Origin of the sequence: Oceanimonas smirnovii ATCC BAA-899 (genome assembly GCF_000381965.1) — a bacterium.
GTDB classification, from domain to species: domain Bacteria; phylum Pseudomonadota; class Gammaproteobacteria; order Enterobacterales; family Aeromonadaceae; genus Oceanimonas; species Oceanimonas smirnovii.
Genome location: NZ_KB908455.1, coordinates 226,388 through 280,080, shown reverse-complemented (window position 1 = coordinate 280,080; position 53,693 = coordinate 226,388). Strand labels below are relative to the sequence as shown.

Below are 53,693 nucleotides of genomic sequence, written 5' to 3'. Positions count from 1 at the left end.
TAGAACCACCTTTGCCGGAGGTCAGGTTAGTTACCTGGCCCCCATGCCGTTGCCTACTGGTCAGCCCGCTCAGGACTATGCCCATGCCGTGGGTGAAATAAACGACACCTATCTGACGTTTGGGGTAGGGCTGCCTCAGGTATTTGGCTGGCAATATGGTCTGGGGTTACCCTTTACTGTTGGCATTGTAATTACCATGTTTTTTTTTCCGGTACTTATTTCTGTTATTGGAGTGCTGGCCGGTTTTAATGTCTCCGTTGTAATGGAAAAAGGTTTACGATTTTTTGAATATACGTCAGTTGTTGGTTTTCTAATGGCAATGTTTTTTTTTCTTCTATCTATGTTGATCTGGTTTTTAAACCACAGAAAGTATAAATATGCCATTGCTGCCCGTTTTAACCGCCAGCGCCGTGAAGCCTGTTTTGTACCCGAAGGAGAGACGGACCCTGTGTTTGTGCCCTGGGAGTCACTGTCTGCCTGGGTGATTGAGGCACAAGGGGTCACTCAATACGGGGTTCAGCGTCAATATGCCATGGGGGTGGGTTTTCATCATGCTGACAGTGGCGAAGATTACTCACTGGAGTTTGAGTGTGGCGGTCTGCCCCTGGCCATTGCCAACTGGGAGGCCATTCGTGCCTATATGGACTACGAGGTGCACAGCCTGAAGGAAATACAGGATCCGCTGGACTTGCAGGGTCCGGACGATCCGCCCCATGAAGGACTGCATACCTTTTATAACGCCCGTGCCCGCATGCGCCGCCGCTACCGGGAAGGAGAGGTGGGTAAATGGTACGTCGCGGGCTGGTATGCCTATCACTTCTGTACCCTGTGGACGCTGCCGTTTCACCTTACCGAGTGGGAAATAGCCCGGGTCAAGCGGATACAGAAGCATGAAATACCCGACGAGATGAAAGCCTGGTCACAACCGCTGCCAGCGGCGCAATGGGCCCAACCCAGCGCTGAGCTGCAACGCCAGCGCGAGCGGCTGACCACTTTGCGAGAGCTGTACCCTCAACACTCCGTGTTCAGCCTGTTTACCAAAGCCCGGGGCACCGATGAACTGATGGTGCCCAAGCGTAAAGGTAAAAAAGGCAAAAAAGCCAAAGCCGGCTGACGCCATCAACAACAGGCCTGCGCATTATCATGTGCAGGCCTCTGGCAGTATTCAAAACCTGTTTATCACGCCATTGGAGCCGGTGTCACCCCAAGGGCGGTAGCGTGGAGAAATTTTTAAGATCAAATATGACTGATAAAAGTACAACTCAATCGGCCCCTGAGCTGAGTCAGCCTCACCAGGCCGGCGATAGCACCACCTTTGCCGGAGGTCAGGTCAGTTACCTGGCCCCCATGCCATTACCCACCGGTCAGCCCACTCAGGACTATGCTCATGCCGTGGGGGAAGTGAATGATATCTATCTTAGTTTTGGCGTTGGCTTGCCAACAGTGTCTGGCTGGCAGGAGCCAATAAACCTATTTATGACAGGGTGGGCATTTTTACTTGTATTATCTCCTTTAATTGCTGGAACCGTCATTATGATGGTGGGTGGGGGAGTGTCTGGTTTTGGTGAAGCAGCCCAGGCAGTATTTAAGGAAGGGGCAAGATTGGGTGTTCCCATTATGTCCCTGATGGTGGTGATTATCGCTTACTCCATTTACAGCCACCACCGTAAATATGAACGGGTGATCCCCACCCGCTTTAACCGCCAGCGTCGTGAAGTCTGTTTCGTTCTTGAAGGTCAAAAAGAACCCTTGTTTGTGCCCTGGGAGTCACTGTCTGCCTGGGTGGTAGAAGCGCAAGGGGTGACTCAATACGGGGTTCAGCGGCAATATGCCATGGGGGTGGGGTTCCACCATACTGACAGTGGCGAAAACTACACTCAGGAGTTTGTTTGTGGTGGCTTGCCTCTGGCCATTGCCAACTGGGAGGCCATTCGTGCTTACATGGACTACGAGGTGCACAGCCTGAAGGAAATACAGGATCCGCTGGATTTGCAAGGGCCTGACGATCCGCCCCACGAAGGGCTGCATACTTTTTATAACGCCCGTGCCCGCATGCGCCGTCGCTACCGGGAAGGAGAGGTGGGCAAATGGTATGTCGCGGGCTGGTATGCCTATCACCTGTTCACCCTGTGGACGCTGCCATTTCATCTTACCGAATGGGAAACAGCCCGGGTTAAACGGATACAGAAGCATGAAATACCCGACGAGATAAAAGCCTGGTCACAACCGCTGCCAGCAGAACAGTGGGCCCAGCCCAGCGCTGAGCTGCAACGCCAGCGCGAGCGGCTGGCCATCTTACGGGAGCAGTACCCTCAACATTCCGTCTTCAGCCTGTTTACCAAAGCCCGGGGCACCGATGAACTGATGGTGCCCAAGCGTAAAGGTAAAAAAGGCAAAAAAGCCAAAACCGGCTAACGTCATCAATAACAGGCCTGCGCAATATCATGTGCAGGCCTCTGGCAGTATTCAAAACCTGTTTATCACGCCATTGGAGCCCGGCGTCACCCCAAGGGCGGTAGCATGTTTAAATGAAGCTGACAGAACGATGGGTTTCGCCCTTTTCGGCCAATCTGGGCCAGCAACAACATGCTTTTACTCTGTCGGGCCGAGGGCTGGATGCACTCAGCACCAAGGTAAAAGAAAGTTTGTCTGTGAACACGAATTTAATACTTGAAACGGAAGCAGTCTGATATGAATACTTCAGCAAAAGTTGATGAGCAGCAGCGTGAAAAGGCAGCGCGGGAACAAGCCATGATAGATGAATTAAAGGAGGCACCTTTAGTTTATGAATGGAATGTTACTGCTCCACCCCCTACAGCCGCAATAATGATAGCTGTTTTTTCTGGTTGCCTTTTTATTTTGGCCGGCATAGCTCTTGCTGTCGATCATCAGTCATTCATACCTGTTTTAATTTGCACATCAATAGGCTTGTCTTTATCTGGTTTTGTTCGTTATTTATGGATATCAGATAAACACTACCACTACCAACTAACGCCCATCGGTATTCGCTATACCATACAGGACGCAATTCCCGAAACGGCCTATCAAGTGGTACGAGCCTTTGCCTGGGTGGGTGTGTTTGTGTGTATTCTTGCGGTCGGCATGCTGGGCCCGCTGGCTTTTGTCGGTGCCGGCGGCATGGCATTTCTGGCGTTTGGTATGACCAATTTCAGTAGCAAAGTACGTGAGGCGCACATTTGCTTCATTGATGATTTCAGCGTTAACACCTTAAAAGGAAGTGATATGTTTTCACTGGAAAACTATCCTTCTGAAAATTATCAGTCTGGCTCCATATTCTGTAATCCGGGAGAAGTGGACCTGGTGCTGGATAAGATACGGTCGTACACCAAAGTGACAAAAATAAAAGAAGTAAAAAGCTCGCGGCATCTTTTCTCATAAAAATTCAGATAGTGTTTACTGTTTGCCAAAGCTGGGGCCACTCATGAACTGGTGGTGCCCGCAGCAAAGGAAAAAAGCCAAAGCCGGCTGATTAACACAGGAGAAATCAGGTTTACATGAGAACACCACCCAAAGCAGGCGATAAAAAAAGCATGTTGGGCCTGGCAAACGAGCACTTTCTGGCCCCCTTGCCGGTGCCTACCGGCCGTAAACCCAATAACACCATGGGCATGGTGTGGCGTATTAATGATACCTATATGGATGTCAGTGACTGTACGCCGGGAGTGATAGTTGCAACCGTTCACCTGACACTAGTTTGTTCTCTTTTAGGTATGTTATGGATGGGCTATGGCCTTGGGGCGGAACTTTTTTTTGGTCATTGGCTGGGTTGGATGCTTATTGTTGTTTTTGTGGTTCTCCCGGTGCTGGTGATTCTTACCGCTGTTTTTACCGAGCCGCGCGAACCGGTGCGTTTTAATCGTCAGCGTCGAGAGGTCTGTGTGCCCGGCCGTAAAGGTGAACAATACTGGTATGTTCCCTGGGAAATGGTGAAAGCCTCGGCCGAAGGTTTCAATACGGTCAGTCAGGCAGGGGTAAATATGAACGGCAGCCTGATGATAGGTTTTCCCAACCCCGATTTTAATGGTGAAGTTAAATTGGGCGGCAATGGCTTTAGCAGCAATGTCTACTTTCCAAATGTGGTGCCGACTGTTGGTGCCGGCATGTGGGAGCTAATCCGCACCTATATGGAAGAAGGGCCTGAGCACCTTAAGGTGGAAACCGAGCATTTCACTGCTCAAAAAGAAGGTATTATTGAGCGCTATATCAAGGATGTTAAAGCCTCAATAGCAAAGCGAGGCCGATTCAAGGCGTTTTTATGGGATGGTATTTTTGGTCTGATAATGTGCAATATTTTATTGGTTGATTACATCAACCGCCGGCATCTGAGCCCGCCACCGGATTTAAAAGGCGACAGAGTGAAGCAATGGTCAAAACCTCTGCCCAAAGAGCAATGGGCCAAACGTTCTGCCGAGCTTGAACAAGCTATTCGTGAGCGCGAAGCCGAGCTGGCCAGGCAGACAGCGGCGTAATAAAAAAATCTTTAGCACTTTCTTATGGAGCCGACCATCAAACGCGTTGGAAGAGGTTACTTGACGTGGTGTTGGTGTGCAAGAATACCGGTTTTATCGACAAATGGGTTTCAGGATGAAAGATTAGTGGTAAAAGTATGAGTTTTTATTCAATGCGTGAGTGTGAGGTTTATATGAATCAGTTTAAAATGTATGTTGGTCAGAAAGGTGATATTAAAGCAGTTAAAAACGGTTGGTGCTGGACAGGCTTTCTGTTTACCTATGCTTGGGGTGCCATCAGTAAGCTTTGGTCTCTTTCACTATTTTCCTTTATGCTTCACTTTACTCTGCTTATATTTATGGTTACAGCGGAAGCCAACCTTGAAATTGTTTTTAATTTTACAGCTGGTGTTTGGCTTGTTGTTAAGTTCTTCTTTGGCCTGAAAGGCAATGAACTGTATGAAAAGGCACTTCTTGAATCAGGTTATGAGCTGAACGACACTATTTTTTGTATTAATGCCGAGAATGCTGTTTATCAGTTTCAGAGTAAGCAAACCGCGGCGTGAATGCCGCGGTGTTCGTTAGCGGGTTGATATTACCCGGCTTACCACTTCGCCTTTGGCCAGCCGGGTGGTGATAACGTCATTTTCTTTCAGCTGGCTGACATCGGTAATCACGGTGTTGTTGTGCAGGGTAATGCTATAACCGCGGGAGAGGGTGGCCAGGGGGCTCATGGCGTGCAGCCGGGAGCCGGCCAGTGCCAGTTTGTGCTCAAGGTGGTTCAGCCTTATGTTCAGTGCGCCGTGCAGCCGTTGCTCCAGCGTGTGCAGCCGGTCTTTGCTGTGCACCAGACGCTGGCCCGGATGCTGGTGTGCCAGCCGTAATGCTGCCTGGCCGGCCCGCTGCTGCGCTTGCTCCAGCCGCCGGCTTATGGCGCGCTCCAGCCGCAGGTGCAGCTGATCGAGCTGCTGGCTTTGCTGCTGCAGGCGCTGATTGGGGTGCTGGCGTTGCAGCCGTTGCTGTAACTGGCCCAGTTGATTATGCCGGTCGGCAAGCCAGCGCTGCATGGCCTGCTCAAGGCGCTGGCCCTGTTGTTGCCACTGGCGGCGTTGCACGCTGCTGTCTGCACTGACCAGTTCGGCGGCGGCGGATGGAGTAGGGGCGCGCAGATCGGCCACCAGATCACTCAGGCTCACGTCCACCTCGTGGCCCACGGCGCTCACCACCGGCAAGCGGGAGGCAGCAATGGCGCGCACCAGGCGTTCGTCGTTAAAGCACCATAAGTCTTCCAGCGAGCCGCCGCCCCGGGCCAGCAGCAGCAAATCGGTCTCGTTGCGCCGGTTGGCCTCTGCAAGCGCATGAATAAGCTGGGGCACGGCGCTTTCACCCTGCACCGAGCTTGGGTAGAGGATCACTTTCAGCTGCGGTGCCCGGCGGGCCAGCACGGTGAGAATGTCGTGCACCGCGGCACCGGTGGGGGAGCTGATAATGCCAATGCGGGCCGGGTGGGCCGGCAGCGGTCGTTTGCGTTCGGCGGCAAACAGGCCCTCGGCGGCCAGCGCCTGTTTCAGGGCTTCAAATTGTTGCTTGAGCAGGCCTTCCCCTGCCGGTGCCATTGTTTGCGCCACCAGCTGAAAGTCGCCTCTTGGCTCATAAAGCGTCACTTTACCGAAGATCAGCACCTGATCGCCGTCTTTAGGCCGAAAGCCCACACTGCGGTTGTTGCCCCGGAACATGGCACAGCGCAGCTGGGACTGGTTGTCTTTCAGGGAAAAATACCAGTGGCCCGAGGCCGGCATGGCCAGGTTGGAGATTTCACCGGTCAGCCACACGGCTCCCATGTCGCCTTCCAGCAGCAGGCGGGCATGGCGGGCAAGCCGGCTGACGGTGTAGATGTTGGTTAATTTTTCCTGCTGCAAAATGGCCTCTGTTGAGTATTTTTATTTGAAAATAAACCTGGTTGGGGAGGTTTTTTCGGCTAATAAGCCAAAATAACAAAAAATCGCTTTACCCGAGAGGGCCGAGTGCCTAAAATTCTTTGGCAATATTTTTACCCCCCAACCTATGGTGAATATTGCGATGCTTAGGATTGCCCAAGACGCCCTGACCTTTGATGATGTACTGCTGGTCCCAGCTCACTCCACCGTGTTGCCCAACACCGCTGACCTTCGCACCCGGCTGACCCGGGAGATCAATCTTAACATCCCTATTGTGTCTGCTGCCATGGACACCGTCACCGAAGCCGATCTTGCCATTGCTATGGCGCAGGAAGGCGGCATTGGTTTTATTCACAAGAACATGTCCATTGAGGCCCAGGCCGCTCAGGTGCGCAAGGTCAAAAAGTTCGAGAGCGGCATGGTGTCCGATCCGGTAACCGTGACCCCCGATATGACCATTGCTGATGTGCGCGAATTCACACTGCAGAACGGGTTTGCCGGCTATCCGGTGGTAGCCGCTGATGGCGAGCTGGTGGGCATTATTACCGGTCGCGATGTGCGCTTTGTGCAGGACATGAGCAAGCTGGTAAGCGAAGTGATGACCGACAAGGCCCGTCTGGTGACTGTGCCTGTGGGTGCGGGCCGGGATCAGGTGGAAGCCCTGATGCAGCAGCACCGCATTGAAAAAGTGCTGGTGGTAGAGAGCAACGGTCGTCTGACCGGCATGATCAGCGCCAAAGACTTTCAGAAAGCCGAAAGCAAGCCCAACGCCTGCAAAGATGATAAGGGCCGCCTGCGCGTGGGTGCCGCTGTGGGAGCCGCCCCTGGCAACGAAGAGCGTATTGCCGCCCTGGTGGCTGCCGGCCTCGACGTGCTGTTGATTGACTCTTCCCACGGCCACTCCGAAGGGGTGCTGCAGCGCATTCGTGAAACCCGCGCCGCTTACCCTGATCTGGCCATTGTGGGTGGCAACGTGGCCACTGCCGCCGGTGCCCTGGCGCTGGCCGAGGCGGGCGCAAGTGCGGTGAAAGTGGGCATTGGCCCCGGCTCCATCTGTACTACCCGCATTGTTACCGGTTGCGGTGTGCCGCAAATTACCGCCGTGGCCAACGCGGTGGAAGCCCTGAAAGGCACAGGTGTGCCGGTGATTGCCGACGGTGGCATTCGCTTCTCCGGCGACATTGCCAAGGCGCTGGCCGCCGGTGCCAACTGTGTGATGATGGGCTCCATGTTTGCCGGCACCGAAGAGTCGCCCGGTGAAATTGAGCTGTTTCAGGGCCGTTCGTTCAAGTCTTACCGGGGCATGGGCTCGCTGGGTGCCATGAGCAAAGGATCCAGCGATCGTTACTTCCAGAGCGACAACGCCGCCGATAAAATGGTACCGGAAGGCATTGAAGGCCGGGTGCCTTACAAAGGCAAGCTGAAGGAGATTATTCATCAGCAAATGGGGGGGCTGCGCAGTGCCATGGGCCTGACCGGAAGTGCTACCATAGATGACCTGCGCACCAAGGCAGAATTTGTTAAGATATCCGGCGCGGGCATTCAGGAATCGCACGTGCACGATGTAACCATTACCAAGGAAGCGCCCAACTACCGGTTGGGTTAATCCCGGAACGCGATGAACGGGGGGCTGGTCTCCCCGTTTTTCTATTGCCGTCTGCTCCCCCCACAGGCGGTGTTTGTAACGAGTAGGAAAACGATGAGCAAGAACATTCACGACAACCGGATCCTGATCCTCGACTTTGGCTCACAATACACCCAGCTGATCGCTCGCCGCGTGCGTGAGCTGGGCGTGTATTGCGAACTGTGGGCCTGGGACGTAACCGAGGAGCAGATCCGCGACTTCAATCCGAACGGTATTATTCTGTCCGGGGGGCCGGAGTCGGTCACCGAGGAGAACAGCCCGCGGGCACCGGAATACGTGTTTAACGCTGGCGTGCCGGTGTTTGGCATTTGCTACGGCATGCAGACCATGGCCCATCAGCTGGGTGGTGCCGTGGCCGGCTCTGACGAGCGTGAGTTTGGTTACGCCCGGGTGCAGCGGGTAGCCGATTGCGCCTTGTTCAACAATATTGAAGACGGCATTGACGACAACGGCAATGCCCTGCTCGACGTGTGGATGAGCCACGGCGACAAGGTAGTGGCCCTGCCCGAAGGCTTTGAAAAAGTGGCCCAGACCGGCAGCTGCCCCTTTGCCGCCATGGCCGATGAAAGCCGCCACTTTTATGGTGTGCAGTTCCACCCGGAAGTGACTCACACTCGTCAGGGTGCCCGCATGCTTGAGCACTTTGTGCGCGACATCTGTAAATGTGAGGCGCTGTGGACCCCGGCTTCCATCATTGAAGACGCCGTGGCCCGCATTAAAGAGCAGGTAGGCGACGACGAAGTGATTCTTGGTCTGTCCGGCGGCGTAGACTCCTCTGTGGTGGCCATGCTGGTGCACCGCGCCATTGGCGACAAGCTCACCTGTGTATTTGTGGACAATGGTCTGCTGCGCCTGAATGAAGGCGAGCAGGTGATGGAAATGTTCGGTGACCACTTTGGTCTGAACATTATCAAGGCCGACGCTGAAGAACGCTTCCTGTCTGCCCTTAAAGGCATTGACGAGCCGGAAGCCAAGCGCAAGGCCATTGGCCGGGTGTTTGTGGAAGTGTTCGACGAAGAGTCTAAAAAGCTCAAGAACGCCAAGTGGCTGGCCCAGGGCACCATCTACCCGGATGTGATTGAATCTGCCGCCTCTGCCACCGGCAAGGCCCACGTGATCAAGTCTCACCACAACGTGGGTGGTCTGCCCGACGACATGAAGATGGGCTTGGTTGAGCCGCTGCGCGAACTGTTTAAAGACGAAGTGCGCCGCGTAGGTCTGGAGCTGGGTCTGCCCTACGACATGCTCTACCGTCATCCTTTCCCGGGGCCGGGTCTGGGCGTGCGGGTGCTGGGCGAAGTGAAGAAGGAATACTGCGACCTGCTGCGCCGTGCCGACGCCATCTTTATTGAAGAGCTGCGCAAGCATGACTTGTACAACAAGGTAAGCCAGGCCTTTACCGTGTTCCTGCCGGTACGCTCCGTTGGCGTAATGGGCGATGGCCGCAAATACGACTGGGTTGTTTCCCTGCGTGCGGTGGAAACCATCGACTTCATGACCGCCCACTGGGCTCACCTGCCGTACGATTTCCTGGGCCACGTGTCCAACCGCATCATCAACGAAATCGACGGCATCAGCCGCGTGGTATACGACATCTCCGGCAAGCCGCCCGCGACCATCGAGTGGGAATAAACCCATAGGGTTTTTTATCCTTCGATAAGACCGTGAAAAGACACCTAAGCCTCTGATATTCAGGGGCTTTTTTGTTTCTGTCTGTCGATATCCATTTGTTACAGCCGATGCTAATTGACGGTAAAAAAGACGGTATGCAGATCCGAATCTGTTTTGTAGACTCCGCCATACCGTCACTTCCCGGGACGATCTGGACGGTATTTTGTGGAGAACTACAAATGCTGACAGACACCAAATTAAGAAACCTAAAGCCGCAGGAAAAGCTGTATAAGGTGGCCGATCGTGATGGCCTCTATGTGGCTGTAACCCCCGCGGGCACTGTATCTTTTCGCTATGACTACCGCTTCAACGGCCGGCGTGAAACGCTGACCATTGGCCAATATGGCCGTAACGGCAACGGTATTTCCCTGGCTGAAGCGCGGGATGAACTCAGTACCGCCAAAAAGCAGCTAAACGCAGGCGTGTCGCCGGCTGCAGAGAAACGGCGCGGTAGAAATGCGGTACAGAATGCCGATACCTTCGGTGACTATACCGACAGATGGCTGGCGGAGGCCAAGCTGGCAGAGAGCACCCGCAGCCTAAAGCAGAGCGTGATTAACCGTGACCTCAAGCCACGGCTATGGGGGCTGAGGCTGGAAGAGATAACAGCGAACGACATTCGCCAGCTGTGCGAGAAGATAAAGCAGCGTGGCGCTCCGGCAACTGCACTGCAGGCCAGAGAGGTGATCAGCAGCGTGTTCACCTATGCCATTGATCGCGGCTGCAAGCTCAGCAATCCGGCCGATGAGGTGAGGGCGGCAACCATTGCCACCTTCGACCCCAGAGACAGGGCGCTGTCGCCGGCGGAGCTCAAGATCTTCTTTAGCACGCTCGACCATACCGGCACCATGCCAACCATTAAGCTGGCGCTGAAGCTGATCCTGCTTACCCTAGTGCGCAAGAGCGAGCTGCTGCACGCCACCTGGCATGAAATCGACTTTGATGCCGGCACCTGGACTATTCCGGCCGGCAGAATGAAAGCCGGGCGGGCCCATGTAATTTACCTGTCGAACCAGGCAATTGATTTGCTGATAGGCCTGAAGACCTGCGCGGGCGGGTCAGATTACCTGCTACCGTCGCGCTATACCGTGGACCGGCCCTTGTCGAACGGTACGCTGAACAGGGTGATCACCAAAACAGTGGAGCAAGCTCAGAAAAACGGTGAGCGGATTGAGCACTTTACCGTGCACGACCTGCGGCGAACGGCCAGCACACTGCTGCACGAAGCCGGTTTTAATTCGGACTGGATTGAGAAGTGTCTTGCGCATGAACAGCGCGGGGTGAGGGCGGTGTATAACAAGGCGGAGTATGCGGCCCAGCGCCGTGAGATGCTGCAGCAGTGGGCCGATATGGTGGAAGGGTGGATTACGGAAGGGTAATTCATGAGGCCAGGGCTTGCCGGCGCAGGCCCTGACGGCGAAAGCTCTTTGTCAGATTAGAGGCCTTTTCAGGAGCGGCGGGTATTTGCTTTCGCTGCTCTATCCAGGCCTCCACTTCGTCCTGGTCCCACATTACGCAGCGGGGGCCGAGCTGGATCCGGGAAGGGAAGTCTCCGTTCTTCTCCCACTCGTAAATGGTGGAGTCGGCAACGGGGATCATTTTGCGCAGCACATGGCGTGGTATCAGTTTTTTCACAGAAACCTCGTTGAATATTTGTGAGTCATTGAGATAGCGTCTACGCTGTGGTTTAAGCCTCAGCAAGGCTTATAGTAGGGTAAGCAGTTAAAGGGTCACCCGGGCAGGTGGCCCTTTCTTATATTCGCGCAGCCAGCGCAATGAGTGTGGAACCCACTACCAGCAATAACGCGATGCCTTCTATATGGTGTTTTTTCACTTCCTTTCTCTTAATCCCAAGTGACAAATAAAAACAGGGCGAACAGCCCAGACCAGCAGGCCAGCGTTCCGCGCACGGCTCGCCAGCTGGGCAGTTCTGGGGCTATCCATTCAAAGTTAAGCCACATAACAATCAGCCACATAATTGCCATGCCGGAAAACAAGGCGATCATGGCGGCAGTGGCGAACACCCCGGCAAAAATAAGCTTTACCTTCATCTTTCAGCCCGGCCCTGCCAGTTCGGCAACGGCTTTAATCGTGGCGTTATGATCCTGACCGTGAGTGCCGGTGATGAAAGCAATATGCTGCATGGCGGTGCGCAGCTGGCGCACTTCGCTGTGCAGGTTGGTCAGCTCTGCGAACTGACGCACTTCCAGTGCTGTGGCGTTGCGGAGTGTGCGGCCGGTATCGCGCTCCACAACGTGGTGCAGGCTGCCTGCGTGTGGGCCGGCGTAGGGTTTGAGGGTTTCGGTCATTGCGCCTCCTGTTTTGCTGTGGCGATAAACTCCTTCAGTTCAGCCACTGAGACTGACTGGTTGCCGTGCATGATCCATTCATTGTCTGGCGCGTATTCAAGGATCTGGCCCAAGCAAATTTCCAGATGCTGAATTGCTTGTTCATGGTTGGTAGTCATTGGGCCTCCTTGCGAATGCGGTCAGCGTACTTGCATGCGAACACTGCGAACTCACCATCTCCGCCGCGCTCAAAATCCCACTGTTCCGCAAACTGCTCAATCGCCTGCGCCCGGACTTCGGCCAGGCTGGTCGCGGGGGTTGCATTTATTGCTTGCTCTGCCTGCTCAGCAATTTTGGCGTGGCCATCAGCTTTGATAGGGTCCGGTTTAGCTGAAAGCAGCTGCTCATATCGCCGAAACACATCAATGCAAACTTTCAGCGCCGATTTCAATTCAATAGCATGCGCCGCCAGTTCCTCCCACTCCCGCCTCAATTCTTCGCATTCTTGGGCCTTAATCACTTCGGCCTGATAGATTTTCCGCCAGCGTTCATTGCTTTCTTCCAACTCTGTGATGCGCGCAGCATGTGCTTTGTATGCCGGAATCCGGTCAACCGGCAGATCAGGACGCTGGCGCAGGTATTGGTTTTGTTCTTTCAGGGCTTTGTTGTCACCCTGTAGCTGGCGCACTTGCTGATCCAACTCTTCCAGCCGGCCGGCGGCCTCGCAAACGGCAGCCGATTCAGTGAACTCCAGATCACGGGCAATGATGTGCAGGGCGCTGATGATGATTTCTGTGCTGCTTCTTGGTTCTGTGTTTGTGGGGGGCGTCATGGGGAACTCCTTGCAAACGGACGCACGAACCCGTGCTGCTGGCGCGAACCAGCAGCAGGGCACATGTGTCGGGATGGGGGATTAAGACTTTTTGTCTTTCAGGGCTTTTTTAAGTTGTTCGTCGCGCCAGGCGGAGCGGTGGCGCAGCTGCTTGCTGGCCGCCTCAATGAACTGGAACAGCACATCGGGAGACACCATCAGGCCGTTGGGTGCAGTCATGGCCTTGAGCAAGTCTTCGGGCGAGCCGATAAAGGCGTTTTGCGCCACCGGGCTGACGTGCTCTTTGCCTTCAAAGTCGAAGTGAACCAGCCAGCGCCGGTGGGTGAGGCTGGGGGCCGGTGCCACTGGTTGGTGGTCGAGCACGTCCAGCACCCAGCGGCGGAACTCGGCGGCCATTTCGGTGCGGGAGAACATGGCCAGCAGGTGGGCACCGCGCAAAGAGAATATTCTGGTTTCTTGTTCGCCACCGGGAGTGGTCAAGTTGACCACCCCTGTCATTGCATCTGTGAACTCATCTTTGTGACGGGTGTAGATGCGTTGAATGGCCTTACCGTCAGCGTAGCCCAAGGCTAAACCGATCTGGTTTGCCCTTAACCAAGGCTTTCCGTGGTGATCAACGATATCGAACTGGGTGTTGTGAAATGCGAGTGCTTTCATGATAAACGCTCCGTTATGAGTGCTTAAAGCACCAGCCGGAGCATTCTGACGTGCGCCGGCATGGCGGCCGGGAGGTTCAGAACCCAGATAACGCTGGGCGGACTTCTTCCCCTTGCGGGTATTATATCCGTCGCCCTCCCGGCCATAACTCATGGCACGGGCACAAAAAAACCGCATAGCTGTCGGGTGCGGATACCGCGTTATCTAAGAGGTTCTGACGCCTCCATCCCTGATAGGGATGCAATAACGGTATCCCGCTTGCCGGTGTTCGTCAAGTTCATGGCGCTCATATGCTTACATCACCAGCAGCAGGGCGGGGAACTGCAGGCCGAGCGGGGCGAACGGAATGTCATCATCGAAGTCGGCGGGCGGTTCGTTGGCTTGTTGCTGACTTGGTTGCTGTTGTTGCCAGTTCTGGCCGCCCTGGTCGGCGGGGTGGGGTGGTCGGTTGCCGCCTTGGGGTTTACCGCCCAGCATCTGCATGGTGCCGCCCATGTCTACCACCACCTCGGTGGTGTAGCGGTCTTGCCCGCTTTGGTCCTGCCACTTACGGGTTTGCAGCCTACCCTCAACATAAACCTGACTGCCTTTCTTCAGGTATTCCCCCACGATTTCAGCCAGCTTCCCGAAAAACACTACCCGGTGCCACTCGGTGCGCTCCTTCGGCTGTTGGGTCTGTTTATCCTTCCAGGTCTCACTGGTGGCCAGGGTAATGGTGGCCACGGCGTTGCCGTTCGGCATATAGCGGACTTCCGGATCCTGACCCAGATGACCGATAAGAATGACTTTGTTGATGCCGCGCTGGGCCATGGGTGTCTCCTATGCTGATACGCCAAAATCAATCCGCACTCTGCCGGTGGGCATTTGTTGAATGCGGGCGGCCTCGCGGCCGTTGCGATAGAACCAGCGACCGCGGGGGTCGTGGTGGCTGTAGTGGTATTTGAGCCGGGCCAGCAGGCCGTCGGCCCGGGCGATGTCTTTCAGGGTGCGGTGGTGCTGAGGTGCAAACATCAGGCGGTAACCTCTTGTTGCTTTTTGAACTGGGTAATGACTTCGATGATGCTGGTGTCTTTCATGGCGTTGCGGGCCACCAGTTCGGCCACGGCATCGGCCATGCTTTCTGCCTGGGTAACATCGTAGTGACCAAGGGCGCGACCAAAGGCACCTATTTGCCTGCACTGATGCTGATCAAGGCCGGATATAGTCACATGGTTATCGCCGTCTGCTGTTTCAGCCACCAGGGCGGCCCGCAGCTGGCGCACACTGTAGGTGGGCAAGCGGCCAAACATCACAACCAGGGCGGCAATAAAGTGGTTAAAACTGTCGGCATGAAGTTCGCCATTGATCCAAAGGTGGTACAGATCGGCGGGGGTAAAGTCGGTGGGCTCGTCTTGCTCGGTGAGCTCCGTGGATAACGGCTGCTGCTCCGTAGATAACGGCACCGACTCCGGTGATAGCGGGTGCTGCTCCGTAGATTGCGCGTCAAAATCCCACGGCACCGGCCGGCCATGAACAGCAATCAGATGATCCGGATCGTCAATTAACCGCTGGCCCTGCTGCAGTAGTTCTGCCCGGGTGACGTAACTGCGCCGTGGGTTGCCTTGCCGGCCGTAGGGGTCGAACACCAGAATGGTACTTCCCTTGCTGTTGCCGGATACCGGCTCACCGGTGAGCGCGTTGATGAACGCCAGCCGGCCGGCTACCACTTCACGAATTTCATTGCAGTGCTGCAGGGCCTGGTAGTACCAGCCGACCGAGGTGTCTGCCATCACCAGCATAACGGTGCCAATGCCAACCCGTTGCAAAGTAATAGCCTGCTCTACCCAGGGGCCAATGGCCGAATAGGGCGGATTGCACCAGACGTATCCACCGGCGGGGATGGACACCTGCAACCGTGAGGGGGTCATATCGCTCAGGGCGTCGTCGGCTTCGGTGAGGTAGTAGGGATGCTTGGCATTGCTGTGGCTGGCGCAGAGGTCAGCCTTAAAATCAAATTCGGCATCAAGGGCCAGATACACCGGCAATGGCGTGGCCCAACTGTCTCGGCTCACGGTTTGCGCTCCTTAAAGTTTGAAGATGTCTTTTTCTGGATTGGGACCATCCAGTCTTACCCTTAAGGTTTTTGTGTTAACCCCATCTCGGTAATGTCTGTAAGCTTTGAAGGTAAGGGCTAATTTGTATGCTTGCGTTAACCTTGTGCGGCTAAGGCGATCCTCCATGAGCCTGTCCCTTAATAGCAAAGTTGATGTTAATCCAGGTGAAATTATTCCGCTCTCTAGCTCACCCCAAAAGCCGCAAGCTGATTTCGGATCATCATTCATGAAGGCCATAAGACAAAAAGCTGAATTGCTTGAACTTAAGTATCTTTTTGTCCATTTAGACAGGGCTTTTTGTGCGCATCCGTGAATCATTGGGTTGTTATCAATGAAGTCCATTATCTGAGTGCTTGTGGGCTTCTTATCTGGACTTCCAATTGTTGGGTTTCCGTACCCTTTCCACCTTATGTAAAGAGAGGCTGCGGCCGCAACGGTGTTGTAATTTTTCACTCCGTTTACTGCAAGCCTATCGCCAGTTGTTCTGGATTTTCCACCATCAATTGTTTTGAAAGAGTCTCTTGGAAGACCTGTAATAAGAATTGCAGGTAATGGTATTTTTGAGATTATCACTGCATTCAGTCGGTGCTGACCATCAAGTAAAGTTCCATCATCAGCCACCCTTATTGTGTCGCCGTTAAACTGCCACTCACCACGAATCATGGCGTCAGATAACGCTTTGGCCCTATCCATAGAGCAAGGCCTGTTTGCTGTGTTCTTTTTAAGCAAGCCCTCCGCCATAGAGGGTGTTATGATCAATTTTTCGATATTCATTCTTTGCTCCATATCCATGGTTAGTTGCAGGCATTGTTTTCTAGCCACGCATCAAGATCCGCTTTCATGTAAATCGTCTTTCTGCCGCAACGGTGGTATTTAATTTTCTGTTTGCCGGTGCTGGCCCAGTTCGCAAGGGTTTTTTCTGCAAGGCCCAGATAAGCGGCGGCCTCTTTACGGGTAAAACGGGGGTTGGCGTCCAGCTCAGCAGTCAGTCTTTGCTTGCTCATTGTGTCTCATTCAGCTCGGCCAGCAGGCCGGTTAACAGCTCAGCCTCGGTGGCATCGTTAATGTCCATGGTGAACACCACCCGGCTGTCCGGTGACTCCACATGCAGCCGGTGATGGGCAATTGTCTTGCCGGGCGGGTATAGGGTGCAGAACTGGGGCCAGGTGAAGATGCTGCCCACGCCCCTAAGTGAAATTTGCAGCTCGTCGTCTTCGCCGAATGCAACAATGTTGATTTGAGCCTTGGGCAGGGTGAGTAATTCTCTGTCCATGGTGACCTCAAACACATAAAGAACTATGGACGCGAACCCAGTTTCTGGCTGCCTGAAATACTGCTTCCCGGTCACCATTTTTAAGGCCATAAACCATGGCCTCTACATGCGGATCGCCGAGGTCAATGCCAGTAATCAAGCCAAGTTCGCGCAACTCTTCTTTGCTTAGTTCATCGAGGTCGATTTCAACTTCCACATCTACTTCGGTGCTGATGGTCTTCGTGATAGAACCCATGATGGCGCTCCTTGCTGGTTGGTAATGAACGGCGGATTGGGGAGTGGTGTGTTTATGCTGCGCTTTCCTCGCCACCCATGGCCTCGACCAGATCGGCAATGAAGCGGGACAGCTCACCGGTGATGAGGGTAAAGTCGGCGTCGAAGCGGGCGGCGGGGTCTTCGCTGGTCACATCGTCGTTCTGCTCGCGCAGCTCTTCTGAAAACTTCATGCGGCGAACGCTCATGTCATCCTTGAGCACAAAGCTCAGGCTGTCGGCCCAGTTCAGTGCCAGGCTGACGGCGAGCTTGTCGGCGTCCAGGTGAGCTTTCATTTCGTCGGTGAGCAGATCCTGCTGTTTGGCGCGAATGATGCCGCCATGCTCCAGGGCGGAGCGCAGCTCGGCCTCGTCTTCCAAGGCGAACCCGGCAGGGGCGGTACCCTCTTTCAGCCAGTCGGTAAGGGTCAGCTCCGGTGGTGTGGTCATGGCCAGCGGTACCACAGGCAGCGAGCCGATGCTCTTGCGTAACAGGGCCAGCACATCTTCGGCGCGTTTGGCGGAGCTCGCATCCACGGCAATAAAGCCGGCATCCGGGTTTATCCAGGCAACGGTTTGCTGATAACGGCTGAACGCACGGGGCAGCAGGCTGACGACCACCTCTTCCTTGATGGTATCCTTTTCTTTTTTCTTCAGCGCCCGGCCTTCCTCGGCCTCCATTGCTTCCACCTTCTCGGCTACTTCGTCGTTTACCACCGAACCGGGAAGCATCTTCTCTTCCTTCTTCGCGCACAGCAGGATCTGGTTGCCAGATACGTGGGTCAGCGTTTCGCCCTGCTTGCCCAGTGGCGGCACCCAGCCGAACCGGCTTAACTCCTGACTACTGCAGGGAGCGAAGGGGAGCTCTTCAAGGTAGGCATCCAGTTCTTCGGCGGTTAGGGTGAACGGGCGGGTAAATCGGTAGATGTGCAGGTTCTTGAACCACATGCTCTTTGTCCTTGTGGGTAAAAAGAGCCCGGGCGAACCGGGCAAAAACGAGAGTTGTCAGTAATGCCTGAATGCTGGTTGCCCAGCGCCAAACGCACTCCCATCAACAAGGTGTTGAGAAGGAACGGAACAAGGGGGAATGCGCTTGGCGGTGGGAAATGTGTTGGCCGGCTATGATTACCGGCCTTTAGATGAGAAGGCTGTGTCTTACTTTCGGTTTTGGGATGCGAGCCGTTCAACTTCAGTCAGCGGCTGATAATGCCTTTGTTTTCCTGTGGGTGTGCGAACGGATGGCTCCATAGCGGTATAATGCCGGTAAAAGTCCAGCTCTACCCCGTTACTCTCGGCAAACATGCGCACGTATCCGCGCAACATGTTTTCTTTGAAGCGGTACCACATGGGGCGATTACCCAAAGCCGGAACAACGATCTCCCCAAAACTTTCTTTTTTGAGGTTATTAAACCGCCGATCGAACTGTGCCTTTTCCAGCTGGGCAACATCGAGGTGCTTACAAATGGCATGAAGAGAAGCCATGATGGCGCTCTTATGGCGCTGTAAGTCTGCTGAATCGGCCATGGCCCAGAGCAGGTGGTGATACATGTCTTCACGGCCTTCTGTGGCCATTACATAATCACGTTTGAGGGTTTCTGATACAGAATTAACCGCCTCGCTTAACCCTTCCAGAAATAACTTCCTGTCAACACTTTCCACGTTTTCTTGCTTGGCATAAGCACATTGCAGGATTTTTTCACACATCAAGTGCACATAATGTGGGTAGCCGTCGCTGAGGCCAGCAATCTTAAGCCTTGTTTCCTTATCGATGTCGATCTCAAATTCACCAAAAGCCCGCTTGATAATATCTTCCCTGCCATCCCAACAGAGGTTATCAAGTTTAGTCTGATGAATTTGTCGTTCGCTGGACTTATGGCCGCCAATCAGTGACATGAGGGAGTCACCAATGCCAGTAAAAATAAACTTGGTTTTACAGCCTTGGTCTCCCATGCTTTTGATCAGCACACCGAACTTTTGCCTTTCTTCTACAGATGTTATCTGGTCAAACTCGTCGATTACTACAAAGGGATGAGGTGAATGGTGTTGCTCCAAGGCAAAAAGAGCATTTACTGCCGATGAAACATTAGTAACAGGAGTCGCTGCTGGTGCCGGCTTATGAGACTTCTGATATTCAGCGCCGGTACCAGCGATCCCAAGCTTTACTTTGAGCTGACTCTCGGTGTGATGAGTCGCTGGCTGGCTGCCTCGAGTAATAACATCCTGAATAATGGATGCCATGGTTGAGTCGGGTTCGCAGCCAACCACTATGGGGTCTGTTGCTTCCTGAAGCTTATACGCCATTGTGTGTGCCAGTGAAGTTTTTCCCACTCCACGGTCACCATAAATAAAGACATGCCGACCTGGGGCATAAAGCGCAGCTTCAATATTGGCCATATCTTTTCCACGGCCAAACAGCATTTCTTCTGACTTAATGGGACAGGAAGGAAAAAGAACACGGTTCAGTCTTCTATAAAAAGAGCTGGCGTCCAGATTGGAAATCACATTATGTCCTCTTGTTGGAGCAGGCTGTCATACTACCATGGCTCCATTCTTGTTGTGACTGGCGCTCCGTGACGTGGAGCGGTCGGCCAAATCACCTTCGGGATGTCTTCTCAAAAGGAGTAGAAGGCTTTGGCTGCTGGTGTTACTCAACCCGCCACCTCCAGCTGGGCGGGGCGTTGCACATGGAAACTGGTTGCCCATTACGCCGGGCCAGCGCCGTGATATGGTTGGGATGCAAACGACAAACAACACACGGAGAAAACGATGGACGTCAACACTCAGGTTTCCAATTTACTGGTTGCAAATTCAGAGCTTGCGGGCAAAGTCAGCGCTTTAGAGTCAATTCTGGCTGTGCTGATCACCTTGATTGATAACCCTTCTGTGAATGAAGGGCTGAAAACGGTGCTTGCGAACGAGGAAGTGGTGAAGCAATTTGATGACCCAGAGTTCACCATGGCCTACCTGCAAACCGTCAGGAGCTTTCGCGACGTTTTCTAGCGGTCTGCCTTTCAAGCTGCTCCTTGAGTAACTTTTCTACTGTTTCCTGAGCTTTCTCGGTTAACTGTTTGAGCTGTTCTTCATTGCAGCGCTCAACTCTGGAAAGCTCATCCCGCACTATCTCGCGCACCCGTTCTTCGGTGAGCGGTTTCGGTAACACCCGCTCGCCTTTTTCAAGCTGCCAGGTATCCGGTTTGCTGTTCTCGTCCATATATCCTCCCTTGTTCAACGGTAAGGCCACTCAGCCCCCTGATTCGAACCCTGTCACAAGTAACGAATGCCAAGTGGCCTTGCCGTTGCCCCCAAGCCTGGGGGCGGGCTCACGCAGGCCCAACTCCTGCGGAGACTTCGGCAGTTATTCCCTGTCCTGGCGAACCGGGTAGGGGTCCGAACATTGCTGCCCGGGTATGGCGACTGCCTCGCGTGGGTCGGGTTGTTAAAGAGCGGTGCCGTGGTGGCTTGGCTAACAATATAAGTATGCTTATCTTTTGAGTCAAGCAGGCTTAGTAAGTTTTCTTATTTTTGTGCTGGTTGAGGGAAATCTAAATACGCTTGGTTTGAGCTGGATCGGGGCGGGGAGCGGGTATGGCTGGCTATACTGGCGGTTACCCAAGCGGGTATGGATAAACTCTGTCACAAGGAAAGCACGGATGACTCAATACGACGCACACGGCCAGCCGGTGGCGGCCTTTGGCTACTGGCGCAATCGCGACAAACTGCTCAACAACCTGGTGGGCATTCTCGACGGCATACTGGCCGACGGCCATATCGACGAACAGGAAGTGATTTACCTCGACACCTGGCTGAAGGATGCCAGCACCCTTGCGGGCAACTGGGCCTTCGACAGTCTGTGCAAACAGATCGAAGGCGTGCTGGAAGACGGCATTATTACTGCCGACGAGCTGGCGCATCTGCAGGAGGTGCTACCTTCACTGCTGCGGGCAGTGGTTGAGATGCCCAGCGTGGATTTTTACTCGGAAGAATCCGACAAACTGCTACTGGAAGGGCTGTGCAAGGGAGTAATGGCCAACCGGCTACTGAACGACGGCGAGGTGCGCTATCTCGACTGGTGGCTGGGGCAGAACATTCAGCTGAAGGCGAATTTCCCCGGTCGCGAACTTTATGCCCTGGTGCAGAAGGTCCTGGCCGACGGCCAGATCACCGAAGACGAACGCCAGGCTCTGGCTCAGGCCATAGAGCGTTACATTGGCAACCCACTGGAAGACGGCGCAGCTGATGGCATGGCCACCCGGCTACCGGTAGATATAAACCCGACATTATCACTGGAGGGAGCCTCAATTTGCTTTACTGGCCAGTTTCTTTCCGGCACCCGCAAGCAGTGCCAGGAGCGAGCCGCTATGCTGGGCGCGGCGGCAAAGACCAACGTTGTTAAGGATCTGGATTATCTGGTGATCGGCACTTTGTCTTCTCGCGATTGGCGCTTTTCCAATCATGGACGCAAAATCGAGAAGGCGCTGGAGTACCGGGAACGCTACCAGACCGCCCTGCAAATTCTGGATGAGGAAACCTGGGTTGCTCATCTGAAGCAGTCCGGCATTCGGTAGGCGCAAAAAAGCCCGCCTGGTGCGGGCTTGGTATCCATATCATGATTACTGAACTTTTACGGCAAGCTCGGTGATTTCATAATTTTCTGCTTTATGACATGCCCAGTTTGCTGTTGCTCGCGTGAAGCAAATTTCCCCATTGGGTGTTTTGGGCACTCTAAGCACTGCGGTAGGAGCTTGATTCTGAAGCATTAGTCCGTATCTGACTGTGATTGGCTTTAGGCCGGCCATGGTGATTATCGGGTTATTAACGGAATAATATGATGAGTTAGCATCCTCTCCTGATTTTACTGCAAAGCCAGAGGTTATGATGTAAGCCATTGAGTTAACGATGTCTTCTTTAATGTAGAGCGCGGCGGTGGTTAACTTCCCATCTTTTATTTGGGGTTGATAGTTGTAGGGAGGCGCAGCGCAACCCGCCATAAGCCATATTGCTGAAGACAGAGTGAGCCACCTCAAGATGTTCATGCTGATAGTGCTCCGTGGTAATGGTATTGCCGCCAGTGCGGCGCAGAGTGAGTCTGTAGTGTGCCATATTCTGTCGCAGGGTGGGCATGAAAAAGCCCGCACGGGGCGGGCAATTAAGTATTTCATTTTAACTGTTATTCAGCGTGGCTGCGGGCAAAGCTCAGCAGGTGATCTTCATCGTTAGCGTTAATGGCTACCATGCGTTCCCGCTTAAACTCATCGGCCACCAGTTTGGCCGCATTGGTCAGCTTTGTGTTAGCGGTCGGCATGGCCAAGGGCAATAACACCCTGCCTGCCTCCAGTACTCCATGCCCTACCAGTCTGCGCAGTTTGCCAAACCATTTGTCGCCCTCTTCAATAATCTTAGTGGGCGAGTCGTGCTGCAGGTTTAGCGGCTTGATGGCACCAAGCACACCCAGCTTACCCTGGCTTACAAACGGTATTTTGGCTTCTACTAAGCCGTCAGTCAGCGTGCTACCTTTGTAGAATCTGGCAAGCTCATGCTCAACCAGTGTTTGGCGCATTTGCCGTTCCAGTAACACTTGGGGGGCTGCTTTTTGTGCGAAGCTGTGGCCAACATGGTGTTCATACAGTGCCTTTAACTCATCATCAAGAGCGCCTTGTAGCATGATGGGGCGGGCTGCACTAAATAGCATGATGCCTTCACGGTTTTTGGTGACCTCGGCAAACAGGCTTTTCAGTGACTCGGCATTCAGTGAATAAGCTAGCTGTTGCACCCGCTCAAGCTCTCTGGTGACATAACGAACTGCTTCACGCAGTACCGGTAGTTCAAGGTGCTCAAAGAAGTGGTTGATGCGTGCAAAGCTGCGATTGTTGATCATAAATCCAAAATAGCCAGCGGACGGGCAGCACAGTACAACACCGATGTTGGCGAACTCATCGGTTTCCCGGTAGGGCTTGAACTGCACAATGCTGTATAGGCTTGGGTAAGTCATGGCTCCACATCCTGCCAGAAGTCTGGCTTGTTACATTTCTCCAGTATAGGGCGAATATGATCGTCGATAACGTCGCAGCTTAACCGGTTATTTGCCTCATCATGCCACTCTTCCGGCATGCTGGCGACTATTGTGTTCAGGCTCCCCAAGGCCGTATCCAGCCGCTGGCCAAGGTCACACTGATCAACCAGGTCAATCCTGAAATCAGGGCGGTTATCATAGCCAAAAACATGTTCATGAGAAAAAGTATTTGGGACAAAGCCGGGGGTAAATGCCAAGTTGTGGTCGATAACCACTGGCTTTCTCTGGGCGTTGTCGTACAGCAGATTGACGTTACCACCGTGACTAGAAAGCATTCGATCGGCGTTTTGTATCCAGTAATCAAAGATAAATAGATCTCGCTTGAAGTTGCTGTCTAGTTCCAATGATTGGGCGTACGTCATGTCCATTGCGTTTGACACGAACGGCATGGCGAAAGAGTAATCGTGGTTGCTGCTCCATGAAAGGTTACTTTGCAGCGACCATAGGCAGCCAAAGTCGTAAATAATCACGGGAGTGGGGCAGGGTAACCCAAAGGCTCTTGCCAGGCCGGCGCTAACCCATTCGTAAACCAACTGTTCCGCAGGTAGGCTGTCCGGGCTTTTAACCATATAGGTAACATCGTCCATACCCTGGCAAAGGTAGGGATTCGAGCTACCTGCATTGGCTTGCTCAATGATTTCCTTTATCTGGATATAGTTCATAAATGCCCGTTAAAACGCCCGGCCGGAGAACACCACGGGGCCGACTAGGGTGCAGTTGCCGTTAATGGGGATGATCTTTTCGGGCCAGTCCTTGTTCAGCGGCTTGAGGTACTTCTGGCCGCCCTCGATTATCAGTTGTTTGAATGTCGCTTCGTTCTGGTCATCCAGCCGTGCTACCACATAGCTGCCATGCCGCCATTCGGCTTCCGGATCAATAAAAATCAGGTCACCGTCACGGAACAACGGCTCCATGCTCACCCCCTGCACTCTCAGCACAAAAGTGCGGTCACTGCAGTTAACGGGGCAGGGGAACAGCGAGGCCTCGGACGGGTGAACTTCGGTAATTTCATGCCAGGTGCCGGCGGCCACCCAGCTGATCAGCGGGAACTTGCCTTTGATCTCGGGGCCGGTGGCGATGTTGCTGCCGGTGAGCTTGCCGCCATGCAGGATGTAGTCAGGAGATACACCCAGAATCTTGGCTACCTTAAGCAGGCTCTCGCCGCTGAGACTGGTTTTGCCTGTCTCCCACTGAGTGACAGATGGGGCCTTCACGCCGACTCTTTTGGCTAACTCAGCCTGCGTTAGACCATGCTCTTTGCGGAGTTTTTTAACTCGCTCGCCAGCCGTTTCCATCCGAACCCCTCAGTTAAGAAATATAAGCTAGCTTATATCCTGTTGCCATAAGTATGCTTTGTCATTTAAGATAAGTATGCTTATCAAATTTGAGGCCCTAGCAATGAAAAAGGCAGAAGCGCTGAGCAAGTTCTCAAGCGACCCTAAACGACAAGTTGCACTGGCTGCGCAGATGCTGGGGATCACCAAAGAGGCGATCTACCAGTGGGATGAAAACGAGATACCTCAGTATCGAGCAACCCAAATTGAGCTCATGGCACTTCGCGGTGAGCTACCTGCTGATAAAGAAAAGTAACAGCCAGTTAATCGTCCACTTATTCAACTGAGACCATGATGACAGCGACACGCAAGAAAAACACGAGAAGCCCCAAACGAGTTTCACATAACGACCCGCTAGCCGCGGCTTACCTGCTGGGCCAGCAGCACAACATCAGTGAGCTGGCGCGGTTGCTGGGCAAGAGCGGCAACATCCTCAGCAATAAGCTTAATCCAGATTGCGACAGCCACCACCTGACATTGGCGGAAGCGGTGGCCATTACCGAGCTGGCCGACGACGACACCATTCTGGAGGCCTGGGCCCACAGCCGGGGCAAGGCGCTGGTGGCGGTGCCCTCCGGCGAGAGCACCGACGAAGAGCTGGCCGACCAGGTGATGCTGGTGAACGAGGTGATGGGCGCGGTGTTTTATGAAATGCGCGAGGCCCGTAAAGACGGGGTAATCGACCCGCAGGAGCACAGGACTATTACTGCTGCCGTGCAGAACGCAGTGCGCGAGCTGCTGAATTTGGAGGCCGATGTGGCGGCCAGTGTGCGTGAACTGGCGGCCAGCCGAGTTAAGGCCTGAATGTCAGGCAAGAAAAAGCCCGCTGATGCTTGGCGGCGATGCGGGCTTAATCAACAACCAATCGGAGCGATTGATATGCAAAAGAATAGCGAACAACACAACAAATCACAATGGCCAACCCTTCGGCATGGCAGGGGCATTTCGTTTGCGGCACTGGTTGAAGAAGCCCGCAGGATGAACGCGCTGCTGCTGGGTTATCTGGTACTGGCCAACACCCTGGGAGGGCGCAATGAGTAACGTAGTGGCTCTGAGAGCCGAGAACCGTGCGCAAATAACGACTCCCGTTAAAGAGCGGGGGCATAAGGTGGCCGAGAACAAACGCAGCGGGTTTGTGCTGCTTTATCGCAGTGTGCAAGACGCGCCCTTTAAACAGCAGCCTGAGCGCTTTTGTGTGTGGATCCACCTGCTGATGGAGGCCGGCTTTGAGGCGGGCGAGGTAACCTTTAACCGCAACGTGCTGCAGCGCAAGCGTGGCCAGGTGGTGACTTCTGCCCGGCAGCTGGCGCAGGCCTGTGGTGTGACTGAAGACAGCGCTCGCCGCTCTCTGGAATACTTTGAGCGTGAGGGCATGATCAGCCTGTTCACCAAGCGGGGCGCTCGTGGTTACAGCCAAGTCACTTTGACCAATTACGACGACTATCAGCGCGGAATTACAGAAACCTATTCCGCAGGTTTCGACGCCGATTTAAAACCCGCGCCACCACTGGCCCCAGAGGGTGATGCTGCCGAATTAGGTGCGGATTATCACGCCGAATTACACGCCGAAGATCTAAACAATAAAACAACTAAACAAGTTAAAGATCTGAGTAACCAGCCTTGTCCGGTTTCTGGCGAAACCGAACCGCATGCAGAGCAAGCCCCTGCTGGCGCTGATGTGGTGATTGACCACCTGAATCAGGTAACCGGCAGCCGCTACCAGAAAAAACAGACCAGCAAAAAGCCCATCAACGGCCGCCTGAACGAGGGCTTTGCCGTGGACGACCTGCGGCTGGTGGTGGACTTCAAGCACGAGCACTGGGGTGACAGCCCTGAATGGTCCCAATACTTGCGCCCATCCACCCTGTTCGGCACCGAGAAGTTTGTGTCTTACCTGAACGCGGCCCAGCGCTGGCACAGCATTGGCCGGCCCCGTTGCATCAACGGCCAGTGGGAAGGGTTCGAGCGCAAACGTCCTGCCAGCGCGGTGGCGCAAGCACAGGCCCAGTCTCAGGCCTATCAGGCGGAGCATGGCCCTGCCTACGACGACAACACGGTGTTTTGAGGGAGGTGCCCATGAACCAAGTTGCTGAGTTTCGTCCTGCCGGTGCGGTGCGTACCGAAGAGCAATCCATGGTGTCTTTGGTGCTGTTCATGACTGGTGAGCTGCTGCCCGAGATGATTTTCCACTGGCCGGTGGAGGCCAAGAAGGTGGGTGAGAACCTGCAGGGTGCTGCCCAGGGCTATGCCCGACCGCTGTGTGGCCAGGGCTTTACTCCGGCGCTGATTCGCCGTGCGCTGCAGGCCGAGGTGGAGAGCGAGCGGGAGTTTATGCCCAAGCCGATTGAGCTGGCCAACCGTTGCCGGGAGCTGATGGGCCACCAGCAGCGGGCAGAGCGCCCGGCGGTTACTGCCAGCATCAGCCCTGCGGCGGTGCGCATGATGGCCGAAAGCCGGCTGTGGTGTGCCGAACAGCAGGCAACCGACGAGCAGGTCCGGCAGGAGGCAGCCCGGGTAGCCGAAGAGTATCGCGCCCGTGGCGTGAAGGTGAGCGGGGAGGGGTGGTGATGGATGAGATGACCATTGGCAGCCTGCTGCTGACAGTAGTGCTGGTGTATGCCTGGCTGGCGCTGAGGGGGTGAGCGTGAGCAATAACGACAAGCTGCGCCGTTACATTGCGGGGCGGATCAAGCTTCAACGCCGGCAGGCCCTGCGTGATCTGGGCATGAGCCAGCCCACGGGCAACTCGGCACTGGGTGCGTTGGTGAAGTCGGGTGAGCTGGTGCCCATGGGTGACGGCTGGTATCGGGTAACAACCAGTGATCGGCAGCGGGAGCTGGTGCGGCTGGTGCTGTTTGGTGAAAGGAGAGCTGCATGAACGAACTGATAAACCGGTCAGCCGAGCTGACTATGAGCAGCATGGACATTGCCGAGCTTTGCGAAAAGCGGCACGACCACGTGATGCGCGACATTCGCAAGATGCTGGAGGAGCTGGATTTGCCCACTCCCCAATTTTCGGGAGTGTACCGGGCCGACAATGGCCAGCAGTACGAGTGCTTCAACCTGCCGCGCCGCGAGTGCGACATCTTGATGGCGGGTTACAGCATTCGGTATCGGGCAGTCATTGTTGATCGCTGGCGTGAGCTGGAGCGATATGCCGCCGAGGGCCCGAAGTTGCCGACCACATTTGCCGAGGCCCTGCGTCTGGCCGCCGAGCAGGCCGAACGACTGGAGCAGCAGCAGGCTCAGCTGGCGCAGGCAGCCCCCAAGGTGGCTTTTGTGGATCGGTATGTAGACGCCACCGGCCTGCAGAACCTGAGCAACGTGGCCAAAATGCTGAGTTTCGGCCCGATCAAGTTCAGCCGGCTGCTGGCGGAAGACGGCATTCTCTATCGCTCCGGTGGTGCCCTGGTACCCAAGCAGGAGTTCATTGATAAGGGTTTGTTCCGGATCAAGACCGGCGAGGCCAATGGCCACAGCTGGATGCAGACCAAGGTGACGTCTAAAGGGGTGGACTGGCTGGCCCAGCGTTACGCCACCGAGGTGGTGGGGGCATGAGTGAGCTGGTAAGGGTTGGAGTCACTGTGATGTGGCTGGTGGTGGTAGCGCTGCTGATTATGGAGCTGCGGATCATGTGCAAGAGCGACGACGATGACGACTGGCCGATATAGCGGCAAGTGGCAGAACGTGGCCAACCCCGAGCAGACGCCGGAGCAGGCAGAAGACCTTCAGTTGGAGGCATGGGCCGCACTGCAGGTGTACAGCTTGCGCAAGGGGTGGATTGCCCGCTACCAGGTAACCAACGCACTGAACAGCATGAACGAACAAAAACAACAAAGAGCCAGACACTGGCTGAACTACTACCGGGGGAAGAGCGCAGAATGAATACCAGCAGAATGAACTGGAAACGAAAGAAGGCCAAAACCAGCATGATGCGTCGGCAAACCAATGAGCAGCTGGCACTGAACCGCAGCCGAGACCGTGCTGCCAGCCTGCGCCGTGCTGTGAACACCGGTCTGGTCACCAGCCTGAGTGAGCTGCTGGCCATGGCTGAATCCCAAGAGAGCAAAGAACTGCGGGGCTCGGTGAGCCATGAGGCGCTGAAGCTGGCGCTGGAGATCCGCAACAAGGGGGCGGCATGACCCAGGCACTGCTGGCCAATGCGGAGTTTAACGACGCGCTGAATTTGATTTTGATCCGCCCGACCGATGGGGATTATTCTGCTATTCGTTCGATACTGGATAAAAATACAGTGCTGCTGCAGCCGGCACCGGAAGAGCTGGCTGGTAACCGTGTTGGGGTGATCAATCGCCCGGGTCGCCCTGAGGGTGGCATGAACTACGAGCTGGCGCTTACGTTCTTTCGCCATGGCGCTGTGGCCCAGGTGCTGGGTTGCCCTGAGCGGTTTAAAACGTGGCAGGGCCGTGCTGACCATTGCGCTATTCATGGGGATGATTGCGCCGGTGGCATTACCTGGACTGACGGCCTGTATCCGGTACCGGTGTGCTGGCATCACGACAATGCTCACCGCAAAGCGCCGATCACTGAACTGGTGCAGGCAGCCGACCGGCGTGTGCTGGCTTTTGGGCTGGCGCAGGTGGCGGAGTTTGTGGGCCGCAACCGTGCCAGTGAGGTGAGTGTGGCGGAGCTGGCCTGGTGGGCGGCAGCGCATGGGGTGCACGGCCTACTGCCGGAAGGGCTGGCGCGTAGCGCACTGGGGCGACAAAGCAAGCCGCTTGAGCGGGATACCGGCTGGGGCTGGAGGGACACTGACGCCCGTTACGACACTCAGGACCATATTGCGGATGTGCGCAACATGGTTAAGCCGATCAAGTTTTCGGTGGATCCGGAGCCGGCAGCTATGTACATGCTGCGGCCCAAACTGACCCGCTGGCAGAGTGAGGCCTATCTCAAGTTCGTGCGTTCCCAGCCGTGTGTGGTGACCGGTACCAATCAGGCAGTGGAAGCCCATCACCTGATCGGCCACGGCCATTCCGGCATGGCGACCAAGACCCACGACCTGCTGACCATTCCGCTGTGCCACCGGGAGCATATGCGCCTGCACGACCAGGGCTGGCAGCAGTGGGAGCGGGAACACGGCTCGCAACTGGATCATGTGCTGGCCACCATCAACAAAGCCGCAGGGCTGGGGGTGTTTGGATGATTTCACTGGAACTGCCGTGGCCGCCGTCCACTAATCAAATCTGGCGCAATGTGGCCGTGAAGGGTAAACCGCGCACGCTGCTGAGCAAGTCCGGCCGTGATTATCGTGCGCTGGTGGCGCGAACCGTGCTGGCGCAACGTGGCAACAAACAACTGGCTGGCCGTGTGCGGGTGGATGTGGTGGCGCAGGCACCGGATCGGCGGGCCCGTGATCTGGACAACATTCTTAAAGCCACTCTGGATGCGCTCACCCACGCCGGTGTGTGGCAGGACGACAGCCAGATAGACCGGTTGCTGGTTGAGCGGGGCGAAGTATGTAAGCCCGGCCGCCTGCTGGTGGCGATTCATTACGAACAAGAATAAGGGGGTGCGCATGAAACAGGTGAAACAACTGCTGGAGAACTGGGGCATCTGGGCCCGCTGCCGCCTGGGTACCGAATATGCCCCCGTGGCCATGGGCATGATGGATGCCGTGGAGTGGGAGAGCCGCACCTACCGGGGCGAGTGGAACGACGACATCGCGCTGGCGGTAGACCGCGCCGTGGCTGAATTAGGCCGATTCGATGAAGAGCTGCGCGAGCTGATGTTTCAGCACTATGTGTGTTCGGCCTCGGTGCGCCATTTGTCGCGGGTGACCAAGGTTCACCGGGAACGGCTGGCGCGGGATATTGAACGTGGGGAAATGTGGGTGGCTGCGAGAATGTTTGAGCTGGCGGCAAGATAAAAGCTCGCCCCCACGCTTCACCGTTAACCCCCAGGAAGCAGATTGGCTGATTTTTGTATTTTCTTTACTTTATCTCTTGCACTGTTCGCAATTGCGAACTAAGATGGAACCAGATTCGAGATTGGCTCGAATCACCTCTAAAGAGAGACACATCATGACTATCTATCTCAGCAACGCTATCGAAAACGCCACTTCCATTGAACAAGTCGTTGAACTGATCAATGAAGGAACTTGCGAGGGAATGGAAGGCATTGAGTTCACTGCCGATATACTTGCTGGTCAATACGCCTGGAGTGCCGCTAAAGATTTTGTTGATTCGGCAGGCATGACAGCTGATGACCTAGAAGCCCAGCTTGAGTTCCTAAGCGCCGCCGGCGCAGTATTCAGCGAGAGCGTCGCAGTAGATCATGGCTTGAAACTGGCCGCCGCCGACACCGAATAATCATCCCCGCCCCGCTACTGCGCGGGGCTTCGCCCTGGAAGAACTTATGACCCATTATGAACTGCAAGCCCTGCGCAAATTGCTAATGCTGGAAGTCTCCGAGGCCGCCCGCGAAATCGGCGATGTGTCGCCCCGCAGCTGGCAATATTGGGAAAGCGGCCGCAGCCCTGTGCCAGACGATGTGGCCAACCAGATCCGTAACTTGACAGATATGCGCTACCAGCTGCTTGAGCTTCGAACTGAGCAAATCGAAAAAGCAGGGAAGCCGATCCAGCTGAACTTTTACCGCACCTTGGACGACTATGAGGCAGTCACCGGCAAGCGCGATGTGGTGTCTTGGCGACTGACCCAGGCGGTGGCCGCCACCCTGTTTGCCGAAGGCGACGTCACTTTGGTTGAGCAAGGTGGACTGACCCTAGAGTAATTTGCGACCACAAACATCGATGTGGCCAGTGTTAATTTAAACAGTATGTATAAATATACTTGCTGTATGGCCGTCCAGCTGGTAGCCTCATTCAAGTACGCTCGGTAATTGCGCCCGAAGCGACAAAAATATTTTCAAGCCTTGGCACTCGCCGGGGCTTTTTCGTATCTAAGCCCGCCACTGAGCGGGCTTTTCTGTTTCTGTAGCCAGCATCACGGGCCATCTATGCCAAACGAAAAAATACCACTGCTGCAGCGGCTGGCGGAGGACGGCGGCCCGCTCTGGGGTTATCTCTGGTTCATCCTGCTGGCTGTCTGGGGCGGCACGGCTAACTACATATCCCGGGCCAGGCGCAACAAGAACCATGTGTTCAGTGCTGCCGAGCTCATGGGCGAGTGGGCCATTTCCGGTTTTGCCGGCCTGCTCAGTGCCTACATCTGCCACGAAATGGGCCTCTCGTTCTACGCCACGGCGGTAACCGCAGGCATTGCCGGCCACATGGGTGGCCGGGCCCTGTTCCTGATTGAAGACGTGATCCGCAAGCGGTTTCCGGTATTGGGGGAGAAAGACAAATGACATTCCGATTCAGCAAACGCAGTGAGCATAACCTGCAGGGTGTTCACCCGGATCTGATGGCGGTGGTGCGCAAGGCGCTGGCGCTGACGACCGTTGACTTCATGGTGACTGAGGGCGTGCGCACCAAGGAACGCCAGCAGGAGCTGGTGAAGCGTGGGGCCAGCCAGACCATGAACAGTCTGCATCTGCCTCAGGCAGACGGTTACGCCCATGCGGTGGACCTGGCCGCATGGGTGGGTGGGGTGCGCTGGGACTGGCCGCTCTACCACAAGATTGCCGAGGCCATGCAGCTGGCCGCCGCCGAACTGGGCATTCCCATTGAGTGGGGCGGCGACTGGACCAGCTTCAAGGATGGCCCGCACTTCCAGTTGCCCCGAGGGTACCGCGCATGATGAAGGCGCTGCCCTATGTGGCACCGGCGGCACTGGCCGCCCTGCTGGCCTGGGGCGTTGAGCATTACCGCCTGAGCGCCGAGCTGGCCAGCGTTCGCCGTGACCATGCCGAGCAGTTGCTTGCAATGGAGCAGGCCAACGCCGCCGAGCTTGCGCGGGCCACCCGTAAGGCCGAGAGCCTGCAGCAGCAGATCATTCAGTTGGATGAACAGCACACCAAGGAGCTGAGCCGTGCGCAACAAGATAACGATAACTTGCGGGACGCTGTGGATGCTGGCGTTAAGCGGCTGCGCATCCTCGCCAAGCGTCCTGCCAGTTGCCCAGTGCCCGGCACCACCGGCGATACCGGCTTGGGTGATGGAGCCGCCGTCGAACTCAGTGCTGCTGCTGGACGCGCTTATCACCGTCTCCGAGCCGGACTGACCAGCGACACCGCCAAGCTGCAGGCTTGCCAGACCATACTGAGGGAAATCTCTACCTCAAAACAAAAAGGTACTCCCGAGGGGTAGCCCGTCTACGGGTCTGCACAGTCGCGGGTTCTGGCTATTTGTGAAAATTTCATGAGGTTGGTTGTTGTTTATGTCGGATAAGAAAAAGCGTCCGGAAAAAGCGCAGCCTGAACCCCATTGGCTGAACAAAAAACAGATGGCTGCAAGTTGTGGAATTAGCGTGCAAGCCTTTGATAAATGGGGTGTTCAGCCCATTGCCAAGATCGGCACCTCGGTTTATTACGATGCTCGTGTGGTGATTGAAAACCGGCTCGAAAATGATCGCGCCAAACAACAACCTGGCTCTGCCGAAGATCTTGATGAGAACGCCATTGAGTTTCAGAACTGGCGATTAACCAAAGCCCGCGCCGATGCGCAGGAGCTGGACAACGAAAAAGAGCGCCGGTCAGTGGTGGAAACTGAGTTTTCTACCTTTGCTCTGACCCGCATTGCCGCCGAAGTGGGCAGCACCCTCGACACCATACCGCTCAGCATGCGGCGGCGCTTTCCGGAACTGGAGACCCGACACATCGAGTACCTCACCAGGGAAATTGCCAAGGCCCGGAACTTAGCTGCCGGGCTCGACGCCATGATCCCGGAGTTGCTTGATGATTATCTCGACCGCACAACTTGATTCGCTGCGCCGTGCGGTTGCGCTCGGGCTCAGCGCACTATACAAGCCTGAACCCTTAACGCCGGTAGAGTGGTTGGACGACCACTACTACATGTCGAAGGAATCCAGTTACCAGGAAGGACGCTGGGAAACGCTGCCGTTTCAGGTGGCCATCGTCAACGCCATGGGCAGTGACGACATACGGGAAGTGAACTTCATCAAGTCGGCCCGGGTCGGCTACACCAAAATGCTGCTGGGAGTAACGGCCTACTTTCTGGAGCACAAACGCCGTAATGGTGGCATCTACCAGCCCACCGACTCGGACGCTGATGCGTTTATGAAAAAGCACGTCGAGCCGATGATCCGCGACGTGCCGGCACTGCTGGCGCTCGCTCCCTGGTATGGCAAGCGGCACCGTAACAACACCCTTAGCATGAAGCGCTTTGCCAACGGCAACGGGCTGGAAATTCTGGGCGGTAAGGCGGCCCGCAACTTTCGGGAAAAATCATTCGACTTCATCATCTACGACGAGCTCGCTTCGTTTGATGATGATATTGAGAAAGAAGGCTCGCCCACCTTTCTGGGTGACAAGCGGATTGAAGGCTCGACCTTTCCTAAGTCCATTCGCGGCTCCACCCCCAAGGTGGCCGGTCAGTGCCAGATAGAACGGGCGGCCAGCGAGTCGTCCCACCTGATGCGCTTTCATGTGCCGTGCCCGCATTGCGGCGAGCTGCAAACCCTCAAGTGGGGCGGGCCGGATTGTGACTTCGGCATCAAGTGGGAAAAGGGAAAGCCGAACACCGCTTACTATTGCTGCGAGCACAATGGCTGCGTTATTCAGCAAAGTGAACTGGACCAGAAAGACGGCTGGTGGATCTGCGATAACACCGGCCTGAAAACACAGGACGGCATTACCTGGCTGGACTCCGGCAGCAAGCCTGCACCAGTGCCGGGTGATTTAACCTTTCACATCTGGACCGCCTATAGCCCGTTCACCACCTGGGCGCAGATAGTGAAGGACTTCTTCAAGGCCAAGGACGACCCGGGCAAGCTGAAAACCTTCACCAACACCACCCTGGGCGAAACCTTCGACGACACCGATGGCGCAAAACTGGAATGGGAAGTGATTGCCGGCCGCCGCGAGCTGTGGCGGGCTGAAGTGCCCCAGCCGGCGCACTACCTCAGTGCCGGCGTGGACGTGCAGGACGATCGCATAGAAGGGGAGATCACCGCCTGGGGCGCGGGTGAAGAGCACTGGGTGGTGCACTACTTCCGGCTCTACGGTGACCCCGGCCGGCAGGAACTGTGGGACAAGCTGCGCGAGCAGCTGACTCACCAGTACACCCGAGAAGATGGTCAGCTGATGGACATCAAGCTGGCCTGCATCGACTCCGGTGGTCACTACACCGATGAGGTGTACAGCTTCTGCAAGCAACGGCCCATGCAGTGGTTCCCCATCAAAGGGGCGAGTGTTTACGGTAAACCCATTGCCAGCTTTCCCCGCAAACGCACCCGCAAGGGCGTGTACCTCACCGAGGTGGGCACCGACAACGCCAAAGACGTGCTTTACGGCCGGCTGGCGCTGGTACCAAGCGGCATGGATAAGCCTAACCCCGGTTACCGGCATCACCCCATTGCCGACTGGGCCGATGATGATTACTTCAAGGGACTGACCTGCGAGCTAAAGAAGTTGGACTTTGTGAAAGGCAAACGGGTTTACCGCTGGGTTAACCCGGCTCATGCCCGCAACGAACCCACTGACTGCGCAGTGTACTCCCTGGCTGCCTGCCGTATTGGCCAACAGCACTTTGGCTGGAACCTAAACCGGCCCATTGCCGGGCTGAACGACGAGCCCAAACCCATTAAACCTGCCGCACCGCCACCCCCCGCTGCTCGCGCAACGGGCAACGGCTGGCTGGGCGGCGTTAACAAAGGCGGATGGTTATGACTAAAACCGATCTGGAAGAGCTGCTGGCTAGCTACCTGCAGGCAGAAAAAGACATTCTCACCGGCAAAACTGTGGCGTGGAATGGTCGTCAGCTGCAGCGGGAAAACCTGAGTGAAATCCGCAAAGGTCGGCATGAAGTGGAAAGCAGGCTGGCGCAGCTGAACCCGCGGGCCCGAACCCGGCCCCAATACAGTCTGGCGAAATTTGTATGAAGCTGCTCGACAAGATCATTGGCGGCTTCTCCCCGGGCTGGGCTGCCAGTCGTGCCCGCAAGCGGCTGGAGTTGTACGGCTATGAGGCAGCCAACCCCAGCCGCACCCATAAAGCTAACCGCGAGCACCGCAGCGGCAACCAGGCGGTGTTTGCCGCCGGCCGCAGCCTGCGTGAACAGGCCCGCTGGCTGGACGAAAACCACGATATCGTGATCGGCCTGCTCGACAAAATGGAAGAGCGGATTATCGGTGCCCGCGGCATACAGATAGAGCCGCAGCCGCTCAGCATTACCGGTGAAGTGCACGAAGGACTGGCCACCGACATTCGCAAGGCCTGGGCCGAGTGGTCGCTCAAGCCGGAAGTAACCGGCCGCCTCAGCCGGCCCGAGATGGAGCGCATGGTAGCCCGCAGCTGGCTGCGTGATGGCGAAGTGTTTGGTCAGCTGGTGGCGGGCAAGGTGGCGGGGCTTAATTACCCCGGCAGCATCCCCTTTGCCATTGAGCTGCTGGAGGCCGACTTCGTGCCATTGGAGCTGGCGGATCCGGGCCAGCGCATTCGCCAGGGCTGCCGAACAAACAGATGGGGCCAGGTGCTGGGCTATCATGTGCTGTATGACCACCCCGGTGAAATGGGCATGCGCCACAAGACCAAGGAGATACCGGCAGAGCGCATGCTGCATCTGGCGCTGGTTCGCCGGCTGCACCAGCTGCGCGGGGTCAGCCTGTTGCACGGCATCATTACCCGGCTGGCAGATCTGAAAGACGTGGAAGAGTCGGAGCGGGTCGCCGCCCGCATCTCTGCCGCGCTGGCGTTCTACATTCGCAAAGGCACCGCCGACATGTACTCGGCCCCTGACGACAGCCAGCCCAGTGAGCCACGGCAATTCCCCATTGCCCCGGGCATGACCTTTGACGATCTGCGTCAGGGCGAAGAGGTGGGCAGCATTCAGAGCAACCGGCCCAATGTGGCGCTCAATATCTGGCGCGAAGGCCAGCTGCGTAGTGTGGCCGCCGGCAGCCGCTCAGGGTACTCCAGCATTGCCCGCGACTACGACGGCACTTACTCCAGCCAGCGGCAGGAACTGGTAGAGCAGTTCGAGGGCTATGCGGTGCTGCAAGACAGCTTTGTGGCGCAGTGGTCCCGCCCTGTGTATCGCGAGTGGCTGGCCACTGCATTGGCCGCCGGACAGATAAACCTTCCGCCCGAGGTGGACCGCAACAGCCTGTCTAACGCGCTTTATCTGGCACCGGTGATGCCCTGGATTGATCCGGCCAAAGAGAGCAAGGGCTGGCGCGACCAAATTCGCGGCGGTGCCGCCGCTCAAAGTGAGTGGATCCGCGCCCGTGGCCGCAACCCCGACGAGGTGCGTCGCCAGCGGGTGGCCGACCAGGACTTTAACGACCGGCACAACATAGTGACCGACACCGACCCAGCCCACGACAGAGGCCCCAATGAAGCAACAACATCACCACCTGATGAGGCCGATGGCGAGCAGCCCGGCCGCCGCCAGCGATAGCTGGTATCGCATTCGCGCCGCCGCCGGCGCTCAACCCATGGAGATCGCCATTTATGACGTGATTGGCTGGGACGTGACCGCCAAAACCTTTATTCAGGATGCCAAGGAAAACGGCCTGTTTGACGCCAAAGCCATCACCCTGCGCATTCACAGCCCGGGCGGTGATGTCATGGACGGCTTTGCCATTTACAACATTCTCGCCGGCCTTACTGCCCGCATCGACATTTATGTAGACGGCATGGCCGCCAGCATGGCCAGCGTCATTGCCTGTCTACCCAATGCCACCCTGCACATGCCAGAGAACAGCTGGCTGATGATCCACAAACCCTGGGGCGGCAGCATGGGTGACGCCGACGACATGCGCGACTACGCCGATTTTCTCGACCGCAACGAGTCCATGCTGCTGCGGGCCTATGTACAGAAAACCGGAAAAACCGAAGATGAAATCAGAGCCATGCTCAAACCCGACACTTGGCTGAATGGCCGGGAAGCGGTGGAGCGGGGCTTTGCCGACCACGTTATTGCGCCGCTGAAGGCGGCGGCCGCACTCAATCATCGTACCGAGGACCTCGATATGCCTAACGCACTGAAAGCCCTGATGGGCGCACAAGCCAACACACCCACTCCGCCGCCTGTACCTGCCCAACCGGCCGCTCAGGGTCCGGCGCAACCCGCACCGCAACAGCCGGCACCGGCTCAGCCCGCCGCGCAGGCCCAACAGCCCACCGCTGCCGAGCTGCAGGCTCAGTTCCGTCATCAGGAGAAACTCCGTCAGCACGAAATCCGCGACCTGTTCGCGCTGGCCGGCAACCGCCACCCCGAGCTGATGAACGAGTGCCTGTCCAATCTGGACACCACACCGGCACAGGCCCGCACCAAGCTGCTGGAAGCCATGGGCCGCGACATCACCCCCAGTACGCCCGACAATCAGGCGCACATTCACAGCGGTAACGGCAACCTGGTGGGTGACAGCGTGCGCGCCTCCATTCTGGCCCGCACCGGCCTGGCCAATGCCGAAGCCGACAACGATTACAACCACATGACCCTGCGCGAACTGGCCCGGGCTTCGCTGGTGGATCGTGGTGTGGGCGTGGCCAGCTATCATCCCATGCAGATGGTGGGCATGGCCTTCACCCATACCAGCTCAGACTTTGGCCAGATCCTGCTCGATGTGGCCCACAAGGCGCTGCTGCAGGGCTGGGAAGAAGCAGAAGAAACTTTCCAGAAGTGGACCAAGCGCGGTCAGCTGTCCGACTTCAAGGTTCAGCACCGCGTGGGGCTTGGTGAGTTCCCGTCGCTGCGCCAGGTGCGTGAAGGGGCCGAATACAAGCACATCACCCTGGGCGACAACGGCGAGCGCATTCAGCTGGCCACCTACGGTGAGCTGTTCAGCATCACCCGTCAGGCCATTATCAACGATGATCTGGGCGCACTCACCGACATTCCCATGAAAATGGGCATGGCTGCCAAGGCCACCATTGGCGATCTGGTGTATGCGGTGCTGATGGACAACCCCAAGCTGGCCGACGGCAAGACGCTGTTCCACGCCGACCACAAGAACACCACCACCGGTGCTCTGACCGTGGAGGCGCTGGACGCAGCCCGCACCCTGATGCGCACCCAGAAAACCATGACCGAAGGCGGCAAGGCGCGCACCCTGAACATTCGTCCGGCTTATGTGCTGACACCGGTCAGTCTGGAAGCTAAAGCCAATCAGGTGATCCGCTCCGCCTCTGTGGCTGGTGCCGACATCAATAGTGGCATCGACAACCCCATTCGCAACTTTGCCGAAGTGATCGGCGAGCCGCGACTGGACGGTGACAACGGCAACAGCAAGGCCTGGTATCTGGCGGCCAAGGCCGGCTCAGACACCATTGAAGTGGCCTACCTGAACGGTGTGGATACCCCCTACATCGAGCAGCAGAACGGCTTCACCGTGGACGGCGTGGCCACCAAGGTGCGTATTGATGCCGGCGTTGCCCCGCTCGACTCCCGTGGCCTGGTGCGCTCCACCGGCGTTTAACCCCATTGGCGGCAGTGACCCTGCCGCTATCACAGCCTGAGAGGAACCCTTTATGGCCAAGAACTATGTACAAGACGGCGCAACCCTTGTGCTGATCGCCCCCGCCGGCGGCGCGACTGCCGGTGTGCCCGTCACCATTGAAGCCCTGTGCGTGATGCCGCTGCACGATGCTGCCGCCGGCGATGAGTTTACCGGCCGCACCGGTGGCGTCTGGCTGCTGCCATCCGCTGCTGGCCTGGCTGCTGGTGCTGAAGTGGGCTGGCTCAATGGCGAGCTGGTGGCTGCTGCAACGGCATCCGCCAAAGCCTTTGGTAAACTCACTACTGATGAATCCGGCGGCTACGCCGAAGCCATGCTTATCAACTAAGGGGAGGGGCCGCTGGCCCCACTTTTATTGTGCGGGAGTGCAGAGCTCAACAATCCGGATATTGTCATCTGATACCCCATAGATCGGGGTGTTGGTATACAGATATACAGTGTTGCTCACAACAGCAAAGTGGGTGAATCCACTGTAACCACCGTAGCTATTTCTGGCATTAACTTCACCACAAATAGCTGAAGCGGAATCTTCCCCCGGCTCTCGTGTTCCATACCAGTTAGTGAACTTTGCTGACTCAGGGTCCTTTAGTGATAACAACACGGCATTGCGCGCCTGCTCTATGTCCTCCTGAGAGACGTTAACTTTTTCACGGGACAGCTTTATTGCCTCATGCTCAAAAGCTGCACAGCCTGTTAATGCCAGAAAACTTAATCCAACCATAAGATTTTTATACATTTTTTCATCCTAAAAGTATGTCTCTGACGGATAGTAGCATGTTGATAACTATTGAGGCGTCTATCGCGCACGTCAGAGCTATGTGTACTTGCGAGGCACCACATGTTCGACAATCTGTTAAGTAAAGCAATGGCACAGGCTGATAAGGTGATATTCGATTCATTTGGTATAAAGGCCACCATTAACGGTCATCCAGATATACCCGTGATTGTCGAGACCATTCCGCACCAATGGGGCGAGGTAGTGACTACAATCACCGAGCTACATATTCAACCTGCAGATGTTCCTTTTCGCATTCGCAAAGGGCACAGCGTACAAACGCGGATAGATGGCGTGGATGTTAATACCACTGTGGCAAATGCACCCACTATTCGCAGTGGTCTTTTGATTGTTGAGCTGACGTTGTGAGTCTGGACAAAGACTTGGCGAGAGCGGTTAACAATCTTGCATCTGTCAGCACGAAAGCGGTACCTAAAGCCGGCGCTATGGCGGCAAACCGGGTGGCAGGCCGGGCTCGCTCGCAAGCTGTTCGGCTGACCGCCAAAGAAGTAAAGGTGCCGGCAAAAAAGCTGCGGCCGCGGGTTAGGGTAAACAAAGCCACAGCCCGCTTACCCATTGCGTTAATTCGTGTGCGTCGCGCCGACATGCCGCTGATTTCGGTGGCACCTGTTCAGCAACGACTAATCCGGTATCGTCGCTCTGCATTTGTAGGCATTGGAGACCTTCAGGTGGGGCGTCATCGTGTTCCCGGTGGCTTTATTGCCGACGGCAGTAAAGGTAAGGGCCCTTATATTAAGGGGCGTGGGTACGGTGCGACCAGGCTGAAGCGAGCGCAAATCCTTACGCGCACAGGCAAAGCGCGTTATCCGGTGAAGGTTGAAAAGATCCCGCTCAAAGTCCCTTTGACCCGGCACTTTAATGCCGTAACAAAAAAGCTGATGGCCACCGATATGCCTAAAGAGCTTCGTCAGGCCCTGGCCCGCCAGCTGCAACTTTATGTGGCAAAACAATGAACATAAGAACGACTATCCGCCGCCAGGTGGCAGATGATTTGCAGGCAATGCTGCAGCTGAACGAGCCCGAAATAATCGTTCAGCCAAGCCGGCCAACGGGGCAGATCGCGGCTGAAGACTTGCCCTTTGCGGCGGTGTATTTCAGCGAGGGCGGCCCGGACGAAAGCCTGGAAGATACTGAAACAGCTCAGCTCAGTGTGACTATTTACGTCAGTGAGCGGCAAGACGCTGATGCTGTGCTGGATGACTATTCCGATAAGGTTGCTCGTGCCTTTCCTGAGCATTACAAACCAGCCCAAGAAGTCGAGGAATGGAGCTATACCGGGTTCGCCTATGGCGAAGATGAGCAAGGCACCGGTCTAGCCTCATTAACCGTTAATTTTAATCTGACATGGGAGAGATCCTGATGGCTATACCTGCGCAAGCAACGCTTCCCACCAAAGGGGCAGGCACTCAGCTGTGGCGACAAGCCGATGGTGCCAGTATTACGACCGATGCTGACTACCTGAACGATGCAAACTGGGAAGTAATGGGCAAGCTCAAGGAGCTGACGCCCAATGAAATGACGGTGGAAGAATACGACGACGCGTACCTGGACGATGATAATCCTGAATGGAAAAACACCGAAGCTGGGGAGAAAGATTCCGGTGAGCTGGCCTTCACGCTGGCGTGGCTGCCGGGCGATCCCGCGCAAAAAGCCATGGTAGAAGAACTGGGTGGTGCCAAAAAACACTGGCGTGTGACCTACCCGAACGGCGCGGTTGACGGGGTATATGGTTATGTGTCGAGCATTGGCAAAGCAGTGCCGAAAAAGGAAACCATGACCCGCACTGGCAAGATCCGATGCTCCGGCAAACCGGCACTGGCAGAAACTCTGCTTGGTGTAGTGGTAGGGCCCTGACAGGAGTTTTAAATGACAGCATTGATTGAAAAAAAAACGGTTCAGGTGGGGGCTGGCACTGTCACCTTGGTGGGCCTAAATGCCCTAGAGCGCCTCGAATATTTTGAATACATGTATTCGCTGGATGAGCTTCCGGACCTGGACAGTGTAGAAACAGACCGTGAAAAATTTGCGCTTGGCTACAAGCTACAGCAGAGAACCCTGTTCCTGAACGCTCGCTTTCTGGCTTACGGCTTAAAAGAGCATTGGCCGGATATGGAGCTGGATCAGCGTGCAACCCATGCTATTGCCGAGTTCAGCGATACGTCTGTGAGCGGCACTGAAACCATTATGCACCTTATCTCAGAGCTGGAGTCGTTATCTGGCCTTAAGCCTCCGGAAGAAAGTGAGGTTTCTGAAAGCGAAGATCAGGGGGAGCCGGTACCGGCAAAAAAAGGTTAGCGGCGGAGCATGAGTTCGCCATGTTTCTGGCACGGCAGCATCGCCGGCCAGACTGGCGGAGGATGCTCAGTGAGATAACCGCCGGAGAGTATCTGGATTGGGTGCGTCACTTCAGTGAAAACCCATTCGATTATCACCTTGAGCAGTTTGGCATCGGACAGGTCAGCGCTGCTATTTATAACTGCATTCTCAGGCCGGAAAAGCCGGTACCGCCCACTCAGTTTTATATCAACCCATCCATACCGGAAAACACCGAAATGACCGATGACGAAATGGCATCGGCCGGCCTCGGTATAGCAGGAGGAATACGCATTGAGCGCAACGCAAATAGCGGACATGCGGATCAGGCTGAGTGCGGACAAGGCGACCTTTGATCGTGACGTAAAGCAGGCCCAGGACCGGCTGCGTGGATTTACAGCACAAGCCAAAGCCGCAAACGATGCCAACTACCGCATGGGCAGCGGGTTAACGTATAGCAGCGCTGCGTTTTCCCGTCATGGTGCAACCATTGCAGCTGGAGCCAGAGTTGCGGCCGGCGGGCTTGGCATGATTGTTGGAGCAGGCGCAGCAGCCGTTGCCGCGATTAACAGTGTGGCCGGAGCTCAGGCTGCGCAGGCGCAGGAATGGAGCAACCTGGCCAACCGGGCCGGCGAAACCGTGGCTACCATGCAGGCTATGGCCTACGCCACGGACACAGTCGGCGTAAATGCTGATAAAGCCGCCGATATCATTAAGGACTTCCGCGACAAGCTGGGCGATTTTATTGCCACCGGTGGTGGTGAGTTTGCTGACTTTTTTGAGAAGGTTGCGCCCAAAGTTGGGCTGACCGCTCAAAAGCTGCAGCAAATGTCCGGTCCTGATGCCCTGATCGCAGTAAAACAGGCGATGGATGCCGCAAACGTGTCGGCAGAAGAACAGGTTTTCTACCTTGAATCGATTGCCGATGAAGCTACCGCTTTGCTTCCTTTGCTTGAGGAACAGGGTGAAAAGCTCAGAGAGCTGACCGATCGCCACCGCCAGCTTAACGGCGTGATGACGCAATCGGAAATGACCCGCCTGAAAGAATACCGCCAAGACGTGAACGACATGTCTCTAGCCTGGGATGCGCTGGTCCGCGAAGCGGTGATGCCGTTCGTTGACGAGCTGGCTGAAGGCGCTCGCTGGTTTGCGGAGATTTTCTCTCAGGGCCGGCGAAACTTGTTGGCCGAGCGTATACATGACACCCACTCGCAGGTTGTAGAGCTAAAGCAGGAAATTGCTGGTCTTGAAGACCCAGTGACGAAGAAGTTTGGCGGTGTTGGCCTGGTAGATGCGCTGTTGGGTAACACTGATAACGCAGATAACCTGAAGCGTAAAAAGGCCCAACTGGCTGAGCTTAAAGCTGAACTTGGGGACTACCAAGAGCGCTATGCGGTGCTGCAGGGCAAGCCGGATGATAACCGCTCAGATACCTTCCGCCGGCCGTTTACTCCGCCGGCCGGCAGCGGGAATGGTGCAACTAGCGGTTTGGCTCAGCAGCAGGCTGCAGGTGCAAAGCAGCTGGCCCAGCTGGATGCACAATACGCCACCGAGCTGGAACGGATGAGATTGGCCCATGAGCAACGCCTCACAGAGCTGGAAAACCTGCAGCTGGGTGAAGCTGAACTGCGTCGCCGTGGTTTTGAAAGCATTGAGCAACTCAGGGCTGAATATAAAGAGCGGGAGCGCGAGTACCACGAACAGGAACGCGAAGACTACCAGCAACGACGCGAAGAAGAGCTGCAGCGGGCTATAGAAGCTGAGCAGCGAAAGCAGGACGCGATTAGCCAGGAGCAGGAAGCGGCGCTGGCCCGGCGAAAGCAGGCCGAAGAGAATGCGCAAAGCCAGCTGTTGTCTATGCAGATGTCTGCTGCCGGCACTGCCGTTGGCATGATGAAACAGTCTGCTGCAGAGGGTAGCGCAGTGTGGGTTGCGGCCACCATCGCCCAGCGTGGGCTGATGGCAGCTCAGGCGTTTATGCATGCCAACCTGGCGGCAGCTCAGACCATGACCGCGATGATTATTCCTGGCAACCCGGCATCGGTAGTGGCAGCGACGGCGATGGCTGAAAAAATGCGGTTGATGGGCTACATCAATGCCGGCCTGATTGCCGGCCAGGGGCTGATGGAAGTGGCTGGTGCCAGGGCCAACGGCGGACAGGTGATAGGCAGTCGGGCATATCTGGTGGGCGAGCGGGGGCCAGAGCTTTTTGTGCCAGGAGAAACTGGGCAAATCACCAGCCATGAAAACCTGCAAAAAGCGGTTGGCGGCAGTGGCGGTGCCCCGATGGCCTTTAACCTCTACTACTACGAAGACGGGGATCGGGAATCCGGAGATGCGCCAGAGTTTGTAAAGATGCTGTTTGGTCGCCTCAGAGGGGTGGTGCAAGAAGAACTGCACAATCAAATGAGAGCAGGCGGAATCCTTAACCGGGGGTGATGGTGGATACATTTGTTTGGCCTGTCAGGCCAGGGTTATCTAAGACCATGGAGCCGAGAACAAAGCGTGTTCAATTTGGCAATGGATATAGTCAGCGTATCAAGGACGGAATCAACAGCAGCCTGAGAAGGCACAGCCTGGTTGTTCGCTGCCGGCCCAAACATATAGCGGATGACGTGGAAGACTTCCTTGAGCGGCATGGAGGGGTAACAGCCTTTCTGTGGACGCCGGCTGACGACTTCCTCGAGGGGAAGTTTATCTGTGAGCGCTGGCGGCGAACTACCCACAAACTTTATGCCGAGATCAGCATGGAATTTGAAGAGGTGCCGGCATGAGGGATTTATCAGCCCAGGACAAAATCGACATTCGCCAGATTGCCGCCGGCGCAGATGTGGAGCTGTGGGAGGTAGACCTGACCCGCTTCGGTGGCAGCACCTACCGTTTTTGCAACGAGGTGAACGAGTTTGGCACCGCCATTGTGTGGCAGGGGGTGCCCTACACCCGTTACCCGTGCCAGGGTGGTGGCTTTGAGTGGAGCGGTCAGGGCCCCAGCGGCCGGCCCAAACTCACGCTGGCTAACATCACCGGCCTGATTACCGGTTTGTGTGACGAGTTTGAAGAGCTGGCAGGTGCCATTGTTACCCGCCGGCTGGTGTCGGTGCGGGTGCTGGATCAGGACAACTTTCGCCTGGGCAACGCCAACGCAGACCCCACCCAGGAGCGCATGGTGGCGCGCTATGTGATTGAGCGGCTGGTGTCTCTGAACAGTGATATTGCTGTGTTTGAGCTGGCCGCGCCCACCGAGACCGACGGCGCACTCATACCGGCCCGGGTGGCCATGGTGGATAACTGCCCCTGGGCATATCGCGGGGCAGACTGTGGTTACACCGGGCCACCCAAGGCTGACGCGTTAGACCAGCCCACCACGGATCCTGCTAAAGACGCCTGCAGCAAAAGCCTCACCGGCTGCCGCCTGCGCCACCCCGGGCAGCCATTGCCCTTTGGCGGCTTTCCGGTACTGACCAAATTCGGATAACACAACTCGCCCCGGCGGGTTTTTTATTGGACTCCTTATGACCCTTGACCAACAGATTTTGGCGCACGCCCGGGCGGTTGCACCGGCGGAGAGCTGCGGGCTGGTAATAGAGGCCCCGGAGGGGCTGCGCTATTACCCCGCACAAAACATCGGCGGCCCCGATCAGTTTGAGATTGACCCCAAAGACTGGATCACCGCCGAGCTTGCTGGCGAGATTGTCGCCGTGGTGCACAGCCACCCGGACGGACCGGCGGCGCTTTCCGCCGGTGACCGGCTGGGCCAGCGCAACACAGGGCTGCCGTACTGGCTGGCGGTGGGCGATGAAGTGCGCCGGTTTAAACCTGTGCCGCCGCTGCTGGGCCGCCAGTTCGACCACGGCACTACCGACTGCCTCAGTTTAATACTGGACGCCTACCACCTGTCCGGGCTGGATTTGGGGGAGTACGAACGGGACGACGACTGGTGGAACACCGAGCAAGACCTCTACCTGCAGCACCTGCCGGAAGCCGGCTTTGAGCAGGTGGGGCCAGCGGCCCCACCTCAGCTGGGAGACATCATTCTGGTTTGTCTGGGCGGCACCAAGGCCTGCCACGGTGCCGTGTATTTGGGTGATGGTTACATTCTGCATCACCCCATCAACCGCCTGAGCCTGCGCAATTTATACGGCGGCACCTGGCTGCGCCAGACCCACAGCATTTGGAGACACAAACAATGGCAACAGTGCGACTTTACGGCAATTTGCGCCGATTTGGCCGCGAATTCCGGTTGGATGTAGCCACGACCGGCGAGGCCATTAAAGCGCTGGTGACGCAAGTTCCCGGGCTGCGGCAGGCCATGCAGCCGGGCTGGTTTCGCGTGCGCTACGGCAAGGGAAAATATCTGCATCAGCACGATCTGCGCCGGGGGGTGCTCTCACCGCTGCCCAGTGACGAAACCGTGCACATTGTGCCGGTGGCCGGCGGGGCCAAAAGCGGCTGGGGCATTTTTGGTGCCGTGCTGGGCGTGGGCTTAATTGCGGCTGCATTTTTTACCGGCGGCACCTCGCTGTCGGCATGGGGGGCGCTGGAGTGGGGCTTGGCCGCTGGCGGGGGCCTGCTGCTGGGCGTGGCGGCCATGTTAACGCGCACGCCCACCACGCCCACTGCAACAAACGATGGCGCAACAGAGCGGCGCAACACCACGTTCTCCGGCATCGATAACATGACCCCGCAGGGGCGGCCGGTGCCGCTGTGCTATGGCGAGATGGTAGTGGGCTCATTGGTAGTGAGTCAGGGCTTGTATTCAGAGTAAGGAGTCAGGTTTATGGGTGGTGGTGGCAAGGGTGGCGGCGGCAGCGCACGCACGCCGCGCGAAGAGGCGGATAACCTCAAATCACGCCAGCGCGCGCAAATTGTTGATGTGCTGTGCGAAGGCCCGATCCTCGGGCCGGTAAACGGCCTGAACTCGGCACTGCTCGACGACACGCCAGTTGAAAACGAGAACGGCAGCATTAACGTGCCGGGGCTGGATATTACCTGGCGCAACGGCAGCCAAGTGCAAGATGTGATGCCCATTGCCGCCGTTGAGAATGAAGTGTCTGTGGGCATTGAGGTAAAACAGCTCACGCCCGTGGTGCGCAGCATTACCAATGAAAACGTAGACCGGATCCGCGTGACTGTGGGCGTGCCGGCCCTGGTAAAAACCGACCCTGAAATCGGTGACCGGGTGCGCACATCGGTAGCCTATCGCATTGAGCGGGGCATTGCCGGTGTCTGGTCTGTGGTGCATGAAGACGAGATAAAAAACGGTAAAACAAAAGTGCCGTACACCCGCAGTTATGATGTTGCTCGCCCCGGCCAGAGCGGCAACTGGTCTGTGCGCGTTACCCGTATCACGCCAGACAGCACCAGCGATTTGCTGCAAAACAAAACCGTGTTTTACAGCTACACCGAAGTAGTGGATGCCCAGCTCACTTACCCGAACACGGCGGTAGTGGGCCTGCGTTTCGACTCGGAAAACTTTCAAAACATTCCGCGCCGCAACTACCACATTCGCGGTCGCATTATTCGCGTGCCCAGCAATTACGATCTGGAAACCCGTGCGTACACCGGCATTTGGGACGGCACCTTTAAACTGGGCTGGACCAACAACCCGGCATGGATTTTTTACGACCTGTGCACCGACGAGCGGGTGGGCGTGGGCCGGCAGCTGCTCGGTTTTGAGCCAGACAAATGGGCGCTGTATCAGATTGCACAGTATTGTGATGAGCTGGTAGACGACGGCTTTGGCGGCCGCGAGCCGCGCATGACCTGCAACCTCTACCTCACCAGCCAGCGGCAGGCCTACGACGTGCTGTATGATCTGGCGTCCGTATTCCGTGGCATGCCGGTGTGGGACGGCCTGACCATGAACGTCAGTCAAGACCGGCCCCAAGACTCGGTCTGGCAATACAACAACAGCAATGTGGTAGATGGCCGCTTTGAGTACCAGTCCAGCGCCCGTAAGGCCCGGCACACGGCGGTGCAGGTGGAATACGTTGATCCGGACGCCGGCTGGGAGAAAAACACAGAATACGTGCAAGACGACGAGCTGGTAGCCCGCTACGGCCTGAACGTGCTCAAGGTGCAAGCGTTTGGCTGCACCAGCCGGGGGCAAGCGCACCGCACGGGTCGCTGGATCCTCGTTACCGAAAAATACGAACGCCAGAGCGTGAGTTTTGCCACCGGTGCCGAGGGCCTGATTGCGCTTCCCGGTGACATTATCGACACCGTAGATAACGACTACGCCGGCGCGCGCCTGAGTGGCCGGGTGAAATCGGTGGATGCCAACGTGGTGGTGCTGGATGCCCCTGTTGCACTGCCCGATGGCATGAATTACATCCACTACCTGGACGCGCAAAGTCGGGTTCAGCGAGTGCGCATTATGAGCCCCGCCAGCGGCGAAACCGACACCCTGGTGCTGCAGAGTGATCCGGTGGGCATTCAGCCCTGGGATACCTTCAACCTTGCTACCGCCCAGCTGGCACCGCGCAAGTGGCGGGTAATGAGCGTGAGCGAAAACCGCGAGCAGGGCACCTGGCAATATAGCTGCGTGCAGCATGTGCCGGAAAAACACGCCATCATCGAGCAGGGGATCAAGTTTGAGCCGGGCCCCACCACCATTAACGGTGGCAGCCTGCCCAGCATCGAACACATAAATGTGGACCTGCTCACCGAGCAGGATCCGCCCAAGGCACGGTTAACCTGGACCACCCCGCGGGTAGTGGCCGGCATTCTTTTTGAAGTGAAGATTTTCTTTGCCGAGCGCCTGCTGGAGCGGCAAATTGTTGCCGACACCGCGTATACCGCCGTTACCGCCGAGCAGGGCCAGTACCGCGCCGAGATCCGCGCGATTACCGAGAACGGGCAGAAGGGGCCGGAAACCAGCGTCAGCTTTACCGTGGCACCGCCGGTGGCGGCAGACAGCCTGCATTTCACCCCGTCGGAATTTTCGGTGACCGTGCGCCCGGTGGTGAATGGCCCCGTGCCGCTCAGCACTACCTATGAATGGTATTTGGGCACCACTGAAGCCGCCGTGCGGGAGCAATCGCACTACCTGGGCCGGGGCTACACCTGGAATCAGGCCGGCCTGATGCCCGACACCGCGTACTGGTTTGGCGCTGTGGCCGTGAATGGCCTGGGCCGCTCTGTGATGACCGTGGGCAGCACCCGCACCACGAAAGACACGTCCAACATTTTTGCGTTGCTGGATGGGCAAATCGGCGCTGAACAGCTGCGGGAAGAACTGCGCACGCCGATTGAGCAACTGCCCTCGATTGCGCAGACGCTGGAGACAGTGCAAACCGAGCAGCTGCCGCAGATAGAGAATACGCTGACCCAGCTGGATTTGCGGCAATCCCAGGCTGAGGAGCTGCTGGCATCTGAGCTGGACGGGGTTGATGCCGCCCTGCTTGAGCTGACCGAGGCCATGGCCACGGAGCAGCAGGCCAGCGCCGGAAAGTTTGAGGCGCTGACAAGCAAGTTTGGGTTGATGGAGCTGGGCTCTGATGCAGCTGCTGAAGCGGCGATTGATGCAGCGCTGGCAAACGACGAACGGGTACGTGACCGGTTATACGCTGAGGCTCAGATACGTCACGACCAGCAGGTTGTAGCGGACGAGCAGAGAGCCACGGCAAAAGAAGTGGTCGACATAAAAGCCCAGTATGGCGAGCAGGAAGCCCGCATTACTGAACTGCGTGAAACGACTGCGACTGAGCAAGCGTCAACAGCAAAAGAGCTGCTGTTGTTGCGCAGCGAGTTCACGGACGAAAAAGGGAAAACGGAGGCGCTGTACTCAGAGCTGTCTGAAACCGTGGCCAGCTCTGAGCAGGCTATGGGCCAGCGGGTTGATACTCTGGCAACAAAAGTCGGGGAAAACGCGGCAGCAGTGCAGGAAACGCAGCAGGCACTGACAGACACAGAATCGTCACTGGGTGAGCGGATCAGTACCGTGCAGTCGTCAGTGACGAGCATGGGGGAGTCGAAAGGGCGGGTAATATTTACTCCAGTCGCTCCGGTCGGAGACTTGAGGGACACCAAAAACCTGTGGGTTGATACCGCCGGGGGCAGAAACCGGCCGCACCGCTGGAACGGCAGCGCTTGGGTAGCCGCAACGGATAAGGTGGCCACAGATGCCGCTGCTGCAGCCGCTGCAGCACAGCAGGGGGTTACGGAGTCCAAAGCCGCAATACAGCAGGTAGAGCGCGCACTGACAGACACCGAAAGCGCGCTTGCTGAGCAAATTGAAACCGTGCAGTCATCAGTCAACAACCTGGGATCATCAGTGCAAACCGTCAGCCGGGCGCAGTCAGATTTGGAAGGCGAGCTGTTAGCGTCCTGGTTCACCAAAGCGCAGGTGCCTGGGGCCTCTGCCGGGTTTGGCATGGAAGTCAAGCAGACGGCAGACGGCAAGGCGGTATCGGCATTTATTATTGATGCCATGGTATTTGCCGTGCTGAATAAAGTGGCCGGTGCCGGCTCTGTTATTCACCCGTTTGTAATAAAGAACAACAAGGTTTATATCAATAGCACGGTCATAGACACTGCCGACATCCGCAACCTGATTGCTGAATATATCAACGCGCAATCTATTATTTCCCCCAGCATTAAATCATCGGTTAATAATCCGATGTTTGAGCTGACTCGGGGGGGGAAGATTATTGCGAAAGATGTAGACGTGTCTGGGAAGGTCGCCGCCACTTCAGGAGAATTTAACAATGTTCTGATAAAAGAAAACTGTGAGGTGCTGGGAAAGATTTACGCCAAAAACCTGCAGGATGAAATACTACAATTCCGGTTTATTAACTTTCCGACAAAAGACCACGGGGAAGGCGTCGGCACAACAAACGTCTGGTTCAAGATGTTCACGTTGGATACCAGTGACAGCGGTGTTATTGCATACAACCAGGGTCGGGCGCTAAGAACAGCATGTGGCCTGGCTGCCGACGGTATCGTTAACTACCGGTCAACGCCGCCTGCTGGTGATGGATCGATTGTTTGGGTGCGCACCACTGATGCCATGCCGTTTCGATGGAATGGCAGCAACTGGATACAGCAGACCGCAGCGAAAACGAGAGCCGAAACCGCTTTTGCGCGTTATCAGGAGTGGGCATATTACAGAACATCAAAATTGATGGATTTGTCCGGGCTGGTGCTCCGGGGTTCCAATGCCGCGGCCGAATTGCGGATATTAATCAAACATGCTCACGGCGCAGAAACCGTGTTATTTCATAGGGGCTACAGTTTCCCGGGGTCGGGAACGGATGCCAGTTATGGAAATGGCGGCGTAGTTCGGACAGTTGACCTGCTGAGAACCGTGCCAGATAGTGCAGTGCAGTTGATTGTTGAGTTCAAACGCACCAAAAATGACGGAATAAATAAGCTGTATTTTGAGAGCCAGTCACCCGGCACGATATTCAAGCTCTATCGAAATGATAAAGGCATGAACGTCACGCAGCATTATAGTTAACTCGCCCCGAAAGGGGCTTTTTTATTGGAGAATCCCATGGCAGGAGTTTGGTACCGTGCCGGCACACTATCTGTGACCCTAAACAGTAAAAAAGTTGTTGGCTCAGGCACGCAATGGGCCAGTGCATTAAATGGCATTGCAGCTGGAAAAATGCTGGTGATCCCAAGTGGCGCGAGTGTTGATATTTACGAAATTGATTTTGTTGAATCAAACACTGTGCTGTATCTGGTTGATAATTATCGCGGTGCGACCGGTGCAAATAAAGCCTATGCAATTGATAACACCAGAACGGCCAGCTTCCCTGATTTTGCGCGCCGCATGGTGGCCATGCTTAACTACTATCAAGCCAACCTGAGCGCATTCCAGCAGTTTTATACCAGCACCTCCGGCACAGTAACTGTCACGGCCCCGGATGGTTCAGAGCATGTATTGATCCCCTGGAAAAAAATCATGGGGGACAGTGACACCCTGCTGCAGCAGACCACTGAGCAGGCCAACCAGGCCAAACAGGCTGCCAGTCAGGCCGCGAACGCCGTTGCACTGGCCCGGCTCCCTGAGCCCGATGTAAAAATTACGTTTAACGACGGGCTGCGCATTGAGCGGGGTTACGGCACGCACGACACCATCGATGTGTCTGCAGCGCAGGACGGTTCAAAACTGGTGCAACTGCCGACCCGCTCCGTCGATTTTAGCCGTGCGTCGGGGGCAACTGGAATCAACAAATCTGGCGAACTAGTGACGTTGGAAAATGATCAGCCTGTAATCGGCCCCGATGGGTTGAGTGTGTTTGGTAGTACCACCAATCTGGCACTCTGGAGTGAGAATTTTGGGGAAAGCGTTTGGGGGCCGCGCTATGGGTCTACGATCAACATCAATACCGCCGAAATAACTGATCCCTACGGAACAAACCTGGCCAACAAACACGTTAATACCGACACCAACACAGCTGGATCTTACATTGCTTTGCCAAACTCCTTTGCAAAAGATAACACCGTCTATTGTGCTTCCGTCTTTGTAAAGCGTGGCTCGCAACAAACCGCCGCTATAACTATTTACTCTAAATTATCCACCAATGATCGGGCTGTATTGAATTTAGATTATGACACAGGTGTGGTTAGTGTTAATTCAGTAGGTTCTGTCACTGATGCCATTGGCGGCGTAGTAACCTACGCTAACGGCTGGTATCGGGTATGGTTGAGTGCCAACATGCTTGCGGGGGGCTCTGGTGCAGGGGTTCGCTTTGCACCGTCTATTTGGTCCGTTCCAGCAGAGGTTGGCTCTGAGTATGGGTACATTTTCGGCGCTCAGCTGGAAGAAGGCAGATATCCCTCGCCTTATATCAAGACTGAAGGCAGCGCGGTTACCCGCTCCCCCGATATTGTCTCCATTCCCGCCAAAAACAACCTGCCGGCACCGGGACAGCCGTTTACCATTGTAGTGGACGCGGCCATCCCCTTTTTAGGGACCAGGAATTTTTTATTTGTTGTAACGGGCTCTGATATTTCCGGTATTTATATTCGCCGGGAGCCAGGGGGGGATCTCCGTGCGAATATAGGCACTGGCACTGGAACCAACTACTTTTTGATGGGCCAACAATCCGCTGACCGGCACCGTTATGTGTTGCGTTACAACGGCGTTAACGTGGATTCTTTTGTAGACGGAGGGGGCAAAGTAACCCGGCCTCCTTTGCCGGTAAGCTATAACACGGACTCTGATATATTTTTAGGTTCAAGAATTGGAGGTGATTACCTCTGCGAATCAATCTCCATGTTCCTGATATACCACACCGCCCTGACCGACGAACAAATTACAGCCTTGGGAGGCCCCCAATGAACTACCTAACCATGTATCTGCATGCGACTACCGAACAGGAGCTGCGTGACGCATTATCCGTGCTGCAACTGGATGATGAGGGCGGAATTCTCACCGCGAGCCACGTGCACTGCCTGGTGTGGCTGCCCGGCCTGCGACGCCCGACCGGGGCCACGCTCACCGACGATGACGGTAACGAGTACCCGGAGACCAAACCGGTGCCGGGTGCAC

The 53,693-nt window shown here is 56.1% G+C and carries 69 protein-coding genes (2 of these 69 running past the window's edge); 47 read left to right on the top strand and 22 right to left on the bottom strand.

Annotation, left to right across the window (positions count from 1 at the left end; genetic code table 11):
- The 5 genes from G364_RS0104250 to G364_RS0104230 all read left to right on the top strand — a co-directional run.
- Positions 1-1,114 carry the 3' portion of a hypothetical protein gene (locus G364_RS0104250; RefSeq protein ID WP_026344677.1) on the top strand. 56 nt of this gene lie to the left of the window's left edge, so only the last 1,114 of its 1,170 coding nucleotides appear in the window; the start codon falls outside the window, past its left edge; the stop codon is at positions 1,112-1,114.
- A 128-nt stretch (positions 1,115-1,242) separates the two neighbouring features.
- Entirely contained in the window at positions 1,243-2,415 is a 1,173-nt protein-coding gene (locus G364_RS0104245; protein WP_019933913.1) for a hypothetical protein, read from the top strand.
- A 276-nt stretch (positions 2,416-2,691) separates the two neighbouring features.
- Positions 2,692-3,399 carry a hypothetical protein gene (locus tag G364_RS16825; protein ID WP_245541375.1) on the top strand — a complete coding sequence of 236 codons (708 nt, stop codon included), beginning with the start codon at positions 2,692-2,694 and terminating at the stop codon, positions 3,397-3,399.
- Positions 3,400-3,656: 257 nt separating this feature from the next.
- Positions 3,657-4,490: a DUF6708 domain-containing protein gene (locus tag G364_RS0104235; protein WP_245541374.1), complete on the top strand. Its 834-nt coding sequence runs from the start codon at positions 3,657-3,659 to the stop codon at positions 4,488-4,490.
- A gap of 137 nt (positions 4,491-4,627) precedes the next feature.
- A complete protein-coding gene (locus G364_RS0104230; RefSeq protein WP_019933910.1) occupies positions 4,628-5,035 on the top strand; it encodes a DUF2628 domain-containing protein in 408 nt (135 codons plus the stop codon).
- Between the two features lie 15 nt (positions 5,036-5,050).
- Here the strand turns inward: G364_RS0104230 and xseA are convergent, their stop codons facing one another.
- Complete coding sequence (gene xseA, locus G364_RS0104225) at positions 5,051-6,388, bottom strand: exodeoxyribonuclease VII large subunit (RefSeq protein WP_019933909.1); 1,338 nt, start codon at positions 6,386-6,388, stop codon at positions 5,051-5,053.
- Positions 6,389-6,548: 160 nt separating this feature from the next.
- On the opposite strand from xseA, the gene guaB reads away from it, so the two are divergent.
- From guaB to G364_RS0104210, 3 genes are all read left to right on the top strand, one after another.
- Complete coding sequence (gene guaB, locus G364_RS0104220) at positions 6,549-8,012, top strand: IMP dehydrogenase (RefSeq protein ID WP_019933908.1); 1,464 nt, start codon at positions 6,549-6,551, stop codon at positions 8,010-8,012.
- A 93-nt stretch (positions 8,013-8,105) separates the two neighbouring features.
- Positions 8,106-9,683 carry a glutamine-hydrolyzing GMP synthase gene (gene guaA / locus G364_RS0104215; protein ID WP_019933907.1) on the top strand — a complete coding sequence of 526 codons (1,578 nt, stop codon included), beginning with the start codon at positions 8,106-8,108 and terminating at the stop codon, positions 9,681-9,683.
- Between the two features lie 218 nt (positions 9,684-9,901).
- Positions 9,902-11,101 carry a tyrosine-type recombinase/integrase gene (locus tag G364_RS0104210; protein ID WP_019933906.1) on the top strand — a complete coding sequence of 400 codons (1,200 nt, stop codon included), beginning with the start codon at positions 9,902-9,904 and terminating at the stop codon, positions 11,099-11,101.
- Between the two features lies 1 nt (position 11,102).
- Here the strand turns inward: G364_RS0104210 and G364_RS16340 are convergent, their stop codons facing one another.
- The 15 genes from G364_RS16340 to G364_RS0104135 all read right to left on the bottom strand — a co-directional run bounded on the left by G364_RS16340 (position 11,103) and on the right by G364_RS0104135 (position 19,618).
- The gene (locus G364_RS16340; RefSeq protein ID WP_245541373.1) at positions 11,103-11,357 is read right to left on the bottom strand and encodes a helix-turn-helix transcriptional regulator; all 255 of its coding nucleotides are present in this window, start codon (positions 11,355-11,357) and stop codon (positions 11,103-11,105) included.
- 209 nt (positions 11,358-11,566) lie between these two features.
- Positions 11,567-11,773, bottom strand: coding sequence for a hypothetical protein (locus G364_RS0104200; RefSeq protein ID WP_019933904.1), 207 nt, complete (start codon positions 11,771-11,773; stop codon positions 11,567-11,569).
- Between the two features lie 3 nt (positions 11,774-11,776).
- Complete coding sequence (locus G364_RS0104195) at positions 11,777-12,031, bottom strand: hypothetical protein (protein WP_019933903.1); 255 nt, start codon at positions 12,029-12,031, stop codon at positions 11,777-11,779.
- Complete coding sequence (locus G364_RS17155) at positions 12,028-12,189, bottom strand: hypothetical protein (RefSeq protein ID WP_019933902.1); 162 nt, start codon at positions 12,187-12,189, stop codon at positions 12,028-12,030. The genes G364_RS0104195 and G364_RS17155 overlap by 4 nt, the downstream gene beginning before the upstream one ends.
- Positions 12,186-12,842, bottom strand: a complete 657-nt coding sequence (locus G364_RS0104185; RefSeq protein WP_019933901.1) for a hypothetical protein — start codon at positions 12,840-12,842, stop codon at positions 12,186-12,188. The genes G364_RS17155 and G364_RS0104185 overlap by 4 nt, the downstream gene beginning before the upstream one ends.
- Positions 12,843-12,923: 81 nt before the next feature.
- Positions 12,924-13,499, bottom strand: a complete 576-nt coding sequence (locus tag G364_RS16820; protein ID WP_083928694.1) for a BRO-N domain-containing protein — start codon at positions 13,497-13,499, stop codon at positions 12,924-12,926.
- A gap of 294 nt (positions 13,500-13,793) precedes the next feature.
- Entirely contained in the window at positions 13,794-14,309 is a 516-nt protein-coding gene (gene ssb / locus G364_RS0104175) for a single-stranded DNA-binding protein (RefSeq protein ID WP_019933899.1), read from the bottom strand.
- Positions 14,310-14,318: 9 nt separating this feature from the next.
- The gene (locus G364_RS0104170; RefSeq protein ID WP_019933898.1) at positions 14,319-14,510 is read right to left on the bottom strand and encodes a hypothetical protein; all 192 of its coding nucleotides are present in this window, start codon (positions 14,508-14,510) and stop codon (positions 14,319-14,321) included.
- Positions 14,510-15,550 carry a phage N-6-adenine-methyltransferase gene (locus tag G364_RS16815; RefSeq protein ID WP_019933897.1) on the bottom strand — a complete coding sequence of 347 codons (1,041 nt, stop codon included), beginning with the start codon at positions 15,548-15,550 and terminating at the stop codon, positions 14,510-14,512. The genes G364_RS0104170 and G364_RS16815 overlap by 1 nt, the downstream gene beginning before the upstream one ends.
- A 12-nt stretch (positions 15,551-15,562) precedes the next feature.
- On the bottom strand, positions 15,563-16,366 hold the full coding sequence (locus tag G364_RS16810; RefSeq protein WP_019933896.1) for a hypothetical protein: 804 nt from the start codon (positions 16,364-16,366) through the stop codon (positions 15,563-15,565).
- Between the two features lie 20 nt (positions 16,367-16,386).
- Positions 16,387-16,596, bottom strand: coding sequence for a helix-turn-helix domain-containing protein (locus G364_RS0104155; RefSeq protein ID WP_019933895.1), 210 nt, complete (start codon positions 16,594-16,596; stop codon positions 16,387-16,389).
- Positions 16,593-16,865 (bottom strand): hypothetical protein, encoded by a 273-nt coding sequence (locus tag G364_RS0104150; RefSeq protein ID WP_156816431.1) that lies wholly within the window; start codon positions 16,863-16,865, stop codon positions 16,593-16,595. The genes G364_RS0104155 and G364_RS0104150 overlap by 4 nt, the downstream gene beginning before the upstream one ends.
- 7 nt (positions 16,866-16,872) lie before the next feature.
- Entirely contained in the window at positions 16,873-17,100 is a 228-nt protein-coding gene (locus tag G364_RS0104145; RefSeq protein ID WP_019933893.1) for a hypothetical protein, read from the bottom strand.
- Between the two features lie 52 nt (positions 17,101-17,152).
- Positions 17,153-18,064: a recombination-associated protein RdgC gene (rdgC, locus tag G364_RS0104140; protein WP_019933892.1), complete on the bottom strand. Its 912-nt coding sequence runs from the start codon at positions 18,062-18,064 to the stop codon at positions 17,153-17,155.
- A 207-nt stretch (positions 18,065-18,271) separates the two neighbouring features.
- Positions 18,272-19,618, bottom strand: a complete 1,347-nt coding sequence (locus G364_RS0104135; RefSeq protein WP_019933891.1) for an AAA family ATPase — start codon at positions 19,616-19,618, stop codon at positions 18,272-18,274.
- 264 nt (positions 19,619-19,882) lie between these two features.
- On the opposite strand from G364_RS0104135, the gene G364_RS0104130 reads away from it, so the two are divergent.
- Positions 19,883-20,116 carry a hypothetical protein gene (locus G364_RS0104130; RefSeq protein ID WP_019933890.1) on the top strand — a complete coding sequence of 78 codons (234 nt, stop codon included), beginning with the start codon at positions 19,883-19,885 and terminating at the stop codon, positions 20,114-20,116.
- Here the strand turns inward: G364_RS0104130 and G364_RS0104125 are convergent.
- On the bottom strand, positions 20,091-20,327 hold the full coding sequence (locus tag G364_RS0104125) for a hypothetical protein (protein WP_019933889.1): 237 nt from the start codon (positions 20,325-20,327) through the stop codon (positions 20,091-20,093). The genes G364_RS0104130 and G364_RS0104125 overlap by 26 nt on opposite strands.
- A 439-nt stretch (positions 20,328-20,766) precedes the next feature.
- Between G364_RS0104125 and G364_RS0104120 the strand changes: the two genes are divergently transcribed.
- Positions 20,767-21,681, top strand: a complete 915-nt coding sequence (locus G364_RS0104120; RefSeq protein ID WP_019933888.1) for a BRCT domain-containing protein — start codon at positions 20,767-20,769, stop codon at positions 21,679-21,681.
- A gap of 45 nt (positions 21,682-21,726) precedes the next feature.
- Here G364_RS0104120 and G364_RS0104115 read toward each other — a convergent pair whose 3' ends face one another.
- From G364_RS0104115 to G364_RS0104100, 4 genes are all read right to left on the bottom strand, one after another.
- Positions 21,727-22,149 carry a hypothetical protein gene (locus G364_RS0104115; protein WP_019933887.1) on the bottom strand — a complete coding sequence of 141 codons (423 nt, stop codon included), beginning with the start codon at positions 22,147-22,149 and terminating at the stop codon, positions 21,727-21,729.
- A gap of 134 nt (positions 22,150-22,283) precedes the next feature.
- Positions 22,284-23,105: a DUF3037 domain-containing protein gene (locus G364_RS16320; protein ID WP_019933886.1), complete on the bottom strand. Its 822-nt coding sequence runs from the start codon at positions 23,103-23,105 to the stop codon at positions 22,284-22,286.
- On the bottom strand, positions 23,102-23,848 hold the full coding sequence (locus G364_RS0104105) for a HipA family kinase (protein WP_019933885.1): 747 nt from the start codon (positions 23,846-23,848) through the stop codon (positions 23,102-23,104). Before G364_RS0104105 ends, G364_RS16320 begins: the two co-directional genes overlap by 4 nt.
- 9 nt (positions 23,849-23,857) lie before the next feature.
- Entirely contained in the window at positions 23,858-24,481 is a 624-nt protein-coding gene (locus tag G364_RS0104100) for a LexA family protein (RefSeq protein WP_019933884.1), read from the bottom strand.
- A 103-nt stretch (positions 24,482-24,584) separates the two neighbouring features.
- Between G364_RS0104100 and G364_RS0104095 the strand changes: the two genes are divergently transcribed.
- The 23 genes from G364_RS0104095 to G364_RS0103975 all read left to right on the top strand — a co-directional run bounded on the left by G364_RS0104095 (position 24,585) and on the right by G364_RS0103975 (position 39,409).
- Positions 24,585-24,776 (top strand): Cro/CI family transcriptional regulator, encoded by a 192-nt coding sequence (locus tag G364_RS0104095; protein WP_169336646.1) that lies wholly within the window; start codon positions 24,585-24,587, stop codon positions 24,774-24,776.
- A gap of 35 nt (positions 24,777-24,811) precedes the next feature.
- Positions 24,812-25,324: a phage regulatory CII family protein gene (locus G364_RS0104090; RefSeq protein ID WP_245541372.1), complete on the top strand. Its 513-nt coding sequence runs from the start codon at positions 24,812-24,814 to the stop codon at positions 25,322-25,324.
- A gap of 75 nt (positions 25,325-25,399) precedes the next feature.
- Entirely contained in the window at positions 25,400-25,561 is a 162-nt protein-coding gene (locus G364_RS17150; RefSeq protein ID WP_019933881.1) for a hypothetical protein, read from the top strand.
- Positions 25,554-26,585, top strand: coding sequence for a conserved phage C-terminal domain-containing protein (locus tag G364_RS0104080; RefSeq protein WP_019933880.1), 1,032 nt, complete (start codon positions 25,554-25,556; stop codon positions 26,583-26,585). The genes G364_RS17150 and G364_RS0104080 overlap by 8 nt, the downstream gene beginning before the upstream one ends.
- Positions 26,586-26,596: 11 nt before the next feature.
- Entirely contained in the window at positions 26,597-27,088 is a 492-nt protein-coding gene (locus tag G364_RS0104075) for a hypothetical protein (RefSeq protein WP_019933879.1), read from the top strand.
- Positions 27,089-27,164: 76 nt separating this feature from the next.
- Positions 27,165-27,398 (top strand): hypothetical protein, encoded by a 234-nt coding sequence (locus G364_RS0104065; protein ID WP_040614447.1) that lies wholly within the window; start codon positions 27,165-27,167, stop codon positions 27,396-27,398.
- A complete protein-coding gene (locus tag G364_RS0104060) occupies positions 27,395-28,078 on the top strand; it encodes a Rha family transcriptional regulator (RefSeq protein ID WP_019933877.1) in 684 nt (227 codons plus the stop codon). The genes G364_RS0104065 and G364_RS0104060 overlap by 4 nt, the downstream gene beginning before the upstream one ends.
- A gap of 93 nt (positions 28,079-28,171) precedes the next feature.
- Positions 28,172-28,405 carry a hypothetical protein gene (locus tag G364_RS0104050; protein ID WP_019933875.1) on the top strand — a complete coding sequence of 78 codons (234 nt, stop codon included), beginning with the start codon at positions 28,172-28,174 and terminating at the stop codon, positions 28,403-28,405.
- Positions 28,402-28,662: a hypothetical protein gene (locus G364_RS0104045; RefSeq protein ID WP_019933874.1), complete on the top strand. Its 261-nt coding sequence runs from the start codon at positions 28,402-28,404 to the stop codon at positions 28,660-28,662. Before G364_RS0104050 ends, G364_RS0104045 begins: the two co-directional genes overlap by 4 nt.
- Positions 28,659-29,684: a DUF968 domain-containing protein gene (locus G364_RS16805; protein WP_019933873.1), complete on the top strand. Its 1,026-nt coding sequence runs from the start codon at positions 28,659-28,661 to the stop codon at positions 29,682-29,684. Before G364_RS0104045 ends, G364_RS16805 begins: the two co-directional genes overlap by 4 nt.
- A complete protein-coding gene (locus G364_RS0104035) occupies positions 29,681-30,046 on the top strand; it encodes a RusA family crossover junction endodeoxyribonuclease (RefSeq protein ID WP_019933872.1) in 366 nt (121 codons plus the stop codon). The genes G364_RS16805 and G364_RS0104035 overlap by 4 nt, the downstream gene beginning before the upstream one ends.
- A gap of 10 nt (positions 30,047-30,056) precedes the next feature.
- A complete protein-coding gene (locus G364_RS16800; RefSeq protein WP_019933871.1) occupies positions 30,057-30,407 on the top strand; it encodes an antiterminator Q family protein in 351 nt (116 codons plus the stop codon).
- A 154-nt stretch (positions 30,408-30,561) separates the two neighbouring features.
- Positions 30,562-30,849, top strand: a complete 288-nt coding sequence (locus G364_RS0104025; protein ID WP_019933870.1) for a hypothetical protein — start codon at positions 30,562-30,564, stop codon at positions 30,847-30,849.
- Positions 30,850-30,895: 46 nt separating this feature from the next.
- Positions 30,896-31,273, top strand: coding sequence for an Aca2/YdiL-like domain-containing protein (locus G364_RS0104020; RefSeq protein ID WP_019933869.1), 378 nt, complete (start codon positions 30,896-30,898; stop codon positions 31,271-31,273).
- Positions 31,274-31,498: 225 nt separating this feature from the next.
- Positions 31,499-31,849, top strand: a complete 351-nt coding sequence (locus G364_RS0104015; protein ID WP_019933868.1) for a phage holin family protein — start codon at positions 31,499-31,501, stop codon at positions 31,847-31,849.
- Positions 31,846-32,241, top strand: coding sequence for a M15 family metallopeptidase (locus tag G364_RS0104010; RefSeq protein ID WP_019933867.1), 396 nt, complete (start codon positions 31,846-31,848; stop codon positions 32,239-32,241). The genes G364_RS0104015 and G364_RS0104010 overlap by 4 nt, the downstream gene beginning before the upstream one ends.
- Positions 32,238-32,750, top strand: a complete 513-nt coding sequence (locus G364_RS17145; protein ID WP_019933866.1) for a lysis system i-spanin subunit Rz — start codon at positions 32,238-32,240, stop codon at positions 32,748-32,750. Before G364_RS0104010 ends, G364_RS17145 begins: the two co-directional genes overlap by 4 nt.
- 70 nt (positions 32,751-32,820) lie before the next feature.
- Positions 32,821-33,363: a terminase small subunit gene (locus G364_RS0104000; RefSeq protein WP_040614471.1), complete on the top strand. Its 543-nt coding sequence runs from the start codon at positions 32,821-32,823 to the stop codon at positions 33,361-33,363.
- Positions 33,338-35,290 carry a phage terminase large subunit family protein gene (locus G364_RS0103995; RefSeq protein ID WP_019933864.1) on the top strand — a complete coding sequence of 651 codons (1,953 nt, stop codon included), beginning with the start codon at positions 33,338-33,340 and terminating at the stop codon, positions 35,288-35,290. The genes G364_RS0104000 and G364_RS0103995 overlap by 26 nt, the downstream gene beginning before the upstream one ends.
- Complete coding sequence (locus G364_RS0103990) at positions 35,287-35,502, top strand: hypothetical protein (protein WP_019933863.1); 216 nt, start codon at positions 35,287-35,289, stop codon at positions 35,500-35,502. Before G364_RS0103995 ends, G364_RS0103990 begins: the two co-directional genes overlap by 4 nt.
- Positions 35,499-37,019, top strand: coding sequence for a phage portal protein (locus G364_RS0103985; protein ID WP_019933862.1), 1,521 nt, complete (start codon positions 35,499-35,501; stop codon positions 37,017-37,019). The genes G364_RS0103990 and G364_RS0103985 overlap by 4 nt, the downstream gene beginning before the upstream one ends.
- The gene (locus G364_RS0103980; RefSeq protein WP_019933861.1) at positions 36,955-39,042 is read left to right on the top strand and encodes a ClpP-like prohead protease/major capsid protein fusion protein; all 2,088 of its coding nucleotides are present in this window, start codon (positions 36,955-36,957) and stop codon (positions 39,040-39,042) included. Before G364_RS0103985 ends, G364_RS0103980 begins: the two co-directional genes overlap by 65 nt.
- A gap of 52 nt (positions 39,043-39,094) precedes the next feature.
- Entirely contained in the window at positions 39,095-39,409 is a 315-nt protein-coding gene (locus G364_RS0103975; RefSeq protein WP_019933860.1) for a capsid cement protein, read from the top strand.
- A gap of 24 nt (positions 39,410-39,433) precedes the next feature.
- Here G364_RS0103975 and G364_RS16790 read toward each other — a convergent pair whose 3' ends face one another.
- Positions 39,434-39,817 (bottom strand): hypothetical protein, encoded by a 384-nt coding sequence (locus G364_RS16790; protein ID WP_019933859.1) that lies wholly within the window; start codon positions 39,815-39,817, stop codon positions 39,434-39,436.
- A 102-nt stretch (positions 39,818-39,919) separates the two neighbouring features.
- Here G364_RS16790 and G364_RS0103965 point away from each other — a divergent pair, with 102 nt between their 5' ends.
- The 14 genes in view from G364_RS0103965 to G364_RS0103900 are tightly spaced (at most 37 nt apart) and all read left to right on the top strand, a layout consistent with a single transcriptional unit that may run on beyond the window.
- On the top strand, positions 39,920-40,225 hold the full coding sequence (locus G364_RS0103965) for a hypothetical protein (protein WP_019933858.1): 306 nt from the start codon (positions 39,920-39,922) through the stop codon (positions 40,223-40,225).
- Positions 40,222-40,830 (top strand): phage tail protein, encoded by a 609-nt coding sequence (locus G364_RS0103960; protein ID WP_019933857.1) that lies wholly within the window; start codon positions 40,222-40,224, stop codon positions 40,828-40,830. The genes G364_RS0103965 and G364_RS0103960 overlap by 4 nt, the downstream gene beginning before the upstream one ends.
- Positions 40,827-41,237 carry a phage tail terminator protein gene (gene gpU, locus G364_RS0103955; RefSeq protein WP_019933856.1) on the top strand — a complete coding sequence of 137 codons (411 nt, stop codon included), beginning with the start codon at positions 40,827-40,829 and terminating at the stop codon, positions 41,235-41,237. The genes G364_RS0103960 and gpU overlap by 4 nt, the downstream gene beginning before the upstream one ends.
- The gene (locus G364_RS0103950; RefSeq protein WP_019933855.1) at positions 41,237-41,731 is read left to right on the top strand and encodes a phage tail tube protein; all 495 of its coding nucleotides are present in this window, start codon (positions 41,237-41,239) and stop codon (positions 41,729-41,731) included. Before gpU ends, G364_RS0103950 begins: the two co-directional genes overlap by 1 nt.
- Before the next feature lie 12 nt (positions 41,732-41,743).
- Complete coding sequence (locus G364_RS0103945) at positions 41,744-42,172, top strand: phage minor tail protein domain-containing protein (protein WP_019933854.1); 429 nt, start codon at positions 41,744-41,746, stop codon at positions 42,170-42,172.
- Positions 42,173-42,192: 20 nt separating this feature from the next.
- The gene (locus G364_RS16295; RefSeq protein ID WP_019933853.1) at positions 42,193-42,546 is read left to right on the top strand and encodes a phage tail assembly protein T; all 354 of its coding nucleotides are present in this window, start codon (positions 42,193-42,195) and stop codon (positions 42,544-42,546) included.
- Positions 42,509-44,629 (top strand): coiled-coil domain-containing protein, encoded by a 2,121-nt coding sequence (locus G364_RS16785; RefSeq protein ID WP_019933852.1) that lies wholly within the window; start codon positions 42,509-42,511, stop codon positions 44,627-44,629. Before G364_RS16295 ends, G364_RS16785 begins: the two co-directional genes overlap by 38 nt.
- Positions 44,629-44,964 (top strand): phage tail protein, encoded by a 336-nt coding sequence (locus tag G364_RS17530; RefSeq protein ID WP_019933851.1) that lies wholly within the window; start codon positions 44,629-44,631, stop codon positions 44,962-44,964. The genes G364_RS16785 and G364_RS17530 overlap by 1 nt, the downstream gene beginning before the upstream one ends.
- On the top strand, positions 44,961-45,665 hold the full coding sequence (locus tag G364_RS0103925) for a phage minor tail protein L (RefSeq protein WP_019933850.1): 705 nt from the start codon (positions 44,961-44,963) through the stop codon (positions 45,663-45,665). Before G364_RS17530 ends, G364_RS0103925 begins: the two co-directional genes overlap by 4 nt.
- Before the next feature lie 37 nt (positions 45,666-45,702).
- Positions 45,703-46,440, top strand: coding sequence for a C40 family peptidase (locus tag G364_RS0103920; RefSeq protein WP_019933849.1), 738 nt, complete (start codon positions 45,703-45,705; stop codon positions 46,438-46,440).
- A complete protein-coding gene (locus G364_RS0103915; protein ID WP_019933848.1) occupies positions 46,431-46,955 on the top strand; it encodes a tail assembly protein in 525 nt (174 codons plus the stop codon). The genes G364_RS0103920 and G364_RS0103915 overlap by 10 nt, the downstream gene beginning before the upstream one ends.
- 12 nt (positions 46,956-46,967) lie before the next feature.
- Entirely contained in the window at positions 46,968-51,650 is a 4,683-nt protein-coding gene (gene gpJ, locus G364_RS16780; protein ID WP_019933847.1) for a TipJ family phage tail tip protein, read from the top strand.
- A gap of 36 nt (positions 51,651-51,686) precedes the next feature.
- Positions 51,687-53,483 carry a phage head spike fiber domain-containing protein gene (locus G364_RS0103905; RefSeq protein ID WP_156816429.1) on the top strand — a complete coding sequence of 599 codons (1,797 nt, stop codon included), beginning with the start codon at positions 51,687-51,689 and terminating at the stop codon, positions 53,481-53,483.
- Positions 53,480-53,693, top strand: the 5' portion of a protein-coding gene (locus tag G364_RS0103900; protein ID WP_156816428.1) for a hypothetical protein. Its footprint extends 98 nt past the window's final position; 214 of the gene's 312 nt are visible here — the first part of the coding sequence; the start codon lies at positions 53,480-53,482; its stop codon lies beyond the right edge, outside the window. The genes G364_RS0103905 and G364_RS0103900 overlap by 4 nt, the downstream gene beginning before the upstream one ends.

What these genes read in the sequence shown, in the direction of transcription:
- G364_RS0103905 (WP_156816429.1), top strand. Translation starts at nt 51,687, where the DNA reads ATGGCAGGAGTTTGGTACCGTGCCGGCACACTATCTGTGACCCTAAAC.
- G364_RS0104245 (WP_019933913.1), top strand. Translation starts at nt 1,243, where the DNA reads ATGACTGATAAAAGTACAACTCAATCGGCCCCTGAGCTGAGTCAGCCT.
- G364_RS16295 (WP_019933853.1), top strand. Translation starts at nt 42,193, where the DNA reads ATGTTTCTGGCACGGCAGCATCGCCGGCCAGACTGGCGGAGGATGCTC.
- G364_RS16805 (WP_019933873.1), top strand. Translation starts at nt 28,659, where the DNA reads ATGACCCAGGCACTGCTGGCCAATGCGGAGTTTAACGACGCGCTGAAT.
- G364_RS16320 (WP_019933886.1), bottom strand. Translation starts at nt 23,105, where the DNA reads ATGACTTACCCAAGCCTATACAGCATTGTGCAGTTCAAGCCCTACCGG.
- G364_RS0104195 (WP_019933903.1), bottom strand. Translation starts at nt 12,031, where the DNA reads ATGACCGAAACCCTCAAACCCTACGCCGGCCCACACGCAGGCAGCCTG.
- G364_RS0104120 (WP_019933888.1), top strand. Translation starts at nt 20,767, where the DNA reads ATGACTCAATACGACGCACACGGCCAGCCGGTGGCGGCCTTTGGCTAC.
- G364_RS0103985 (WP_019933862.1), top strand. Translation starts at nt 35,499, where the DNA reads ATGAAGCTGCTCGACAAGATCATTGGCGGCTTCTCCCCGGGCTGGGCT.
- G364_RS0103965 (WP_019933858.1), top strand. Translation starts at nt 39,920, where the DNA reads ATGTTCGACAATCTGTTAAGTAAAGCAATGGCACAGGCTGATAAGGTG.
- G364_RS17150 (WP_019933881.1), top strand. Translation starts at nt 25,400, where the DNA reads ATGCAAAAGAATAGCGAACAACACAACAAATCACAATGGCCAACCCTT.
- G364_RS0103945 (WP_019933854.1), top strand. Translation starts at nt 41,744, where the DNA reads ATGACAGCATTGATTGAAAAAAAAACGGTTCAGGTGGGGGCTGGCACT.
- G364_RS17145 (WP_019933866.1), top strand. Translation starts at nt 32,238, where the DNA reads ATGATGAAGGCGCTGCCCTATGTGGCACCGGCGGCACTGGCCGCCCTG.
- G364_RS16785 (WP_019933852.1), top strand. Translation starts at nt 42,509, where the DNA reads ATGCGGATCAGGCTGAGTGCGGACAAGGCGACCTTTGATCGTGACGTA.
- G364_RS0104050 (WP_019933875.1), top strand. Translation starts at nt 28,172, where the DNA reads ATGACGACTGGCCGATATAGCGGCAAGTGGCAGAACGTGGCCAACCCC.
- G364_RS0103990 (WP_019933863.1), top strand. Translation starts at nt 35,287, where the DNA reads ATGACTAAAACCGATCTGGAAGAGCTGCTGGCTAGCTACCTGCAGGCA.
- G364_RS0104150 (WP_156816431.1), bottom strand. Translation starts at nt 16,865, where the DNA reads ATGGACAGAGAATTACTCACCCTGCCCAAGGCTCAAATCAACATTGTT.
- guaA (WP_019933907.1), top strand. Translation starts at nt 8,106, where the DNA reads ATGAGCAAGAACATTCACGACAACCGGATCCTGATCCTCGACTTTGGC.
- G364_RS16825 (WP_245541375.1), top strand. Translation starts at nt 2,692, where the DNA reads ATGAATACTTCAGCAAAAGTTGATGAGCAGCAGCGTGAAAAGGCAGCG.
- G364_RS0104115 (WP_019933887.1), bottom strand. Translation starts at nt 22,149, where the DNA reads ATGAACATCTTGAGGTGGCTCACTCTGTCTTCAGCAATATGGCTTATG.
- G364_RS17530 (WP_019933851.1), top strand. Translation starts at nt 44,629, where the DNA reads ATGGTGGATACATTTGTTTGGCCTGTCAGGCCAGGGTTATCTAAGACC.
- G364_RS0104035 (WP_019933872.1), top strand. Translation starts at nt 29,681, where the DNA reads ATGATTTCACTGGAACTGCCGTGGCCGCCGTCCACTAATCAAATCTGG.
- G364_RS0103975 (WP_019933860.1), top strand. Translation starts at nt 39,095, where the DNA reads ATGGCCAAGAACTATGTACAAGACGGCGCAACCCTTGTGCTGATCGCC.
- G364_RS0103980 (WP_019933861.1), top strand. Translation starts at nt 36,955, where the DNA reads ATGAAGCAACAACATCACCACCTGATGAGGCCGATGGCGAGCAGCCCG.
- G364_RS17155 (WP_019933902.1), bottom strand. Translation starts at nt 12,189, where the DNA reads ATGACTACCAACCATGAACAAGCAATTCAGCATCTGGAAATTTGCTTG.
- G364_RS0104155 (WP_019933895.1), bottom strand. Translation starts at nt 16,596, where the DNA reads ATGAGCAAGCAAAGACTGACTGCTGAGCTGGACGCCAACCCCCGTTTT.
- G364_RS0103920 (WP_019933849.1), top strand. Translation starts at nt 45,703, where the DNA reads ATGACCCTTGACCAACAGATTTTGGCGCACGCCCGGGCGGTTGCACCG.
- G364_RS0104200 (WP_019933904.1), bottom strand. Translation starts at nt 11,773, where the DNA reads ATGAAGGTAAAGCTTATTTTTGCCGGGGTGTTCGCCACTGCCGCCATG.
- G364_RS16810 (WP_019933896.1), bottom strand. Translation starts at nt 16,366, where the DNA reads ATGAATATCGAAAAATTGATCATAACACCCTCTATGGCGGAGGGCTTG.
- G364_RS0104230 (WP_019933910.1), top strand. Translation starts at nt 4,628, where the DNA reads ATGAGTTTTTATTCAATGCGTGAGTGTGAGGTTTATATGAATCAGTTT.
- G364_RS0104235 (WP_245541374.1), top strand. Translation starts at nt 3,657, where the DNA reads ATGGATGTCAGTGACTGTACGCCGGGAGTGATAGTTGCAACCGTTCAC.
- G364_RS16790 (WP_019933859.1), bottom strand. Translation starts at nt 39,817, where the DNA reads ATGTATAAAAATCTTATGGTTGGATTAAGTTTTCTGGCATTAACAGGC.
- G364_RS0103995 (WP_019933864.1), top strand. Translation starts at nt 33,338, where the DNA reads ATGATTATCTCGACCGCACAACTTGATTCGCTGCGCCGTGCGGTTGCG.
- G364_RS0104010 (WP_019933867.1), top strand. Translation starts at nt 31,846, where the DNA reads ATGACATTCCGATTCAGCAAACGCAGTGAGCATAACCTGCAGGGTGTT.
- G364_RS0104145 (WP_019933893.1), bottom strand. Translation starts at nt 17,100, where the DNA reads ATGGGTTCTATCACGAAGACCATCAGCACCGAAGTAGATGTGGAAGTT.
- G364_RS0104015 (WP_019933868.1), top strand. Translation starts at nt 31,499, where the DNA reads ATGCCAAACGAAAAAATACCACTGCTGCAGCGGCTGGCGGAGGACGGC.
- G364_RS0104100 (WP_019933884.1), bottom strand. Translation starts at nt 24,481, where the DNA reads ATGGAAACGGCTGGCGAGCGAGTTAAAAAACTCCGCAAAGAGCATGGT.
- G364_RS0104090 (WP_245541372.1), top strand. Translation starts at nt 24,812, where the DNA reads ATGATGACAGCGACACGCAAGAAAAACACGAGAAGCCCCAAACGAGTT.
- G364_RS0104095 (WP_169336646.1), top strand. Translation starts at nt 24,585, where the DNA reads ATGAAAAAGGCAGAAGCGCTGAGCAAGTTCTCAAGCGACCCTAAACGA.
- G364_RS16820 (WP_083928694.1), bottom strand. Translation starts at nt 13,499, where the DNA reads ATGAAAGCACTCGCATTTCACAACACCCAGTTCGATATCGTTGATCAC.
- G364_RS0104080 (WP_019933880.1), top strand. Translation starts at nt 25,554, where the DNA reads ATGAGTAACGTAGTGGCTCTGAGAGCCGAGAACCGTGCGCAAATAACG.
- G364_RS16800 (WP_019933871.1), top strand. Translation starts at nt 30,057, where the DNA reads ATGAAACAGGTGAAACAACTGCTGGAGAACTGGGGCATCTGGGCCCGC.
- G364_RS0104025 (WP_019933870.1), top strand. Translation starts at nt 30,562, where the DNA reads ATGACTATCTATCTCAGCAACGCTATCGAAAACGCCACTTCCATTGAA.
- G364_RS0103925 (WP_019933850.1), top strand. Translation starts at nt 44,961, where the DNA reads ATGAGGGATTTATCAGCCCAGGACAAAATCGACATTCGCCAGATTGCC.
- guaB (WP_019933908.1), top strand. Translation starts at nt 6,549, where the DNA reads ATGCTTAGGATTGCCCAAGACGCCCTGACCTTTGATGATGTACTGCTG.
- G364_RS0104060 (WP_019933877.1), top strand. Translation starts at nt 27,395, where the DNA reads ATGAACGAACTGATAAACCGGTCAGCCGAGCTGACTATGAGCAGCATG.
- G364_RS0104000 (WP_040614471.1), top strand. Translation starts at nt 32,821, where the DNA reads ATGTCGGATAAGAAAAAGCGTCCGGAAAAAGCGCAGCCTGAACCCCAT.
- gpU (WP_019933856.1), top strand. Translation starts at nt 40,827, where the DNA reads ATGAACATAAGAACGACTATCCGCCGCCAGGTGGCAGATGATTTGCAG.
- G364_RS0104020 (WP_019933869.1), top strand. Translation starts at nt 30,896, where the DNA reads ATGACCCATTATGAACTGCAAGCCCTGCGCAAATTGCTAATGCTGGAA.
- G364_RS0104185 (WP_019933901.1), bottom strand. Translation starts at nt 12,842, where the DNA reads ATGACGCCCCCCACAAACACAGAACCAAGAAGCAGCACAGAAATCATC.
- G364_RS0104075 (WP_019933879.1), top strand. Translation starts at nt 26,597, where the DNA reads ATGAACCAAGTTGCTGAGTTTCGTCCTGCCGGTGCGGTGCGTACCGAA.
- ssb (WP_019933899.1), bottom strand. Translation starts at nt 14,309, where the DNA reads ATGGCCCAGCGCGGCATCAACAAAGTCATTCTTATCGGTCATCTGGGT.
- G364_RS0104210 (WP_019933906.1), top strand. Translation starts at nt 9,902, where the DNA reads ATGCTGACAGACACCAAATTAAGAAACCTAAAGCCGCAGGAAAAGCTG.
- gpJ (WP_019933847.1), top strand. Translation starts at nt 46,968, where the DNA reads ATGGGTGGTGGTGGCAAGGGTGGCGGCGGCAGCGCACGCACGCCGCGC.
- rdgC (WP_019933892.1), bottom strand. Translation starts at nt 18,064, where the DNA reads ATGTGGTTCAAGAACCTGCACATCTACCGATTTACCCGCCCGTTCACC.
- G364_RS0104170 (WP_019933898.1), bottom strand. Translation starts at nt 14,510, where the DNA reads ATGTTTGCACCTCAGCACCACCGCACCCTGAAAGACATCGCCCGGGCC.
- G364_RS0104045 (WP_019933874.1), top strand. Translation starts at nt 28,402, where the DNA reads ATGAATACCAGCAGAATGAACTGGAAACGAAAGAAGGCCAAAACCAGC.
- G364_RS0103950 (WP_019933855.1), top strand. Translation starts at nt 41,237, where the DNA reads ATGGCTATACCTGCGCAAGCAACGCTTCCCACCAAAGGGGCAGGCACT.
- G364_RS0104125 (WP_019933889.1), bottom strand. Translation starts at nt 20,327, where the DNA reads ATGGACGAGAACAGCAAACCGGATACCTGGCAGCTTGAAAAAGGCGAG.
- G364_RS0104130 (WP_019933890.1), top strand. Translation starts at nt 19,883, where the DNA reads ATGGACGTCAACACTCAGGTTTCCAATTTACTGGTTGCAAATTCAGAG.
- G364_RS0104105 (WP_019933885.1), bottom strand. Translation starts at nt 23,848, where the DNA reads ATGAACTATATCCAGATAAAGGAAATCATTGAGCAAGCCAATGCAGGT.